The following is a 57,004-nucleotide window of genomic DNA, read 5'->3' as shown; positions in this document are numbered from 1 at the left end:
TTTGCATCCGAAAGTAAAACCCATCCGTTAATCGGGATTTATTCAAAAAATATTGTTCCGGTCATCAAAGAAGCAATTGATTCTAATGAATTAAAAATGATGGATCTGCTAGCCAAACTGCCGCATCAGATTATCAATATAGAAGAAAGTGAAAATTATCATTTGACCAATATCAATTCGGCCGACGAATTAAACGATCTGAATATCAATTTAACTTAAAGACTATGCGAAATTTTAAAACACCAAAATTGACGATTGTAGGCGCAGGTCCAGGCGACGTTGAATTGATTACTATAAAAGCAATCAAAGCTTTAAAAAGTGCCGATGTGGTTTTGTACGATGCTTTGGTAAACGAGGAATTACTGGAATATGCATCAAATGCAGAAATTGTTTTTGTTGGAAAACGTTTAGGCTGTCACGCTTACACACAAGATCAGATTAACGAATTGATTGTTTCTATGGCAAATCGTTATGGACATGTTGTACGTTTAAAAGGCGGCGATCCGTTTGTTTTTGGAAGAGGAAGTGAAGAAATCGAATTTGCAGAAGATTTCGGAATCGAAACGGCTATTGTTCCCGGAATTTCATCTGCTTTAGGAGTTCCAGCTTCTGTCGGAATCAGTTTGACACAGCGTAAAGTTGCCGAAAGTTTCTGGGTTATCACAGGAACGACTTCAGATCATAAATTGTCAAAAGATATTTTGTTAGCATCAAAATCGGCTGCAACCGTGGTTATTTTAATGGGAATGCATAAATTAGACGAAATCATTTCGATTTATCAAGAAAATAGAAATGACGATCTGCCTATTGCGATTATCCAGAATGGAACAAAAAACTCAGAGCAAAAAGTAATTGGAACTATCAATACAATTACTAAATTGGTAGTTGAAAAAAATATATCATCGCCTGCAATTATTGTGATTGGCGAAGTAGTGAGAAATACATCGAGTTGGATTTCGTATTTTCAAGAACACTTTGAAGACGAATTTATTTTTCAGAATTTAAATTTATAAAAATGATCGAGGTTAAATATTTTGGAGCTGTTGCTGAAAAAACAAAATGTGAATTCGAAAAATTATCTTTTTCGGAAGAATTATCATTGCAGCAATTATTACAGGATTTAAACGAAAAATACGAGTTTGAATCGCTGGCTTTCAGTGTTGCTGTAAATCAAAAAATAGTTTCTAAAACTTCAGATTATACTTTACAGGCGAGTGATATTGTAGCATTATTGCCACCATTTGCCGGAGGATAAAACAAGCCATATGAGCGAAACTTCACGATATAACAGACAAATTATTCTTCCTGAAATAGGAGAGGATGGCCAGTACAAATTGCTGAAAGCTCAAGTTCTGGTTATTGGTGCCGGAGGTTTGGGAGCGTCAATTTTACCTTATTTGGCTGGTGCTGGAGTTGGTGAAATCGGAATTGTAGATGACGACGTTATCGAGATTTCGAATCTTCATAGACAGGTAATTTACAAAAGTTCGGCAGTTGGAAAGGGAAAAGCGGCTGAAGCGAAAGCGATGATTTTAGAACTGAATCCGCTTATAAAAGTGAATGTTTTGGCAGAGAAATTATCAGGAAAAAATGCGATTTCTTTATTTGAAAAATACGATATCATTGTTGACGCAACGGACAATATTTCGATTAAATATTTGATTAATGATGCTTGCCTCGTGACCAATAAACCAATGGTCTACGGATCAATTTTTAGATTTCAAGGACAGGTTTCGGTTTTCAATTATCAAAACGGACCAACCTATCGCTGTTTATATCCAGATGAAAATAATAGTGCATTAAATTGTGAAGATGCTGGCGTGATCGGAGTTTCAGTTGGAATCATCGGAATGTTTCAGGCCAATGAAGTCCTAAAAATGATTCTTGGAGTTGGAGAAGTTTTGAGCGGAAAGATTCTGGTTTATAATGTTTTGAAAAATGAGCAGCAGAAATATGATTTCGAAAAAAGCTCAGAACTAGAAATGACTAAAGAAGATTTCGAACAGAAATACAATTCATCTGAAAATCAGGTTGAAGAAATAAAATTTGAGCTTATTTTAGATGAATTAGAAAACAATAAGGTTCTTTTTTTAGATGTTCGAAATGAAGACGAACTGCCCAAAATAAATTTGAAAAACGGCCTTCAGATTCCGTTGGTAAATCTAGAAAACGAAATTAAAAAACTGAATTCAAATCAAACTATTTACGTTTTTTGCCAATCTGGAATCAGAAGTAAAATGGCAGCTGAATTGCTTCAAAAACATCAATTTAAAAATATAAAAAGCATTGCTGGTGGTGCTCTAGCGATGAAACAATCGTTGCACGAAAAAATCAATTCCAATTAATAAATAACGACTACTATGAAAAAAGTCATTTTCGGATTGTTTTTGTTTCTTTGTTTTTCTCAATTTGGTTTTTCACAAACTCACGTTGATGCTACTGGCGAAACAGAGCTTTATGAGGCATATGATAAAGCTGATAAAGAATTGAATAAAGTTTATAATCAGCTGAAAAAGAAATTAGGAACAAAAGATCAGACAGCTTTAGTCGTTTCTCAAAAAGACTGGATAAAGTTTAGAGATTCAAATTGTAAATTTAAATGCTATCCAGAAGGTTACGGTGGTGTTATAGCAAATAAAATGTACGCAGATTGTAGAATGCAGCTTACCATTAGCAGAACAAAGGAATTGAAAAGTTTGATGAATGGCTTTTAAAGTCCTTATTAAAAAACATAAAAATGAGTAAAAATGTATTTGTAGAAGGGCCAATTGCTCCTGAATTTATAGCGGAATCAATCGCTAAACATCAATCAAAACATACGATTGGGGCGCATAATATTTTTCTAGGCCAAGTCCGTGCCGATGTTATTCACGACAATACTGTCGTAGCAATCGATTATTCGGCGTATACAGACATGGCGAATGAAGCTTTGTATGCAATTCGAGAAAAAGCTTTTGCTAAATTCGATTTAACCTGTATGCACATTTACCACAGTTTAGGTGTTGTAAAAGCAGGCGAAATCTGTTTATTTGTTTTTGTTTCGGCAACACGTCGCAAACAAGTTTATGAAGCAACAGAAGCCATTGTAAATTGGATTAAAACCGATGTTCCGATTTTTGGCAAAGAAATGTTTGAAAACGATACATTCACTTGGAAACAAAATACCTAAGAAATTATAATGGTAGATATTACGCATAAAATAAGCACTTTAAGAGTCGCAACAGCAACCGCAATTGTAAAAGTCAGCAAGCAAGAAACAATTGATGCTGTTGTCAACAATTTAGTGCCAAAAGGGAACGTGTTTGAAATGGCAAAAACGGCTGGACTGTTTGCAGTCAAAAACACCCATTTATCCATTCCAGATTGTCATCCGCTTCCAATTGAATTTACTTCTGTAGAATACAATATCGAAGGTCTAGACATTCATATTATTTTCAAAGTAAAAACCGTTTACAAAACGGGAGTTGAGGTTGAAGCCATGCACGGCGCATCAATTGTAGCGCTTACAATGTATGATATGCTAAAACCAATTGACAAAGAAATCGAAATTTCGACTATCAAATTAATTAATAAAGAAGGCGGAAAATCGTCTTTCAAAAATAAATTTCCGAATGTAATTAAAGCGGCAGTTTTCGTTTGTTCCGATTCGATTTTTGCAGGCGATAAAGAAGATCGTTCAGGAAAAACAATTGTAGAGAAACTGGATTCTTACGGAGTTGAAACTTCTCATTACGAAATTATTCCAGATGAATTGGATATTATTCAGGAAAAAACAAAAGCTTTCGCTAAAGATAATCAGCTGGTCATTTTTACAGGCGGAACTGGATTATCTCCGAGAGATGTTACGCCAGAAGCTTTAGAACCATTATTAGAAAGTAGAATTCCAGGAATAGAAGAAGCCATTCGCAGTTACGGTCAGCAGAGAATGCCGTATGCAATGCTTTCTAGAAGTGTTGCGGGAACTTTAGGTAAAAGTCTAGTTTTGGCTTTGCCAGGTTCAACAAACGGAGTGAGAGAATCTATGGATGCCGTTTTTCCGCACGTAATGCACGTTTTTCATATTTTAAAAGGAAAAAATCATGACAGCCTCTAACACTATTTTGACGGATGGTTTTGGGCGCAAGCATAATTATCTGCGCATTTCGCTGCTGGAAAAATGCAACCTGCGTTGTATGTATTGCATGCCAGCGGATGGAATCGCATTATCTCCAAAAGCCAGTTTAATGACGGCCGATGAGATTTTTGCAATTGCGGAAACTTTCGTAAAAAATGGTGTTGACAAAATAAGATTGACAGGCGGAGAACCTTTGTTGAGAAAGGATTTTCCTGAAATTGTTTCTAAATTATCAGAACTTGGCATTTCGCTTTCCATGACAACAAACGGAATTTTAGTTGATCGCCATATTGAAGTTTTAAGACAGTTTAAAGTCAAAAAAATCAATTTGAGTTTAGATACTTTGGTTGCTTCTAAATTTGCTTCTATAACGCTTAGAAATCAGTTTGAGAAAGTAATAGATAATCTGCATTTGCTTTTAAATCATGATTTTCAGGTAAAAGTAAATGTCGTTTTGATGAAAGGTTTTAATGATAACGAAATTGTAGATTTTGTAAAACTGACTCAGTTTCTTCCTATTTCGGTTCGGTTTATTGAATTTATGCCTTTTGCCGGAAACGAATGGGACAGAAGCAAAATGGTTTCGCAACAAGAAATTTTATCTTTAGTTGAAACTCAATTTTCTTCAGGAGAAATTCTGAAATTAGAAGACGAAAAAAACTTTACTTCAAGAAATTATAAAATTAAAGGTTTCCAAGGCGATTTCGGAATTATTAGTTCCATAACAAATCCGTTTTGTGACAGCTGCAACCGCATCCGCTTGACGGCAGACGGAAAAATAAAAAACTGCCTTTTCTCTAATTCAGAAACCGATTTGTTAACGGCTTTTAGAAATGGAGAATCTATCGAAAATTTGATTTCAGAATCGATTCAGAATAAAAAGAAAGTCCGCGCGGGAATGGCTACGATGGATGAAATGGACGATCCTGCAAAACATTTTGACAATCGCAGTATGATTGCGATTGGGGGGTAATTAATTGTGAATTGTGAATTGTCTCGCTGAGCGAAGTAGAAGTTTTGACCGCATAGTTTTGTCATTCTGAGGAACGAAGAATCACACTCGTAAATCCACAAAGATTGACAAATTACTGTGAGAAGTTTTTAGTATGATTGCTTCGTCAGTTCGCTATCGCTCGTGTCTTCGTTCCTCAGAATGACAAACTGTATTTACATTGCTAATGAAAATAAAAAAAAGGTTTAACTTTTTTTAAGTTAAACCTTTCTAAATACTATTTTTTCTTTTTAGCTTTTGTCTTTTTCTGAGCTTTCGTTTTCTTTTCGAGTTTCTTAGTTTTCGCTTTTTCTTTTGCTTTTTTAGCCTTTTCTTTTTTCTTTTCGGCTGCTTTTAGTTTTGCTTTTTTCGCTTTTTCTAATTTTTTGATAACAGCTTTAATCGCTTTTTCTCTTTTCTTTTCTTTCTCTTTTTTTGCTTTAAGTTTAGCTTTTAGCTTAGATTTTATGTCGTTTTTCTCCTTACCAATTTTTTCAACAGTGACAATAGGTTTGTTTTCGGCAACGTCATTGGTTTTAATTTCTACAATTTCAGAAACGATAGGTTCTGTTTTTGCAGATGTTGTTGCAGGTTTTTTCACAGTAGCTTTCGGTGCTGTTTTAGAAGCTGCTCTTACAGGAGTTTTTGCTGCAGTTTTGACAGTTGCAGCAGGTGCTTTGGCAGCAGCTGTTCTTGTTGTAGCTGTTTTGGCAGTTGTCGGTTTTACTGCAGTTCTAGTAGTCCTTTTAATTGTTGTTTTAGTTTCTGGCTGTATTTCTGTAGTGCTTTCTACAGCTGTTTCTGCCGGAACATCGGTAGCTTTATCAGCAGAAGATTGTGTTGTTCTTTTTATCATAACTGTATTTTTTATTGAGTAAATAGATTGTAACCAAGTGGTTTTAAAGCTTCTGAAGTGTGACGCTTTAGTGTAAATTCTTAGTTAAGCTAAATATACGCAATTTTTGAATACAGAAATAATAGAACTTATTAATTTTCAACTGTTTCCAAAATTCTAAAATTGCTTTTTGGCGCTTCACAAAGAGAACAGCAATACGTTTCAGGAAGATTTTCAAACAAAAGACCTTTTGGAATTCCCTGAGTTTCGTCTCCGTATTCTGAATTATAAAGCGTTAAGCATTCCTGACATTGGTAAATATCCTGTTGTGGTTTTTCTTTTTTCTGTTGTTTTTTGGTGGTTTCAGATGTTGTATTTCCTAGTTCTTCAAAATATTTTCGGCTTAACTCAATTAAAATAGTTGGTAGTTCGAGCTTATCTATATCTTGTGAATGCACGATATATTCGCGAGTATTTGGATCGAAATTCTTTGCGAACAATACATTATAAGTATCTCTGATTTTTATGGATTCTAAAGCTGTTGGGAGTTCATTTTTTTCGATGATAATGGAAGTAAAATAATGCCCGTCGCGATTGTATTCTGAAATTCCGAAATTCAATCCGTACGTACTAATATCAAATTGATCTAATGTTCTAACTAGAAAAGTTTTTAGATTTAAAGCCCATTCCATGGCAACGGGTAAATGCCAATTTAATTCTAATAGTGAATGGCGGACATTGATGCCGCGTTTTCCTAGGAATTTTTCCCATTCTAGTTTTCGGTCTTTCGGGATTCCTTTTATAATGAAAGATTTCCAAGGCGTAATACAGATTTTCCCGATTTTGCATTCAAAACACAAATCACACATTTCTTTCAGGAAATCCAAATCGTATAAATTGTTTCTCCAGTACAATCCCAGCCAATATTGATCAATTCCCATTCTGTTCATTCCTTCGTAATACGGAAATGGGTAAAAGGGAATATTCAACGGTTTGTCAATTGTTCTGTTGTTGGTGTCTAAAGCTTCACTAACCAAAGTGAAAAGCAGTTCGATATCAATTGCATCTTCTTCGGAAATTTTTTCGATTTCGTAATAAATCTTAGCTAAATCCCAACTGTAAATTAAAACAGGATAAACTTCTATTTTTTCCCATTTTGGAAGACGAATGTATAAATACCAATAATCTTCGTGTTCTGCAGCAATGAAATTCAAATGTCCTGTAAACAAAGGAACCAATTGCTGCTTCGGATCGGTTATATTAACTTTTAGTTTTGGCTGTTCTTTAAATTCCTCTAAAACATATAAAAAACGGTTTCCTGTAAGCCAATTGGTATTTCTAAAAATATCAGTCGAAACATAAGAAGAAACAATATTGTTGCCGCTTTTTTGATCTGGATAGACAAAATGATGTTTTCCTAAAGTGGTTTTATCCAAAGATTTAAATCCTTTCGGAAAAATAATATCTTGTCTAGAACCAAACGAAATCGAATCTAGACCTTCTTCCAAAGCGATATTCACAACTTCCCTAAGTTCTCCTGGCGAAATAACGCCTCCTTTTACTATTAATCTTGTTAGTTCCATTTTTGTTTCTTTGTTTCAGGTTTTCTTTGTTTCAGGTTTCAAGTTGCTTTACTTTGAACATAAATTTTACCGCAAAGTTTCGCAAAGTTTTTTTATTTTATAATAAGTTGCCAAAGTTCACAAAGCTTTGGGTAAAGATTTTAGCGCATAGCTTTGCGAACTTTGCGTTTAGATCAACACAACATAACAAAAGCAACTAAACTTTACACTTCGCCAATATCTCCTTTACCTCCGTTTTGCAGCTTCCGCAACCCAAACCTGCACCTGTGTTTTTACATAAATCGGTAAAATCATTTACACCACTTTTAATGGTTTCTTCGATGTTTCCAGCTCCAACTTGACTGCACGAACAGACTAGTTTTCCTAAAACTGGTTTTGCGTTTGAACTTCCTCTCAAAAGCGTATTTCGTTTGTCTGATAATTCGATTTTGCTTTCTATCATGGTTTTAAATTCAGCAAACTCGTTTTTATCGCCCATTAAAATCGCTCCAACTAAAAGATCATCTTTTACAATGCATTTTTTGTAATAGCGTTTTTTCAAATCGGCAAAAACAATTTCTTCGTAGGAATCATCATTTTCTGGAATGTTAAGATCACCAATACTGCAAAGATTAATGTCTTCTAATTTTAAAATATTCATTAAAATCGAGCCTTTGTAATAACTGCTAATATCGCCCGCAAGGAAGTTAGCCAGAATATCAGCTTGTTCTTCGGCGGCAGAAGTGATTCCGAATAACTTATTATCAAATTCTGCTATTTCTCCAATCGCAAAAATATCAGGATTTGAAGTTTGTAAATACTGATTTACCTTTACACCGCGTCCGCAGGCTAAACCGCTTTCGCGAGCAATTTCGATATTCGGAATAGTTCCAATCGTGTACACAATTGCATTTGCCGTAATGATTTTTCCGCTCTTTAAAGCAATTTCAATTTCATTCGGATTATCGGTTTCAAAAACAGTACTGACTTCATTATCAAAATAAATCTGAATGTCACGCAATTGTACTTCTTCTGCCAATAATTTGCTTGAAATTAGATCCAATTGACGCTCCATTAAACGTGAAGCACGCTGAACAATTGTAGTTTTTACTTTTTTATGCTTTAAAGCCGCAGCCAATTCTAAACCTAGCAACCCACCGCCAATAATGACAACATGCTGTTCTTCTGGCGGAAGATTGGTATTGTCTAAATGTTTTTTCAAACGGTCGGCATCTTCTTTTCTTCTAACGGTAAAACGTCCAGGAAGATGAAGCTGTGCATTTTCTGGAATAAACGGGCGGCTTCCTGTTGCTAAAATCAAAGAATCGAAAGTGTGAATTTCGCCCTGACTGTCAACAATTGTTTTTTGTTTTGAATCTAATTTTTCAATTGCAACGCCGGCTTTCATGGTAATTTTCAGTTTATTGAAAGCTTCGCCATCTTTAACTTTTAAAAGCTGATCCCAACTGAATTCCCCAGTCATATATTCGGGAAGCAAAACACGATTGTAAAACGGATTTACTTCATTGGAAAAAACAATAATTTCATCAGTTGAATTGAATTCGCGATAGTTTTGAATGAATCGGAAAGAAGCCGCTCCAGCACCAACAATGGCAATTTTCTGAAATGGTTTTACGTATTTTTTAATCGAAACGGTTGTGAACTTAAAATCAGGTTCTTTTGAAATTGGATCGACAACGTTGTTCGTTAAATTATTCGTTCTATTCAAATCATTTTCAAGCTGTTTTCCCCAATGCATCGGCAGAAAAACGACCTTTTCTTTGATCGAATCGGTTACTTTTGCTTTTACGCGAACTTCTCCGTTTTTGCTTGAAACCACCACAATATCTCCATTTTTAATATCGTTTTTAAAAGCATCAATCGGATTTATTTCTAAAACAGGACTTGGAATATGCGTTAACAAACGAGAGACTTTTCCCGTCTTTGTCATCGTATGCCATTGGTCGCGAATTCTTCCTGTGGTTAAAATAAAGGGGAATTCGTCGTTAGGCTGTACCGAAGTATTTTCGATTGAAACGGGAAGATTAAAAATCGCTTTTCCAGAAGGCGTATAGAATTTTTTATCGGTAAACAATCGTGGAGTTCCCGGATGATTATAATCTGGAACGGGCCACTGAAAAGTTCCTTCGGTTTTTAAACGATTATAATTTAAAAATGAAATATCAATATTCGTGTTTTTGGTAAGTGCACAATGTTCTTTGTAAACTTCTTCGGCGCTGTTGAAATTGAATCCGTTGAAATTCATTTTTTTAGCAAAGCGAATTAAGATTTCAATGTCTGGAAGTGCCTCTCCAGGCGCATTGATTCCTTTTGGCAGATATGAAATACGACGTTCCGAATTGGTCATCGTTCCTTCTTTTTCTAACCAACCAGCAGCAGGCAATAGTAAATCGGCAAATTTGGCTGTATCAGCATTATGCGAAATATCTTGAACAACTACGAATTTTGCGTTTTGCAGCGCTTTTTCGGCTCTTCTAGAATCAGGTAAACTCACTAATGGATTGGTGCAGATAATCCAAACGGCTTTCATTTTTCCAGATTCCAGAGCTTCAAACATTTCTGTTGCCGTTAAACCCGGTTTGTCCGAAATCTCGTCAACGCCCCAAAAATCAGCTACTTCTTTACGATGTGTTGGGTTTGCAATGTCTTTATGTGCAGCCAAAAGTGTTGCCATTCCGCCAACCTCTCTTCCGCCCATTGCGTTGGGCTGACCTGTTAATGAAAATGGCCCAGAACCTGGTTTCCCAACTTGTCCAGTTAACAAAGATAAATTCAGCAATGCCGTATTTTTATCAACGCCAACAGCACTTTGGTTTAATCCCATTGCCCAAAGCGAAATAAAACCTTTTGCTTTTCCGATAATATCGGCGGCAAGTTTAATGTCGTTTACAGAAATTCCGCAAAGTTTAGAGGCTTTTTCAAGAGAAGTTCCTAAAACAAGGTCTTTATATTGTTTAAAATTTTCGGCGTGATTTTTAACGAAATCATGATCTACGTGACCTTTTTCGATAATGCGTTTGGCAATGGCATGATATAAAATAATATCTGAACCTGGAATAATCTGCAAATGTAAATCGGCAAAAGCAGCTGTATCGGTTCTTCTAGGATCGATACAAATTATTTTGGTTTTCGGATTTTTCTCTTTATGTTTTTCTAATCTTCTAAAAAGAATAGGGTGGCACCAAGCAGGATTTGCTCCTGTAATTAAAAAAGTGTCCGCTAACTCAATATCATCATAAGCAATTGGAACAGAGTCTTCTCCAAAAGTTTTTTTATAACCCACAACCGCAGAACTCATACAAAGTCTGGAGTTGGTGTCTATATTGTTGGTTTTTAGAAATCCTTTTACAAGTTTATTGACTAAATAATATTCCTCAGTTAGACATTGTCCAGAAATATAAAATCCAACGCTATCTGGTCCATGTTTTTTTATGATAGAAGAAAAAACTGCAGCAGCTCGGTCAAGAGCCGTATCCCAACTTACGCGTTCCAGCGGATAAGATTTGCTTCCTCGCATTTCTGGATACAAAATTCTGTCAGAGGTATCATTAACTACGTAATGCAAGTTCATCCCTTTAGAGCATAGCATTCCTTTGTTTACAGGATGATCTTTGTCGCCTTCTACCATTACCCCATTTTTTGCATCGTTGGTCACAATTATACCACAGCCAATGCCACAGTAGGAACAGGTAGTTTTGATCTTCGTAGTTTGCATTAGAGTTCTATTTAGAGATACTATTTTTATTGATTGATCTGACTTTAGAAAAGTACTTACGCAAAAATAAGTATTTTTACGTATTAATACGTATTTTTTAGATTTATTTTTTTAATTTTGGTAAAAATAAATGAGGAACAACAAATTAGTTTTTAATGTGCTAAAATTTAGGACTTATGAAAGAAGAGCAAACCGTTTGTTATTCCTGCGTCAATGAAAATTGTTTTATCAAGAAACATCTGCATTTAGAACAGATGGCAGGTTATGTTTCTAAAAAGCAAAGTATTACCTGTAAAAAAACAGATCGATTTATTACAGAAGGTGCACTGTTGCAAGGTCTTTATTTTATTTGTAAAGGAAAAGCTAAAACAGTAAAAACCGGAATTAACGGTCGTGAACAAATCGTTCGTTTAACCGCAAATGGTGACATTATTGGTTTCCGCGGATTTGGAACGAGTAAACGTTATTTAATTGGTGCTTATGCGCTGGAAGATACGGTTCTGTGTAACTTTAGCAACGAAACTATGCAGGAAATTTTACAGCAAGTTCCTGAATTTACCTATGCTTTAATGTTGTTTTATGCCGAAGAATTGAACAAAAGCGAAAACAATATCCGCAAGATTGCACACATGAATGTTCGCGAACGTGTAATTGACTTGTTGCTTTATATTCATCGCAAATTCGGACAAACGAATGGTTTGATTGATATTGAGCTTTCGCGAAAAGAAATTGCAGATTTTGCAGGAACTACAGAAGAACAAGCAATACGTATTTTATCAAGCCTTAAAAAAGAATCATTGATTAAAACGGAAGGAAAGCGTGTTGGGATTTTAGAAGTTTCAGAGTTAAGATCTGAAATTATGGAGCATAAGTATTTTTAAGGTTCTAAGTTGCTAAGATTCTAAGATGCTAAGGTTTGTTGCTGTAAAAATTTTGATTTTTTTTGTAGAGACGCACTGCTGTGCGTCTTTACCGCATGCGTCTCTACGTCGAGTGTAATTTATTTTTTTCTTCCCACAAATCGAATTACAGAACCAGTTCCGTTATGGAATAAGCCTTCGTTTAGTTCAATTTCTTTTTCTTCTAATTCAATGATTTCATAATTAGGGAAATCAGCTTTGATTTCTTCGATTGAAAAGAGAGATTCAATGTCTTTTGGTCCGCCAACTTTTTCGTTTTTGGTAACGTATTCTAAATGCTTTTTACTGAAAGCTTCAAAAATGATAAAACCATCTTTTCGTAAAAGTTTGTCAAGTTGTTTATGAATTTCAGATTTTATAGTAGCTGGAAAATGTGCATAGATTAAAGCAATCGCATCAAATTGTCCCTCTTGAAAATCTAAAGTTTCCAATTCGCCAACTTGATAATCAAGCGAAACATTATTATTTCCTCCTAAACGAAGCGCTTTGTTTCTGCCTTCTTCGCTAATATCAAAAGCAGAAACTTCCCAGCCTAATTTCGCTGCAAAAATGGCATTTCTTCCTTCGCCTTCAGCAGGAAAAAGAATCGTCCCGGTTTTTAGTTTTTCAATTTGTTCTTTAAGGTAATTGTTGGGTTCTTCGCCGTATGCGAATTCTTCGGTTTTATAACGGTCGTCCCAACGCTGAGTCCAAGTGTTGTTCATAGTTTATATATTGAATTTAACGATTAAAGGTTTGTGGTCGCTGTACAAAGTCCAGTCTTTATAAGAACCAACTTCGACACTTTCTAAAACTTCCATAAAATCATTTGAAGCAAAGCAATAATCAAGATGATAGGGTTTGTTTTCATGACGATACAAATACCAAGTCGGATGCTCTTCTTTGCCTTGAATCTGATTGAAGTATTTATGATAGGTGCTGAAAATATTTTTTTCGGCCAATTTATTTACAACTGTTGTATGATTTCCTTCGCGACGCGGTTTGTCCCAAATAGTATTGCTGTTGAAATCGCCAATTAAAATGGTTTTAGTTTCTTTGATTAAATCTTCATAAAAATGAATTGCTTTCCAAATTTGAGTTATATAAGCGCCCTCTTTATCTGTAGGATTATTGGCCCAAATAGCAAATAAAGTAAAGTCAATTTTTCCGCCTGTCACGGCAATTGGAAGGATGTTTTTGAAAGTTGGATTATGACAATCGAGCAGTTGAAAACGATAATCTCCAAACGAAAAAACGCCAATTCCTTTATTTGGATTTGCGCCGTACCAGAGAATATCCGAAGGTAGTTTTGTTCCGTCTGGAAATTTGAGTTTTTCAGGACTTTCGCACTCAGAAATTACAGCAATATCAGGATTCAAAGCTTGAATATATTGAGCTTTTTTTCTGAATGCCATATTGCAGTTCCAAGCGATGAGTTTCATTATTGTTATGGATTTAAATTGATTTTATAATCCTATTTTTTGCTTTTTTTTCAATTTCATTTTTCCATTGTTCTCTGTTCGTTACAACAAATTGTTCTTTTAAACCATTTTCGGTTCTTATTAATAATCCGTTGTTGACCATTCCTAAAGTTTTTTCAAATTCTATTAAAGTAACATCCTTTAAATTAATTATACATTCGTGTTTTTGTATAAAATTAAGGATGTTGGTTTGAAAGATTAGTTGATTATCTGTTAAGTATAGATTACCACCAACTGTGATTCCATTTAAGTAATGATTTGCTCTTCCAGAATAGATTATATTTTTTAATTCTTGAAAATTAATTTCTTTATTGTTTATGTGGGCAAACATCTTAAAATAAGATATTAATGTAATAAAAATAAACATAAAGACAGCAGCGAAAAGTATAACATTAAAATTATATTTTCCTTTATAACTAATATAAAGGGTTAAAAAAATACTTGTACTTAATCCTAATACTAACGAATATTTTAGTCTTTTCACAGTTTTTTGTTTTCAGATTGATTAATAAAGAAAAGTTTTTGTTGCTAACGAAATTACAAATTATAGCATAATGTTGCTTTCATAATTTCGCCAAAAAAATACCCTTTTCCGAAACCGAAAAAGGGTAAGTTATAGTATATTTTAAGTAATACTTTTATGAGATTAGCCAACAAATTTAGTTTCGCCACTATTTACATCAATTTCAGCAAAATTATGTTTTCCGATCACGATAAGCAGTTTGTCTGAATTATAACCAACATATCTAATTTCAGGTTCTCCTTTTTTTGGTTTTCCGCAAACAGAAATTACATTGGTTTGCCATTTCAATTTGCTTCTTTTGTAAGCAGAAATGGTTTGTAAATCGTTCTCAACATAATAAACAATGTTGTTTTTCTTGATTCCTCTTTTTTGCGTTTTGGCAAAATTTATTTCAGAGTTTTTAGAAATTAAGGCATCATTGTACTTTTGAGCAATGCCTGTTTGTGTGACAATAAAAGTCACCAATGACAATTTTAGAAATGGTTTCATTAGGATAGAATTGGGGGTTCATAATCGCTTCAAATATAAATAATTAAAACAAATAATGAAGTTTTTGAGGAGGAAAAAAAATTCCTTTTTCCGAAATGGGAAAAAGGAATTTTTTATGAGTTAATTTTAAAGAAAAATTATTTTTTCCAGCTAAAAATTCTTGGATTCACAGAAACCATTAACCATGCCCAATTGTTGGTATGGCCAGCATCTCCCGTTTTAATAAATTCCATCGTTTTAGATCCGAACATTTGAGAATAACCTCCTGTAACTGTAATATCTTTTTTGAAATTATACCCAAAAGTTGCATCAATCTCAGTTCCTAAATAAGAATCCATTTTTTCGTTAAGAGGAACATTCACTACATCCGCTGCAGATAAAAACACGTGCGGAATCAAAGCAAATTGCCACTTGTTTACATTGTAATTCAATTTGATAAAAATATCTTGTAAACCAACATTTTTCAAATGATTTCCAACATAAAAGTAATCCATGTAACCATTAAATCCGTGGTTGGTTCCAAAAATTGGGTTAAAAGACTTAATTACTGTGCTTCCATCATTTGAATCTTTACCAGATAAAAATTCATATCCTAAACCAGCTTTAAACGAATCAGTTATACTGTAATTAATGTTTGCGGCAGCATTCCAGGCACTAACTTGCTGATCGGTGCTTTTTCCAGTTTGACCATACAACCAAAAACTGGTATCAATTTTATCTTTTTTATAAGTTAAGTAAGGACCAAAAGTTTGCATGTAATCTACCAGAATTTTGCTCTCTGGAGTATTTGGATTACGAGTAAATTCGTAACCTGTATTGAGTACTAAAAAGCTTGCGCCTAATTTTTCGCTAAATTGGTTATGATACCAAGCATATTGCATTGCTTTATAATTGGCCACAGTATAAGGAGTTTGTACAACATTCTCTGCTGTTGAATTGTAAGCACCTCCAAAATCTAATTTTTGAGTTTCGTCATGAAAAGAAACCGTTAACGCATCGTGGCTTTGGCCTTGCTGTGCCCAATCCATTTCACCAAGAATACGCTGATTATCATAAGAAAGAACCTGACGTCCCATTCTGGCACTCCATTTTTCAGTGAAATTATATTGCGCCCAAGCTTCAAAAACAGCGACTCCATTTTTATCAGCAACTGTAGCAGGAGCAACATCTCCCCATGTTCTTGTGTTTTGGAAAGTTAATTTTAAAATTAAATCGTCTTGTTTGAAATTAATGTTTAGACGAGAACGCTGTGAAATTTGAGAAGTTCCTTTTTGTCCTTCTTGTAAAAGTTGCTTGTAACCGTTACGATATTCAAAACGCGGTCTAATTTGAAGATTTACATCTAATTCTTGGGCTTGTATTTCAAAACTTAATCCTACGATAAGTATTAAAATTAGTTTAAGTTTTTTCATAAAATTCTTGTATTTATATCGGAGGTAAATTTATAAGAAAATGCCGTCATAAACTATGATTAAGATCATATTTCTAATTTTTTTTTAATCTAAGTCTAATATGCAGGCTCTAATTTTGCGTTACTTACTTTAACTTCTTTTTTCTTAGATAGTTGTGTAATAGTGTAATGCATCCACACTAAGCAGACCGTTGAAAAGATTAAAATAAAAATCCATGAACTTGACCAGATTCCGGTTGCAGTTAATAAATATCCAAAGATAATTGGTCCAAAGAATCCGCCTAAACCGCCAATCATTCCAACCATTCCGCCTACAACTCCAACTTCATTTGGGAAGTATTCTGGAATATGTTTGTAAACCGCCGCTTTTCCAATTCCCCAAGAAATTCCAATTAGAATTACTAAAATTAAAAACACCCACATATTGGCGTCAAATTTAATAACGGTTACTCCTTTAGCTATCAGTTCTTTTTTAGCTACACTTTGATTATTTGTGACTACAACATCTTGCCAGCTTGTAGAAGTTGGAAAAATAGCATTTTCATTACCATTGGCTGTTTTTTGCGCAATTGGATATTCTTTATCTCCAATTTTTACGGTTTTGTCGCTGATTACGTTTACAACGCCTTTTTTTGCCGCTAAGATTCCAGGGCCAGAAGTTGTAATTTCCATTTTAGGAATCGACAATAAAGCACTCAAAATTACCGAAGAGCCCAAAACCCAATACATTACTTTTCTAGCTCCGAATTTATCAGATAAATAGCCTCCCAAAGCTCTGATTACTCCAGATGGTAAACTAAACATTGTTGCAAACATTCCTCCCATAACCAAACTCGTTTGGTAAACATTCATGAAATTTGGCAATAACCATTGAGAATAAGCTACAAAACAACCGAAAACTAAGAAGTAGTAGGCTCCAAAACGCCAAACTCTTTGTGATTTTAGGGGGGTAAGCATTTGTGAAATAGTTTTACCGTTGCTTTCTATTTTTTTGTTTTGAGCAAAAATTAAAAAAGCAACACCAATTACGACCAATGAAATAGCGTAAATAATCGGAAGAACTTTCCAGCCATTTTGCGGATCATCAATAGAGAAATGGTTTAATAGAGAGGGAGCTAAAAAAGTGGTAATTGCTGCGCCTGCATTTCCCATTCCGAATATTCCCAAAGCGCGTCCTTGCCATTCTTTTGGATACCAGATAGACGTGTAGCCAATTCCGACTGCAAAACTGGTTCCGACCATTCCGAAGAAGAAACTAAGTACGGCAAACATGAAAAAACTGTCGGCGTAGGGAAGGAGGAATAACGGAATTGAGCTTAGAAGGAGTAAAAGCGAAAAAACATACTTTCCGCCAAATTTATCGGTTAAAATTCCAATTGGAAGACGCATGATTGAACCTGTTAAAATTGGAATGCCCAAAAGCCATCCAACTTGTATAACATCCCAATGGAAAATTCCGTTATCGACTAAGAAGGTTACCAGAACCCCGTTTAATGTCCAGCAGGCAAAACACACTGTAAATGCCAGTGTGTTCAAAAATAAAATTTTGTGTGATTGCGATAGTGAGTTTGTATTTTTCATAGCACTTATATTTTTATGTAAAAATAAGTACTATAACTTAGTTAAAACCTGCTAAAACGCAGTTTTTGAAAAATAATTACGTATTTATACGTATTTTTTAAATTAAAGAATACTCAGTCGCTTTGTTTGAAAGCTCCATTAGGTTTTTTACTTTCAGTTTTTTCATTAAGTTGAAACGGTGCACTTCGGCAGTTCTTTTACTGATGTCAAGCGCTTCAGCGATTTCTTTATTTCCTTTTCCCGATAAAAGAAGCGTCAAGATTTCTTTTTCTCTTTTTGTAATCATCATTTCTTCACCCAAGCTTTGCTTAGGTTCTAAAGATGGTGATGAATTAGTGAGTTGACTGATTAAAATGGAAGAAATATCACCGCTGAAATATTTGCCTCCAACAGCAACACTGTGCAAAGCTTTTAGGAATTCTTCTTTACTAGAACCTTTCAATAGATAACCATCGGCACCAGCTTTTATCGATTTCAACACATATTCTTCTGATTCATGCATAGAAAGCATAATGATTTTTACGTGGTTATTCTCACTTCTAAGTTTTTCTACTACCTCAATACCAGTTAAGTTGGGCATGCGAATATCTACTATAAGTAAATCTGGTTGCGTTGCGGCAACTACTTCCAGAGCATCTGCACCATCGATTGCTTCGCCTACAACCTCAATGTTTGCTTCATTTTCCAGTAAGGATTTGATTCCGTCTCTAACAAAAACATGGTCATCTGCCAGTACTACTCGAATGATATTGCTCATAGTTTACTTAATTTTGATTCTCGATTTTTACGTATATTCATCTAAAAAGAAGATGCTAATATACGTACTTTTTTTAAAAGTAAATTCCAATATTAAAATTTCTAATGTTGGAAATTCTAAATTTCATTGGATGGTCAACTTTCTCAAAGTTTTCTAAACATAAAGTTTGTCATTCTGAGGAACGAAGAATCACACGCGGGATTCTACAAAGTTTGACGATTCAGATTGTTATTTTTTTGCACGCAGATTCCGCAGATTTAAGCAAATTTTTTTGTTCTAAAACGGTTAAATGATTTTCAAATATTGTGGATTTAGATTGCGTGGGCTTCGACTCCGCTCAGCCTGACAATATTGTGGTCAACTTTGACAAAGTTTGATTTGTTTTGGCTTTAAATTCTAAATAAAATTAAAGTCTCTTTTGAAATCGTTTGCTCGCGAGAGGGATGGGAGGAAGCTACCGAAGTAGCCCGGATAGCCCGGCAGCATCCCGATAAGAGGGCGAATAAACACAAAGTAATTTTGGCCCTCTTGTCGGGATGGTGGCTCGCCCATAATAATTAGATAATGTGGTAATTTGATAATTAGATAATGTTTTGAAATACTTTATATATTGTGGAATTATCTAATTATCAAATTTTCGAATTGACACATTACCAAATTATTTAAGAATAGGAATATTGAACGTAATTCTCGTTCCTTCGCCTGGAATCGAGTTCATAAAAACACGTCCGTTGATGTATTGGATTCTTTCTTTCATGAATAAAAGCCCCATTCCAGATTCGCTGTTGCGTTTTTTGTCAACTGAATTCACGTCGAAACCTTTTCCGTTATCGTCTACGATGATGCTTAAAAGTGTTTCGCTGTGCGAAAGCTGCACAATAATATGTGACGATTCAGCATATTTAATGGCGTTGTTGATCGCTTCCTGTGTGAGACGGTAAATGTTGATTTCGATTAAGGAATCTAAACGCTGGTCAAAATCGGTTTTGTTGTAAAACAGGATTTCTTTTCCGGTTAGTTTTGAAAGTTCTTGAGTGAGTTTTGCTAAAGAAGAAACGATTCCGTGATCGCTTAATTCTGGTGGCATTAAGTTGAAAGTTGCCGTGCGGACACCTTTTATAATGTCAAGCGAAAGTTTCTTTAAATATTCAATTTTTTGCTCTGATTTTTCCCTGTCATCAAGATTAATGCTTTCTAAACTGAACTTTAAACCGGTAAGCATTTGTCCGATTCCGTCGTGAATTTCTTTGGCGATTCGGTTTTGTTCGTTTTCCTGATTTTCAACGATTTTGCTCGAAATGATCTTTTGCTGATTGATTTTTTCAGTTGTATTTTCAAGGTTTAAGCGTTCTACTTCGCGCTGTGCTTTTTTGCGTTCGGTGATGTTGAAACAAACAATCAAAAGTTCCAGTTCGTCTTTTTTGATCATGACGGGAACCATCGACAAATCGAGCCAGATTTCTTTTTCGTCTTTATTTATAATTTTGATTTCGCCTTGCCAGCCGCTACGCTGTTTTTCGAAAATTAAACGGTCAAAATTAACCTGTTCTTTTTCGTCTTCAGTCAGTACTTCGGAGAATTTTTTGTTAGATGAAAATTTGGTATAATTTAAAAGTTTTGCGAATTTTTCTCCAATATGAATAATCGAGCCATCAGGTGAAATTCGGCAATACAATAAAGTATTTTCCATCGCATAATTGAGCGATTTTAACTCTTTTACCGAGTTTTCTTTGATTTCGGAGATAATTTCCGTGTCGTATGCGAGTTTTAAAGCTTTCTTTTCAGAAGATAAAAGTTGGGCAATTAACCTTTCGATTTTCTTATTTGTTGGTTTGAAAATGAAGAAGAATTCCAGAAGCAGAACAAGTAATGTAAAACCAAAAATCCAATATTCGATTCGGCGTTGTTCGGTTACTTTTTCATGCGCTTCAAGATCGTATTGGGTTACAATCTGATTCATTTTTGAAAGGAAAATGCCTTCGTTTTCCAAAATAATCTGAACTAATTTTTGATTTTCAGAAACCGATTTTTTCTGTTGTAAATGCAATAGAAAAGAATCTGTAGTTTGTGCAATTTTATTGAAAATCGGATTGATTTCCAGATACAATTTGTTTAACGTTTCGCTTTTTTCTTTTGGAAAACCTAAACTGTCATTTCCATTTTCAAGTGCATTTTGATTTTTCTTCCAAAGCTCTAGAACTTCTTTTAAATGCGAAGTTTTTTTGGCTGTAGCCGAATCAGAAACGTAATGTAAAATGAGAACTTCTTTTACAATTTTCTGGCTTAGCATTCTTTGTTTACCAGAAAAATTGATAATCTTAGAATCGCTTAACTGCTGATTCAGATTGTATTGTACTAAAAACTGACTTATAATTATTGTTAAGGCAATAGTAAGAAGCGCAAAAAAATACAGACGGCGTAAATTTTTGAAAGTGATTTTTTCTGCAGCTTCCTGATTGCTTTTTTTCATTCGAAGATAGTATTTGTCTTTCTATAGGAAAATGGAATTCGCTTTAGCTCATTTCATATCTTTTTTACAATCCTAAAGAAGCTTTTATTAGGTTTAAATTTTCTTCAGAATAATTTATTTTTAAAGCTTCCTGATGTCCTTTGTCCGACATTTTATCCCAGGTTTTCTTGATGATATTTTTTAGCTTTTCTTCATCATGTTTGTGAACAAAAGGTTCTAAGTAAAATTCTAAAAACACCAAACAAATTACATCTTCCAGTAATTGTGTTTCAGCATCTTTTTTAAGTAGTTTTTTTTCAATTAAGAAAGAAACACGATCTATGAAAGTCTGATCGTAACCTGCTTTTTGAAGAATTTCAGCAGTAGTTTTTGCATGGAATTTTTTCAATTCTTCTCTCCATTTCAAATAACCCACGCGATCCATTGGGTAAGATTCTCGGGCAACTTTCCATCGACAGATGTGTTGCGCTTTTGATGCAATCTGAATTTCTTCTGACGCATTCGGTTCAAATTGCATCAGTTTTTTATACATCCTGTTTGAATACAATAATTCTTTTGGATATTCGGTGTTTTGGTCTAATTCGATGTTTGGATCTTGAGCGTTTTCAGCGTCAATCCATTGGCTTGCTTTTTGAAAAGGTGTAGTCATTTTTTGGTTTGATAATAGAATTTCAAAGATACGGAATTAGTAAATAGGTGAAATGTGAAATGTGACTAGTAAAAAGTGAAAAATGAGAATAGACTTTTCAGTACTAAAATTCATATAACATCTTACTTTTAACATACCACAATTTTTCTAATCTACAAATCCAACAAAAACTTCATCTTCAACAATCTTAATCGGATAAGTGGCAATGCTGTATTCTTCGCCGTTTAAATTTGAACCGTCAACAAGAGAAAAAGTCTTTTTATGCATTGGACAAGCGATTTTAGGAATATCATCTGCAGATCCTGTCATTCCTCTTGAAAGCACCATTTCCATTTTGTGCGGACAAGCATTTTGACAAGCGTACCATTCGTTGCGACGCGTAAAATTAAAAATAGCAATTTGTTTGTTTTTGTATTTGATACAGCCTCCTCGGTTACTTGGAAAATCTTCTACTTTACCAGCTTTGAACCAAATTGTTGCATCGTTTGCGTGAACTGTTTCGTATTGATTTAAGATTTCTTCCATTTTGATTGAGTTTTGTGTTCCTGTTTCTTAGCCCTCTTTTTACAATCAAGAGAGATTTGATGGCGCAGTAAAAAAGAGGGTAAGAAGGACAGCAAACGTTAAATGATTTTTTTTTCTTTTTTTTTTGGAGCTTTATTGTGTTTTGCCACAAAGACGCTAAGTTTTTTCTTTAAGCTTTTGTAATTTGACTTTGCGTCTTTGCGAGATTAAAACATTTTTTACGACCAAGCTTTTGGCATTTTTTGATCTCTTAACGGAACAAAAGCGATGTTATCATCTTTCTCGTCTGAGTTCACAAAATGATTGAAGCGTTTTAATAATCTTGGTTTTTCCAGCACTTGTTTCCATTCGCATTCGAAAGTGTTTACTAAAGTCTGCATTTCGGCTTCAAGCGTTTCACAAATTCCTAAACTGTCTTCGATGATTACTTGTTTTAGATAGTCTAAACCTCCGTCCAGTTTTTCTAACCAAGTTGAAGTTCTAATAAGCGGACCAGCAGTGCGTATGTAATACATTAAGAAACGATCCATGTATTTGATTACGGTTTCTTTGTCGATTTTTTCAGCCAATAAAACGGCATGTTTTGGATTCGCGCCACCATTTCCTGCGATGTATAAATTCCATCCGCCTTCAACAGCGATTAATCCGAAATCTTTTCCGCGGGCTTCGGCGCATTCGCGAATGCAGGCAGAAACACCACCTTTTAATTTATGCGGAGAACGAATTCCTTTATATCTGTTTTCTAGCTCGATGGCAAATCCAGCGCTGTCGTCCATTCCGTAACGGCACCAAGCATTTCCAACACAGCTTTTTACAGCACGAAGCGATTTTCCGTAAGCGTGACCGCTTTCAAAACCATTTTCAATTAAGATTTTCCAAATTTTTGGCAAATCACTTAAATGTGCGCCAAATAAGTCGACTCTTTGCGCTCCCGTAATTTTAGTGTACAAATCGAATTGTTTTGCCACTTCTCCAATTACGATTAATTTTTCGGCTGTAATTTCACCTCCCGCAACTCTTGGAACAACAGAATACGTTCCGTTTCTTTGAATATTGGCTAAAAATCTATCGTTTGTATCTTGAGTAGTAACGTGTTTATTTGCCGTATCATTATAAATACTAGAAAAGATAGAAGCGACAACAGGTTTGCAAATTTCACAACCATCACCTTTTCCATGATGATCCAGAACATCATAAAAATTCTCATATTTATTGATTTTTACCAAATCGAATAATTCCTGACGTGTATAACTGAAATGCTCGCAGATAACTTCTTTTACTTCTTTTCCTAAAGACTTTTGAGTGGCTTTTACCAAATCTGAAACCATTGGTTTACAGCCTCCACAACCAGAAGTTGCTTTTGTTGCCTTCACTACATCGGAAAGTGTAGCACAAGATTCGTCTAGAATTTTACAGCAAATAGCACCTTTTGTTACGTTTTCGCAAGAACAGATTACAGCTGTATCTGGCAAATCCATTACACTTCCCAAAGAAGAACCTTCAGAGCCATCGCGAGAACCTAAAATCAAATCTTCTGGATTTTTAGGTAATGCCATTTCGTTAATATAAATCTGAAAAAGTGAATTGTAATCGCTAGAATCTCCAACTAAAATTCCACCTAAAAGCTTTTTAGAATCCTTTGTAACGTTGATTCTTTTATAAACGCCACTTAATTTATTTTCATAAATAATAGCTGTAACGTCATTATTTTCAACAAAAGGATCACCAAAACTCGCAACTTCAACACCAATTAATTTCAATTGTGTTGACATATCGATGGTTTCTCTCATGGTTTTATCACCATTTAAGATTTGCTCTGCAGCTACATCTGCCATTTCGTAACCTGGAGCAACAAGTCCGTAAATGTTTTGATTGTACAATGCCGCTTCGCCAATTGCAAAAATAGAAGGATCTGATGTTCGCATTTGATTGTCTACCACAATTCCACCTCTTACGCCAACTTCAAGTCCTGAAACTCTGGCCAGCTCGTCGCGAGGCTTAATTCCAGCCGATATAACCAACATGTCTACTTTTAACAATTCGTCGTTTGTAAACATCATTCCTGTTATACTTTCCTTTCCGTCAATATATTGCGTTGCTTTGTTGAGATGAATTCCGATGTTTAATTCTTCTATTTTTGATTGAAGCATATCACTTGCGCCTTGATCCAATTGTCTCGGCATCAAACGCGGAGCAAATTCCACCACATGGGGATTCAATCCTAAATCTCGAACGGCTTTTGCTGCCTCTAATCCTAATAAACCGCCACCTAAAACAGCTGCTTCGGTTGCGCCTTTTTGTTTTATTTTTTTCGCGTAAGCCATAATAGCATCAAGATCTTCGATGGTTCTGTAGACAAAAACACCTTCTTTTTCTACACCTTCAATTGGTGGTACAAAAGCCGAAGAACCTGTTGCTAAAACTAAGTAGTCGTACGTATGTGTTTTGTTTAAGTGTGTATGAATAGTTTTTGCATCACGATTAATATCTGTAATTAGTTCAGATGTATTTAGAATAATGTTGTTTTCAGCATACCATTGGCTTGTTGAAAGGGAGAGATCGTCTGCCGTTTTTCCTCCAAAGTATTCACTTAAGTGAACGCGATCGTAGGCGCGTCTTGGCTCTTCCCCAAATACTGTGATTTGATACTTTTCTTGTCCTGATTTTGCAACAAACTTTTCGCAAAATTTATAACCAACCATGCCGTTTCCAACTACTATTACTCTAATCATGATTTCTTTAATTAAGTATTACTACGCAAATATAAGTATTTATACTTATAAAAATACGTAAACAAAATATTTTTTAAGTGGTAAATAGGTTCGGTTTACTACGTATTTTGTCTTAATCTTTTACGTGGTGCGGGTTTTGAAGAATTTGTTCCTTACTTAGTTTTTTTAAATTTGAAAGGATTCTAAATAAGCGTTTCGAAAAAATATCGTAAATTCATAAGAATTTTACAGATGTTTTATAAAAAGAATATTTTTTAAACTAAGATCTTATGAAAAAATTACTTTCAATATTGTTATTAGCAGCTTTAATAATCGGCTGTAAAACGACTGCAAACAAAGAATCTGGCACAACATCTTCTGTAAGTTCAACAGAAGAAGATTTAAAATATTATTTTAAAGGAACTGGAAATGAGCCATTTTGGGGAATCAAAATGGGGAATGAAGAAATCGTTTTTACATCATTAATTCCTGGCAAGGAAAAAATCGCTTTTCCAGCAGTTGATGCAATTCGGGCTATGGATGCTAATGTGAAAATGTATAAGGTAAGTAATGAAAATACTTCGGCAACAATTACGATTCAGCAATTGGATTGTCAGGATTCTATGTCTGGAGCAATTTCACCTTACAGTGTAAAGGTCGAAATCAAAAATAATTTAGAATTAGAAATAAAGAAGCTCAGCGGTTGCGGAAAATATCTTACCGATTATAGACTTCACGATATTTGGGTTTTGGAAGAATTGAATGGATATAAAGTTTTTGCAACCGATTTTCAAAAGGAATTTCCAAGACTTGAAATTAATTCTGCAGAAAATAGATTCTCTGGCTTTGGAGGCTGTAATTCGATAACGGGACAAATCTTTTTTGAAAAAGATGTTTTGCGTTTCACTAAAGTGATTTCAACTTTAATGGCTTGTCCGCAAGGAAATAAAGAAGGTGAGTTTTTAAAAGCTTTGCAAAGCACAACAACATATTCTATTGGAAATAATCAATTGACTTTGTCGAATCCTTCTGCGAAATTGGCTGTTTTTAAGAAGGTAGATTAGAGTTTTAAAATGTCGTATTGTATCTAAAAAAAGGCCTATCCGGCTCTTGTTTATATTAGCACTAAAATATTTTTATAAAATAAAACTTATAATATTTATTTTACATGAAAAGGATTTTAATGTTATTAATTGCAATGGTGTTAGTTTGCAGTTGTAAATCGACTAAAGAAACGAAAACAACCAATTCTAGTCGTGAAGGCTTAGTTGAAAAGAAATTACAGCAAACTTGGATTTTGGAAAACTTAAACGGGAAAGTTATTACTGATAAAGATTTTTTAAGTTCTCCAAAAATTGTAATTACGCCATCTGCATTTTCTGGTTCGACTGGATGTAATGCTGTAAAAGGTAATTTAGTTTCAAAAGGTGATGGGAAAATTCAATTTTTAAATTACACAACAGAAACTAAAAAGTGTGATGCAAAAAAAGAAGGTGAATTCACACAGTTGTTAAAAACGACATCGGGTTATTCTATTAAGGATAATAAACTTTTCCTTTCAAACCAATTTGGACTTACAATGTCTTTTAAAAAGGGTTTGACTAGTCCTAAAATAGCGATACAGGATTAATAATAGTAAAAATACATTTTTAGACAGAAGTAGCTTTCAAGTTACTTCTGTTTTTTGTTTTATAGGTTTTCATTTTAATAGTACTTTGCAAATGCATTTGATTAGGAGTTAGCATATGGTTTGACCCATGCGGTCTAATTTGATTATATTTATTAATAGTCTCACCCACCAGTTTTTTCATTAAATATAGATCAAGATGATAAGAGTTAATCATAAACTCCTGCTTTAATATTCCATTTATTCTTTCAGCTACTGCATTTTCATAAGGATCAGAATTTTGTGTCATACTGCATTTTAGGTTGTATTTCTTTAAAAAATACTGATACTCATCTGAGCAGTATTGTATTCCCCTGTCTGAGTGATGTATCAATGGTTCAGTTCTAAAAACCCTATTCTTATGTGCCATTTTTAAAGCATTGATGCATCCTTGCGTATTGAGAGAATCAGATACTTCATAGCCCACAATCTTTTTTGAATAAGCATCTGTTATCAAACTTAAATAACAAGGTTTCTCACGTTTGCCGATATAGGTAATGTCTGATACCCATACTTGTTCAGGTCTGTTTATATCTAACTCTTTTATGAGATTAGGATGTTTTCTAAAACGATGATGCGACCATGTAGTAACATGATAACTCCTTTTTGGCTTTATCAGTAAGTGATTTGCTTTTAAAATACTGAAGAACTTATCCCTGCCTACCTTTAAGCTTTTTAACTTTAGATTGAGAATATGGTATAGTTTGCGCGTGCCAAGCCGAGGCTGTTCCGCACGCTGTTCATTGACTAGTTCTACAACCTGCTCTGCCACATTTCTCCTGAGCTTGGTGCGTTTAATAATCCGATAATAAACCTGTCTGTTTATCCCGAACAAACCACAGATGAAGCTTATGCTTTCCTGCCTTTCTTCTCTGAAAGATTGGATTGTTCGGGTGGTGAGTTTTTTCGAATATCAATATTATATTCCTTTTCAGCCAAATCTATCATCATATCAAAAAGAATAGCTTTAGAGTCAGAGATATGATTTTGTTTTTCAAGATGGGCTTTTTGTTTTTCCAAAAGTTTTACCTTGGCTTCAAGCTCCATAATTCTTTGTTCAGGTGTCTTTGGCATATTTGATGGTGTTTGATTTTCCCAATCAAAGTTACCATATTTCCTGAGCCAATTTACAACCGTGGAGCGGCCTTGGATTCCATAGTGTCTTTGAGCAGAGGTTACTGAAAAAATCCCAGATTCAACCTCTTTAACAACACCAAGTTTAAAGCTAAGTGTGTAATCTTTCTGTGTACGTTTTGAGTAATTATCCATACGATACTTTTTTGTGTATCGCTATTTCAGGACGAGACAGTTAATTAAAAAAGAAAGGCTTCGATTTATTTCGAAGCCTTTTTTATTTTGATAAAAATATGGTTACTCAAACAATTCTTTAGGATCTTCTTCATTTTCTGATTCTTCTTCAATAAAATCCAATTCCAAAGCTCTTACGCTTTGAACGGCATTTCCAGCAATACCACGAATTGAACCGTACATTCCTAAAGTATTGTGAACTACTTTTTCGATTTGTTTTTCGCGCTGTTTCCAGATTCTTTGCATGGCTCTTTTTTCAGAATCCAGATCGCTTTGCATTTGAGTAAAACCTTCTACAATTCCTTCAATCTGCAAGCGAAATTCGTTACTTGTAAGGAAATCATATAGCATAGACATTTTATCGCCTTTATTTTCCTGCGCCTGAACCGCTTGATTAATTTGAATTAAAGATTGACGTAACACAGCGCTTAAACCTTTAAATTCTTCATAAGTACAAATCCAGATTCCGTCGCGCATTCCCATTCGGTCCATTCCCGAGGGCATAACTTCAGTAACCAAAACACCAATATTGGCTCTTTTAGTTCTAATGTCGTTTTTAAATTTCTCGATCCAAGAAGGTTGAAACGCTTTTGTTCTTTTACTTTCGTAGTAAATAGAACCGCAATTTTGATGTTCTCTTGTGTTTACAACTTGAAGACAATCTGCACCGTTTGCCCCTTTCTTAATTTCATCAATGCTATCAAGAGGGAAGTTGTTGGCAAGCCATTCTTCAATCGCTAATTCCATTACTTCACCCTGCAATTGCATAGAACCTTGTTCTTGCTTACGTTTCATTTCTTCAGTCAGCTTTTTTTGTTCTTCCAGCTGTTTCTGAAGTTCTTTGAATTTTAATTCGTTTTTATCGTCTTCTTGTTTTCTGATTTTTTCACGTTCTAGAGTCAATTGAACATTCAATTGTTTTTCGGCTTCGGCTTGAATAGAATCTTTCATTTCCAGTTTTTCTCGCTGCAATTTGGCGATTTCACCTTCCATTTTATTTAATTCCCTGATTTTTTCAGATTTTTCAGAGAGTTCTTTTTCCATCAATAACAAACGATCTTTGTTTTCTTCCTCAAGTTTCGCTTTTAGTTTTTCTGAAATTTCTTTTTCGGCCGTTTTTTTCTCGCGTTCCAAACGTTCAGCAAAAAGTTCGTTTTCCTGTTTTTTCTTCGCTTCAAATTCGGACTTCGCTTTTTCCAATTGTTCGTTTTTAAGCTCTAATTCACGGTTTTGAACATTTGCTTTTTGCTGGAATTCTTTACGGATGCTGTCTTCCAACTGGTGTTTTAAAACATCATTGACATCGATAGGAGTTCCGCAGTTTGGACACTGAATTGAAGATTGCTCGGCCATTTTATATTGAAATTTTATTGTAGAATTTGAATTTGCTAAGATATTTAAAAGTTCTCTTTTTATTGTTGAGATTGGTGTGATAAATTGTAACGAATTTTAGTGCTACGTCTTTTTAAGTTTTAGGTTTGGTTTAATCTCGCAAAGACGCAGAGTCGCAAAGTGTTTTTATGAATTGCGTCCAGCTTTAGCTGGATGGGATGTATAAATATTAAGTTTATAAGGCTTTAGCCAAATCCCTAGTAGTTTGGCTGAAGCCTTCTCCAATTCGACTTTTATACCTCCAGCTAAAGCGGGAGGCAATTCAAAATCCTTTTAATCTTTTTAATCTGTGGCTAAATAAAGCTTTGCGATTCTGTGTCTTTGCGAGATGTAAAAAATCAAAACTTAGCGAGAGCTATTCTTTGTCAATAAAAACTCAACCGCAGATCGAGTAATCTCAGATTCATCTTCCTTTGCAGTGATAATTGAAACATTCGTATATAAATTCACTTTTTTCAATTCGATAAAACCAATTTCAGGATCTCGATTGTTTTTGGCAATGTTTGATGGAACAATTGAAATTCCTAATCCGTTTTTGACCAATTGTACAATGGAGTTGATGTTATTGGCTTCATGAATAATCTTTGGCGTAAAGCCATAAAAAGCACAAAGTTCCAATAAGACTTCGTGGTAATGCGGTGCATAATCTTTATTGAAGAAAACAAATGTTTCGTCTTTTAGGTTTGCAATTTCATTTTCTGATTTTATCTGAAAAGAACTTTTATTATAAACCAATGAAAATCCATCTTTAAACCATAAATGTGATTTTATTTTTGCAGAATGAATTGGCGATCTAATTATTCCCATTTCAATTTTTCCTTGTTCTAAAGCATCAATCTGTTTGGTGGTGGAAATCTCGAAAAGTTTGAAATTGACGTACGGAAATTGCCCTTTCAGATGTTTGATCAAATCTGAAATGACAGAAGAATAAATCGAACTGATATAGGCAATTCTAAATTCGCCCGAAATATTCTCTGCAATCTTTTTTGTTTTGATTGAAATGCGTTCCAGATTCTGAAAAAGCGCTTTCATTTCTTCCTTAAAATACTTTCCAGCTTCGGTAAGTTCTACTTTTTTATTGTTTCTGATGAAAAGTTTTGCTTGAAGTTCGTCTTCCAATTCCGCTATTTGTCGGCTTAATGGTGGCTGCGAAATAAAGAGTTTTTCTGAGGCTTTGGTAAAGTTCAGTTCTTCGGCGACAGCTAAGAAATATTTTAAGTGACGTAATTCCATGATACCTTTAAAGTATTATTAATTGATAAAAATAGTATTTTTAAAGTATTTATGAAAGAGGTAGTTTTGGTTTTAAGTTAAATGTTAGAAGTGAAACGTTAAAAGTGGGAGAGCTGTAACGAATAATTCATAACAGTAAACTTGTAACTTTTAAGATAAATTAAACTCTCGCAGATAGGGCAGATGTAGCAGATTATTAGTTTTAGATAAATCATCTTAATCATAATAATATCCCGATCATATAATAGCAAAAAGATTCGCTCCATTTGTTTAATCTGCGAGAGATAAAAAAACAAAAACCATGAAAAAATCAACTATTGAAGAAATCAAAGAACGATTTGACAATGATGTCGAACGATTTTCGAATTTAGAAACTGGACAAGTGGCAACAATTGATGCTACTATTTCTTTAGAATTAATAACAGAAGCTTCAAAGCGAATTGTTCCAAATGCTACATCCATTTTAGATGTTGGCTGTGGAGCCGGAAATTACACGTTAATGATGTTATCTAAAGTGCCAAATTTAAACTGTACTTTGGTCGATTTGAGTTTGCCAATGTTGGATCGCGCTTTTGAAAGAGTTTCGGCAGTAACAAATGGAAATGTCGAAATAAAACAAGGCGATATTCGTGAAGCGGCTTTAGAAGAAAACAGTTTTGACATTATTTTGGCTGGTGCTGTTTTGCATCATTTGAGAGACGATCAGGATTGGGAAACTACTTTCGTTAAATTGTTTAAATTATTAAGACCAGGCGGTTGTTTGATGATTTCTGATTTGATTACGCAAGACACCGAATTATTGAATGAATATACTTGGAAACGTTATGGCGAATATTTAGAAGAAATAGGAGGGGCAGAGTATCGTCAGAAAGTTTTGGATTATATCGAAAAGGAAGATTCGCCAAGATCTATGAATTATCAATTGGATTTAATGAAAAAAGTAGGTTTTTCAAAAGTCGAAATCTTACATAAAAACATGTGTTTCGGAGCTTTTGGAGGAATTAAATAATTGTTTTTTTTTTGCCACGAATTACACGAATTTTTATTCACAGAGAAAAAATAATTCGTGGCTAACAAAAAAACTATACGTTGACAGGCATTGGATATTTGTTTCTAAGATCGAAAACTAGTTCTGATGGCCCGTTTTGCTGAAGGTAATCTAATTTTTCGATAGCTTCTTTAAGAGTAGGAATATGTCCTTTTGGAACCCACCACATTGCGGTATGAGCTTTTCCGAATTTTTGAAACCACTCTTTTCGGCGTCTTAAAAAGTCGCTGTGAAAAGTTTTGTACATATAATGTTCCAAGGTTTCAATATTTTTCCAAACCGAAACATTGATAATTATCTGTTCATCATTATACGGATTCAGGTTTGTAGCATTATCGCTATCGTCTTTTAATCTCCATACAAAACCTTCACTTTCTTCGGCTAAAGTATTTACAGTGTCTAAATTATCTACAAATTCTTTCATGATCGGGTCGTTAATATCAACTCCTTTCATTTTGGCCATATTAATTTCTGCAAGGTGATAATTGCTCATAAAATAGATGTTTCTGAATTTTAGGCAATTTAACTTTTTTCTGAATAATTATTTTAAGGAAATAAGTTATGTATGTAACAGTTCTTGAACCTGCAAGGTTTTGGAAACCTTGCAGGAAGTGATTTATAGAATCTGTTCTGTTTTGTAAACCTGAATTGGACTTGAAACCAGATTTTCGGTTTTTTTGATGAATTCTTGTAAATAAGATTGATTGTTGTGTAGGTCTAATCCTGGTTGATCTTTCCATTCTTCCCAAAGAATAAAAACATTTTCGGAAGTGTGTAAATCGTAACGAATACACGTAGCTTCTTTTCTAGTTTCAGAAACTAGATTTGTTAGCAGGTTTTGAACTTCATTTAAGTGCTCTGGTTTACTTTTTAAAATTGCTGTAATCGAAATCATAATTATAAGTTTTTAAAAGTTTGCTCTAAATGTTGGGTGTATTGTTTTTTAAAGATAATAATATTTTCTGGTGTTGCGCCTTTTTCTACATCATGAAAATGGAAGCCGTTTATTTTTTCCATTCCGGTGAATTTGTTCATTTTATGGAAACCAAACATTACGCCATCATCAACAGAAGTCTGATCGAAGAATTCTCCTGGAAGTGTAAAAGCGGTTGCAGGTGCATTCCAGCTTGTGGTAAGCATGTATTTGCGTCCGTGTAGAAGTCCGCCCGTTCCGTAATTGATGTCTGGATTTACACGACTTCTTCCGTCACTTTTATAGATTCCGTTGTTGTGTCCTTGTGTAAAAACGTCATCGATATATTTTTTGAAAAGATTCGGAATTTGAAACCACCAAACTGGTGTATGATAGATAATTAAATCTGCCCAAACGAATTTTTCTACTTCTTTTTGAAGATCTATTTCGTCTTCAATGTGAGTTGTTTTTATTTCGTAATCGTTGTTTTTAGAAAGAAATTCAACTGTCCAGTCTTGTACTGTTTTATTGAATTGTCCTCCTGAATGCGCAAATTTTTGCCCGCCGTTAATTATAAATATCTTTTTCATTTTACTTTATGTTGTTATGGATACGTGATGCGTGAGGGATAGGAGCGATATCTCCCGATTTAGAAAAACAAGGCTTTTTAGCCGTAGTTTTTGTTTATCGGGAATTTAGCGTATAGCCCGGCCCTTGGGACACGCCCAAATTCTAAATTATTTAAGTTTTGAGATTTTTTTAAACACATAGAAATATAGGTTTTTCTTTCTTGGAAAAGAGAATGGAAAGAAACTAGTTTCTAACACATAGGTATGTGTGTGTATGTAAGTGAAACGCCTTTGTAGACAAAGTAAAACTATGTTTCTATGTGTTTAAAAAGAGAATTATTTTATTTTAGCAATTGCCTGATTGATAAATTCCAATTCTGAAGCTGATAGGTCGAAATTCATTGTTTTGGCGTTTGAAATGGCTTGTTCTGCGTTTCTTGCTCCCGCTAAAACAATTGCAATTCCTTTTTGTAAAGATGTCCAACGTAAAACTAATTGCGATAAGCTTGCTTCTTTTGCATGTGCTAAAGAAGTTAATTCTTCAACTAAAGTTTTTACTTTTTGAAGATCAAACTGATTGAAATAACCGTTTCTATGGTCGTTTTCTTTTAATTTGCTGTCTATGAAATATTTTCCAGTCAATAAACCTCTTTCCATTGGGCTGTAAGCAATGATTCCGATGTTTTCTGCAACTGTAAAAGGAATTAATTCTTCTTCAATTTTACGATTCAGCATGCTGTAAGCGACTTGGTTTGAAGACACTTGAATTGTTTTTTGTGCTTCCTTAATTTGTGCAACATTGTAATTGCTTACTCCAAAAGCTCTGATTTTTCCTTGCTGAATTAAGCTTTCTGCGGCTTCCATTGTTTCAGAAATTGGTGTTGTTGAATCTGGCCAGTGAATTTGCAATAAGTCAATATAATCGGTTTGAAGGCGTTTTAAGCTTTCTTCAACTTCTTTAATTACGTTTGCTTTTGATGAATATTTGTAAATCGGAACTTTTTTTCCATTATCGTCTGCGTCAAAAAAGAAATCGCCTTTTCCGTTGTTGCTTCCGTCCCAAACCAAACCGAATTTTGTAAGTAACTGAACTTTAGAACGATCTTGACTTTTAATAGCTTCTCCGATCATTTCTTCGCTTAAACCAAATCCGTAAAAAGGAGCGGTGTCGATTGTTGTAACGCCATGATCGATTGAAGCGTGGATAGAATCGATTGAATCTTTCTTTTCTGTTCCGCCCCACATGGTTCCGCCAATAGCAAATGCACCATAAGTAATAGCTGATAATTCAAGTTCTGAGTTGCCTAGTTTTCTATATTCCATGATTGTGATTTTTTGTGTTTAAAATTGATGAGGCAAAATTATACTGTTTTTATGATTCTTATTTGGTATATATTTGTCTTTTTTAGGTATATTTGCATCTTCAAATAAATAGAATTATGAAGAAAGAAAACTTATATGAACCTTTTACGGTTTCTTTTGAAACGCTGAATGAATATCCAGATGTAGGAGATCGCCATAATTTTTTCGAACTGGTTTACATTTTGGAAGGAACAGGAAGACAGTGTATTAATAAGAATATTTTTGAGTATGATCCAGGACATTTGTTTTTATTGACGCCCGAGGATTGTCATAATTTTACAATTGAAACCGAAACGAAATTTTTCTTTTTGAGGTTTAATGATATTTATTTGAAAAATTCTAGTCTTCAGAATGAAAATATTCAGCGATTAGAATATATTCTTCAAAACGCCAATCATCAGCCGGGCTGTATTCTTAAAAATGATCCTGATAAATGTCTGGTAAAGGTTATGATTGAAGCTATTTGTCGTGAGTATCAGGATAAAGACGTTTACAATCAGGAACTGATTCAGCAGTTGGTGAATACGCTGATTATTATCGTGGCGAGAAATATTGCGAAATATCTTCCGGAACAAATAACGATAAATACGGAAGCCAAAGCGATGGATATTCTACAATATATTCAGAATAATATTTACTATCCTGAAAAGATTAAAGCGGAATCTATTAGCGATTATTTTGGGATTTCGAATACGTATTTAGGACGTTATTTTAAGAAACATGCCAGTGAAACGATGCAACAGTATATCAGTAATTACAAAACAAAACTGATTGAACATCGCTTGCAATTTAGCGATAAGCGTATTAACGAAATTGCGTATGAGTTTGGTTTTACGGATGAAAGCCATTTTAATAAGTTTTTTAGAAAACAGAAAGGATATAGTCCGTCTGAGTTTAGAAAAACGATTCGATTGAGTGCTTAGGTTTTGCTAAAAAAAAACAACGATTAAATGGAAAGGAATGAAGCCAAAAAGATAATTGCAAATTATGAGTTGAATCAAATGTCTGACAATGATAAAATTGATATTTTAGAGCGTAATTACTGGTTTTTCGATAGTAAAGAGGATATTATTGAAGCTATAGCAGATGAATCGTATCCTAAAATTTCAAATCATCTTATTGATTTAATAAGCGTGACTTCAAAACCAGTACTTAATGAAGAATCTGAAAGTTTAATACTCGATTTTATAAAAGATGGATTTTACTTTGTTAGTAATTCTTATTTGGAGTTTAAATTAATTGAAATAAATCAAAATTTTACTGATAAGGTAATTGGAGAAGTTGAAAAAGCAGGTTTATGTCCATGTTGTGAATACTATTCTATTGGATATGGTGAAGATGGTTTTTATGATATTTGCCCCGTTTGTTTTTGGGAAAATGGAGGCAATGGGCCGAATCATATGACTTTGGAAGAAGCTAAATTGAATTTCGGAAAATTTGGTGCTATCAATAAAAATTCTTTGGATTTTGTAGATGTTGAAGGAAGAAAGAAATATGCGAAAGAATAAATCTTTAATCCATGAGAAAAAAAACTTATAAATCCGCGTTTTCGCAAAGCGAATCTGTTTTATCCGCGTGCTTTAATGCTTTAATCTTCTTTTCCAATAATAAAATCAAAATGCTCCGTTTTACCTGCTCTTAGATTGCGGATTTCATTTTGGATTAATTCTTCTAAAGAATCAGCCACAATGTTTCTGTCCCAAGATTCATTTTGGAGCTCTATAATCTGTCCAAATTTTCCTTTTGAAGCGGGATCTGTATCGTAAAGCAAATAATCGCCATTTCTTCCTGTAGCAAACGGAATCCATTTTGGGTTAGCGTAATTATTGGTTTGTATTTTTTCGAAATCTATTTCTTGTTCTGGTAAGTCTTCTTCGTCAAATTGCAAATCTTGAATTGAATTCCATTCTTCGGCAATATCTTCAAATGGAATTAAATCATAGCTCCAATTGTTTACTCCAAACTGAAAAACAGCCGTTACTGGGTCATAATCTACATTTTTAACTTTATAAAAATTTACAAGAGCTGGCGGTATAGTAATATTATCTTCAAGCTCCACATGTTCTTGAATATCTTCTTCAGAAATTCCTTCTGTAAGATTGTAGTAATCGTTGTTTGTTGAAACAATTTTATTGATTTCCGAAATCCATTCCTGCCATAAGGGTTCAAATAATTTGAATTCGGGGTCAATAGCTGCAGTGATTTTCTTTTCTTTTTCTTCGGAACCGGAAATGCTCAGAGACGTAATTTTGCCATCTTCTTTATCAAACCAAACACTTATTCCGTTAAGGATAAAGGCACCGCTTCGGTCTCCTTTAAAAAGCTTTACAAGCTGATTTTTATTGTCTTCGTAGTATTGAAATAATTCTTGTCCGTCAAAAATAAATTCTCCTGCAAAGATGCTTTTTGCGCAATAATCATATTCTCTAACCTCAAATTCAATGGCCAAACTTTCGACTTTGTTTCCTTCTTTAGAAAACGCCATAATGCCAAGTTCATCCCAAGTATAGATATAATTGTATTGTTTTTTTAGATATCTGTAATCTCCTAAAGCTTGTTTTAAAACTGTGATATCAATTGGGAATTCGATGTTTAGGTTATTAATCTGAAAGCCTGTTTTGGATAATTCAAGTTTTGTCATTTTGCTTTTTTGAGGGTTAGATAATCTTTTTGATTACGCGTAATTTATGGGTGTGTTTGTTTAATTCTGGATTGTAGATTCCAGTATGGTCCAAACGGTCAATACGAACTTTTCCACTTGCGTGAATGATGTAATTGTTGTCCATGATGATTCCGACATGGGTAATGTTTCCTTCGTCATTATCAAAGAAAGCTAAATCGCCTGGTTCGCATTCTTCAATAAAGCTTAAAGGATCTCCTTCAAGCGCTTGTTGAGAAGCGTCACGATGAATTTTATAGCCGTTCAATTTATAAACCATTTGAGTAAAACCAGAACAATCAATACCAAAAGGGGTTTTTCCTCCCCATAAATAGGGAGCATTCAAATACATAAAAGCCGTTTTTATTAAAGCGCTTTTAGGTTTGATGCCACTGGTTTTGGTTCCTTCGAAATCGAAGTTTGAAATATTGATTTCGCTGTTGTTTAAAAAAGATAATGAAGCTCCAAGCGGAATTGGAAGCAGGAGATTGCTGGGAGCCGTGATGTAATCTATTAAATCTGCATTTAAAATAATCGACTCTTTGCTCAAAAGATCAAATTGCTCTTTAGTAATTTCCTGATATTGCTTAGAATCTACCCAGCCTTCATAGTCATCAAACTGAATCCTAATTCGAGCCCATTGATTTTTGCGTTCTAAAATTTCGATATGCTCGCCAAACAAAAGCTGTGTGACAATTTCACTTCTGTCGCTGGCTTCAGCTCGAACGGGTACTATGGCTAAATTGCAAATTCCAAACATTTAAGGAAATTTATAAGTTGAAAAATCAGGAGCTGTATTTACTCCTGATTTTTTGTGATATTGTTTTAAGCTCTTTCGATAACAATTGCTGATGCGCCACCGCCGCCGTTGCAAATTGCAGCTGCTCCAGTTTTTGCATTGTTTTGTTCTAAAACATTCAGTAAAGTTACGATTATACGTGCTCCAGAAGCTCCAAGAGGATGTCCTAATGAAACCGCTCCACCGTTTACGTTTACTTTATTGTTATCAAGGTTTAATATTTTTGCATTGGCTAATCCAACAACAGAGAAAGCTTCGTTAAACTCGAAATAATCAACATCTGAGATTGAAATTCCTGCTTTGTCTAAAGCTTTTGGTAATGCTTTTGCTGGACTTGTTGTAAACCATTTTGGTTCTTGTGCAGCATCTGCATAGCCTTTTATGTAAGCTAGAGGTTTTAAACCTAATGCGTTTGCTTTTTCTTCAGACATTAAAACCAAAGCCGCTGCTCCGTCATTAATTGTTGAAGCGTTTGCAGCAGTTACAGTTCCGTCTTTTGTGAAAACTGGTGCTAAAGATGGAATTTTATCTAATTTCACGTTAGTATATTCCTCATCTTTTGAAAATATAACAGGTTCGCCACGTCTTTGCGGTACTTCAACAGGAACAACTTCATTGTCGAATTTTCCAGCGTCCCACGCTTTTGCACTTCTTTCGTAAGATTGAATTGCAAATGCATCTTGTTCTTCACGGCTGATTTTGTATTCAGATGCACATAAATCAGCACAAACTCCCATTGCGTTGTTGTCGTAAGCATCTGTTAAACCATCTTTCTGCATTCCGTCCAACATAGTTGCAGGACCAAATTTGTTTCCGGCACGCATTTGAACGTAGTGAGGAATCAAGCTCATGCTTTCCATTCCGCCCGCAACTACAATTTCAGCATCACCACATGCAATTGCTTGCGCAGCAAACATTACAGCTTTCATTCCAGATGCACATACTTTGTTTACTGTTGTAGCAGCAACTTCTTCAGATAATCCGGCAAACAATGCAGCCTGGCGCGCTGGTGCTTGTCCAACTCCCGCCTGAATTACATTCCCCATGAAAACTTCATCGACTAATTTTGGGTCAAGATTAATTTTTGAAAGCGCTCCTTTTATGGCAGCAGCTCCTAATTTTGGTGCAGGTACACTAGATAACCCGCCCATGAAACTTCCGATAGGTGTTCTAACGGCAGAAACGATAACAACTCTTTTGTTCATTTTCTGTTTAATAATAGTTAGTAAGCAAATTTAATGTTTATTTGAATAAATTCAAATTTTGTATTGAATAGGGTTGATTTTAAATTTAAGGTGAAATTTTTGTTAATTCTATTTGTTTGATTGTTAAGTGGTTTTGAAAAAAGATTAAAAAAAACTAAAAAAACTCAAAAAAAAGCTTGTGAGAAAAGGAATGTTGTTATACATTTGCACTCGCAAAACGGAAGCAATTCCACTAGCAAGGAGAGGTGCCAGAGCGGTAATGGAGCAGATTGCTAATCTGTCGACGGGTAACCGTCGCCAGGGTTCGAGTCCCTGTCTCTCCGCTTAAATTTTGCCTCGGGGTGTAGCGTAGCCCGGTTATCGCGCCTGCTTTGGGAGCAGGAGGCCGCAGGTTCGAATCCTGCCACCCCGACTACAATTGAAATAATGGTCGCATAGCTCAGCTGGATAGAGCACCTGCCTTCTAAGCAGGCGGTCGAAGGTTCGAATCCTTCTGCGATCACAAAAAACCACTCTATTGAGTGGTTTTTTTGTTTTATGTATAGCGTTTTGATTTCTATTCTTAGAAATTTTAAAGTAAAGGTTCCATAGCTCAGCTGGATAGAGCAACGCACTTCTAATGCGTAGGTCGAAGGTTCGAATCCTTCTGGGATCACAAAAGCCACTCCAATCGAGTGGTTTTTTTGTTTTTGATCCTATTTTGTCTATTTTTAGTTGTTGATGATAAAAAACAAAATGACATGAGAATAGCAATACTAGGAGCTCATTTGGTTGGTAAAACAACATTGGCAGAAAAACTATATGAATCTTTTCCTGAATGTGAGTTTTATCCAGAGCCTTATTTTGAATTACAGGAAATGGGTTTTGCTTTTTCTGAAATGCCTACCGCCGATGATTATATGATGCAGCTAGAGCATTCTTTAAAGCAAATTGTAAGAAGTAATAGAAACGCTATTTTTGATCGTTCTCCAATTGATCTTTTAGCTTATGCGCTTGCGGTTGACAATAAACTGAATTTTTCATCAGTATTTACTAAAATTCAAAATGCAATTAAAGAAATTGACATTTTTGTATGGGTTCCTATTGAAGAGCCTGATAGAATTTCTTGTTCAGACTCCAATTTGCCCGAACTGAGATATGAGGTAAATGATCTTCTTGGCGAATTAATTGATGATTTTGAGATAGAAGTAATTAGAGTGAAAGGAAGTTTATCTGAAAGATTAAATCAAATTCAAAATAAAATAGAAGAGTTAAAGGGATAAAATAAATAAAGACCAAACATTCTTGAATGCTTGGTCTTTATTCGTTTGTAAGATTTGTTTTTAATGCAAATCACATTTATCAATAATTGTCAAATTCTTTACGTTTGTAAAAAGTATCATCATTACTTTCAGAAGCAAGGCGCGATTCTTCAGTTGGATAATAAGAATTCAATACTCTTCTTTCGTACTCCCTATCAAAATCATTTTGCCAGTTATATCTGCTTGTTTTTCTAAATGTATCATATCCAATATTGTTGGCCATGACAATTTTAGTGTCTTTATTTATGCTGACAGAACCAATTGGTATAATAATATGGCTGTCTCCATCTTTGTATATAAATTCCCTTCCGTTTTCATTCGCAATTGCATCATGTACTTCATTACGACTGTCTTCTATTAATCCTTTATCAAGATTAACGTCAAGATAAACAACTCGTTGCATATCTTTATTAACCCAAAGATTATCAATTTTTCCTATTGTGCGGTTGTCTCCGTCTACAATTTTCCAACCTCTTACATCCGAATAGTTTGAGGCAACTTTATAATCAGAAAGCTCATCTAATCTGTATAAATTTCTATCTTTATTTTCCATAGTTTCTTAATAATTTGCTGTGCTGTCTACACTAGAATTGTTTTCGATTTCCATTTTGTTTTCATTTCGCACTTGATCATCTCTCAAAAAGACATAATATACAAGTGCTGAGATTAATAGGACTGCTACAATCCATGGCCAAATTGGCTTCTTTTTCTCAATTTTAATTTCTGCCATAACCTTTAATTTTTATTATGAATATTTAATTTTAAAATAAAGGTACAAATGGAGATTGCGTTTGAAAGTATTTAATTTCAGATAGAAGTTATACAATTCCCAGTCGTCTAGAAAATTGATTTATAATGTTTTGTAAGCAGAGTTGCTTTAAATGTAATTTTTGAAATTGGTTTTTGTTGCTCTAATTAGCCCAATGTATACGGGAGTTTCTTGTATTCTTAAATTATTTTGTAGTAAATTGCTTGTTTCTTTTTAATTCTAATAACAAACGAAAATTTTTACTACGCCCCATGAATGAAGAAATAAAATTATACCGAAATTCTAAGAAAACCAGAAACTTACTTTTATATGCTAGCGGAATCAGTATTTTAATAGCGATTATGCTTTTATACGGCATTGGGACTTTTGATGGAATATTTAAAGTAAAACTTTCGATTGTTTCTGGTGCGATTCTATTAATAATGCTTGTTTTAATATTTAAAATTCTTGCCAGTATAAAAGATAAATCTCCTTTAATTCATATAGATTCAAATGGTTTTTCTGGAAGAACGACTCCAGTGGCCAAAGCTTTTGGAAGAATAGAGTGGCAAGATGTTACCGATTTGCAATTAAAGAAAGTAGGTGGTGATACTTTAATTGCCGTTACAATTGATAATGTAAACAAGTATTACGGCCGTGCTTCTAAGTTTCTTTGGAAACTGGCTTTTGATGAACAAAATTCGAAATTGAATATAATGTACTCGGCTTCAGAAATTGATATGAATGAAAAAGCTCTTTATGACTTGTTTGTAAGTAATTGGAAAAAATAAAATCTTAGAAAAATTATTGTGAAGTGGTGGGGTTTATTATTTTTTTTAATTATTAAAATAGCTTAACTTAGTGTAAATGACATCAAATAACTTCAAATTTACACGTTTAATGCATTTTAAATATTTATCAATATTCCTGATTTTAATATCTTTTAAATCCAATTCTCAAATTGTTGAAGAAAAAAAGAATTTTCGAGCAGCAGATTCTTTATTGAAAGAAAATAGTTTTTCGGTTCATAAAGATAATTACTTTTTGACAGGAATTCCTTTAGATGAGCCCATAACAAGAAACTCTGCAGATGTAAAGTATCAAGTTAGTTTCAAACTAAGATTAAATTCTAAGCCTTTATGGGGTGGATTTTTCCCTTACTTAATGTATACACAAAAAGCTTTTTGGGATATATATGCGAGCTCTAAGCCTTTCTCAGAAATTAACTTTAATCCGGGAGTTGCGATTGTTCGGCCTTTTTATTTAAAAGGTGGGAGATTAACATACGGTTCGATTTCAGTTGAACACGAGTCAAATGGTAGAGACTCCATTTATTCCCGAACATGGAATATGATCGCTTTTTCATTAAAATCTCAAGTTTCGCCAAGATGGATTGTTGGAATAAGAGGCTGGATTCCTATTGTTGATAAAGATGATAATCCAGGATTAACACAATATGTTGGTTATGGAGAAGCCAGTGCAACTTATCAGATAAAACCGGGACGTTGGAGCGCAGATGTTCTCTTTAGGAAAGGCAGCGGACTTATTAATTACGGATCTCTGCAGACACAGCTTAATTGGCGACCTTACAAAAATGAAAATTATTACGTCACTCTTCAATGGTTTATTGGTTACACGGAAAGTTTAATAGATTATCAGGAACATACTAATATGGTGCGTATAGGTTTTACAATTAAGCCAGAAGGAATGGGCATCTTTTAAATTGCTGTAAATTATTTATTTGAATTTTTTGAGCCGATCAAAACACTGAGAATGGATTGCTTTACCTTGATGGTATTGCTCCAAAGTCATTCCGTATAATTTAATAGAACTATTATATTGGTCATTTTCAATATCTTTTTTTGACTGAAGTGTCTTTTTGCTTTTATTGTTCGTAGAAGACATAATATTGTTGTTAGGATTTATTTGATTTTCCAGATCTTAAATTTATTGAGACGTTAAAAGTTTTATTTTTTCAATAGCTTGTTTGTTTTCATATGCAACTTCTACTAACGCTAGCAAAATATCATTTCTTAATATTGTTTTATTTCTTACGTTTCTAATTAATGACTTAGTGGGAGTAGGCAGTCCTTTTTTGACGATGCAAGCGATAGTAAGGTCAACATAGGTTACAGGTAAATGCTTATCTATAAATTCATAAGCTTTTTTATTGTGAGAATTATCTTCTTTAAAATTGCTATTATTGATTAATTTTGACATATATTTGCTAATTATTAACGGCATGGTTGTTAGTCTGTGTAAATGTAAGAATATTATTATATTTAGTGTTCTTTTTAATGTTAAAAAATATATTTTAACTATATTTTGTTTGAATTTTAATGATGATGTATCACGAGAAACTAAGTAAATTCTTTAGGGATAAAGGATTAAAGCAGAAGGAAGTCGGGGCAATTTTAGGATTTAGCCCTGCAATGATTGGAAGGTATTTACATGGAACAGCTAATATAGGTTCTGAATTTATTCTTAGCTTAAGTAAAAACTTTCCGGATGTAGATTTGAATGATCTTTTTGCTCCCGATGAGCAAAATTTGGTTAATGAAGCTGGAGCAGTTTATGAAAAGCAAACTATTTTAAATGATTTGCAAGAAATAGAAGGTCGAATTCATGATATTAGGCTGCGATTAGCAAACAAAAAGTTTGAGGAATAGTAAACGGTTTCCCAAAAATATCTAACAATTCTAAATTTTACAGTATTAATTTAACCACTCTTTTAGAGTGGTTTTTTGTTGTGAAATACTTGATTTTTAGTTGAATGTATTCTAAGAGGTTAAGTTTTTTTTTATTAAATTTGGTTAGCAATTTCTAGCAGTAACCAATATGGAAAAATTAAAACGACCGGTTTATGTTAAACCAGGAACAGATGATTTTTTTAAAAAGATGCGTTTAGAAGTGAATGAAACGGTCTTAAAAAACTCGTCTTTATATGTATTAAATGTTGTAAAGTCCCTCGGACTTTTAGCAGTATTTTTTTTATTCTATGCCTGTATTTTAATTTTCGGCAACCAGACCCCATTACTATTTCTTTTTTACATTTTGGCTGGTATTACAATGATTGTCTTATTTATAAATGCTTTTCATGATGCTGCACATGGAGCTTTGTTCAAAAAGCCAAAGCATAATGAATGGTTTTTGTATGTTTTAGAACTCTTTGGGAGCAATCATTGGCTCTGGATGCGACGTCATATAAGTTTGCATCATGCTTATCCAAACGTGCCCGATTGGGATGTCGATATCAAACAAAGCGATATTATTAGAATATTTCCAAACAGTCCGTTGTTTAATTACCACAAGTATCAGCACATTTACATGTGGTTTATTTATCCTCTTTATAGCTTAAATTGGCTTTATATTAGAGACTTTAAAGACTTTTTTGGCACAAAGGATAATTATGTAAAAAGAGTAGTCGACAAGATTCCGAGACAAGAAGTGTACAGAATGTTTGCGGCCAAGATTATTAATTTAGCTTACTTGCTTTTTGTTCCAATGATGCTTTTAAATCAGCCTTGGTATACCGTTCTTTTGGCTTGGCTGTCTATGCATTTATGCGGAAGTGCAATTGGGGTTGTGGCGCTGGTTTCGACCCACGTTGATGAAGATGCACATTTTCCGGGTACAGATGAAGACGGAAACCTTTCTGATACTTGGGTGGTACATCAAATGATTGTAACTAAAGATTTTAGTACAGAAAGCAAATTGGCTAATTTTCTTTACGGCGGATTTACGCATCACGTGGCACACCATCTTTTCCCAGCGGTTGGGCATACGTACTACCCTTATATTACGCCAATTATAAAACGATATGCAGCAGAATATAATTTGCCTTATACTTCATATCCATTTTATCATGCCGTTCGTTCTCATTTTAGAATGTTGAAAAACAAAGGTGTAAAAGAAAATATTTTAGTTACAGGAGAGATATAGTTATTGAAAGCTATTTTATAAAAAAAGTCTGGTTCATTATTGAACCAGACTTTTTTTGAATTTGTTCCAGCGGAGCGATACTTTTTTAACGCTTCGCTTATTTTTTATTTGGGATATTTTCCTTTTTAATGTTCAAGTCTTTTAGAAGGTTGTCTTTGATTTCAATATCAAAATTATCTTCTTTAAATACCGTTAGTTTTGATTCGGCAAATTTGTAGACATTAATTTTATTGTTTTTAACATCAATATACAAATCGTACGAATAACTGCTGCAGTCGTGCTGTTTGCATCCCCAAGCGTGCAGTATATTATCTTGTTTCTCAAAAGGAGTTTCGGTATTCCAGTTTGCTACCATTTGATCATAGTCAGTTCCTAATAGTTTTTTTAATCTTGGGGCCAACTTGCTTTTGGTCAAAAACTGAGTTCCGATAACACTTTTATCAGCTAAAGCATATAAAGAATCATTTGGATTTAAAACGATGCTGTCTTCTTTTAACGCTTCTGTTTTTATTGAAGTAGAATCTGTTTTGGGAATACTTTTAAAGCTTTCTTTTTTGCACGAAACAAAGAGTAAACCGCTCAATATAACTGTCGAAATGTATGTGGCTCTGTAATTCATATAACTGATTTTTTTGAATTAATAATTTAATATACAAAGTCATAATAGTCTAATTTTCATAAAGATATTAAAAATATTTTTTGTTTTAAAAGTAATTTAGGATGGATTTCGGACTCAAAAAACTAATTTTTAGCTTTAAAGAGGAACCATAAGAATCGATTTTTAATATTTTTTGTTTAATTTCAATTTTTTAAATTATTAGGCAATGAATCACAGTTTGAAAATTTTAGTTTTTTTTCTTTTCGGAATTAGCTCTTTACAAGCGCAAAATGAAGCTTATGTATCTTCATCTGAAGCTAAAATCTCAGATACGACCTTTGTAAACCTAAGAGATTATAGCAATGATTTTGTCTATGATATGAAATATGCTACAGAAGATAATTTTCTAAAAACCAAAGTATACGACTGCGCAGAATGCATGCTTCGTTTAAAGACGGTAAAAGCTTTAATTGCGGCCAATAATGATTTTTTGAAGAAAGGATACCGCATTAAATTATTTGACTGCTACAGACCTTTAGATATCCAAAAAAAAATGTGGGAGATTGTGTCGAATCCTACTTATGTTGCAGATCCAAAAAAAGGCTCCATCCACAATAGAGGAGGAGCCGTAGATATTTCTTTGGTTGATATAACAGGAAAAGAAGTGGATATGGGAACTTCTTTTGATTTTTTTGGAATTATGGCCAGTCATAATTTTAAACAGCTTTCAGAAGAGATTCTTTCAAAAAGAACTTATTTAAAAAATACAATGATTAAAAATGGCTTCAATTCATTTGATTCTGAGTGGTGGCATTATAATTTAAAAGCAGGTTTAAAAGATAAAGTTTCCAATCAAAAATGGAAATGCGATTGATTTACTCAACGCATCTAATATTTTGCATGAAATAAGTATTCGGATTGGTAACCTTTCCTGTTAACTCAGATGTTAACTCTCGTTTTACAACATAATCTTCTATGTTGGTCAAGTACTTTATTCGCATAATCGAGATCGGAGATTTTTTTAGTTCCTCGTAATTGTCTTTCATGAACATGAAAATTCCTGTATTTACACGATTATTAAAACCTTTATCATCACGAATTAATGTTCCGCAATTTTCTTGGTTGATATGCATTAAGGTTACAATTTTTCCGTTTTCTAATTGTAAAAAGATTTTTGAATTTTTATCAAAACAGTTTGCCTTAATAAAATCTTTACTTTTTTGAATAGCCTGAAGATTTAAAGTTGGCAATCCGTCGGTTTGTGCTAATGAAAAGAAAATATAATCAAAGTTTCCTCCAAAATATTTTTCGCTCATTAAATACTCATTGGTTACTTTATAGCTTCCAATTGAGTCATTTACATTTACACTGTATTCACATGGTTTTTGTGCAAATGAGGTAATAGTCAATAAAAAAAGAGTTAGTGTAATTAGTTGTTTCATTGTATTAGTTTATTTTGGTGCAAATTAAAACTATTTTGTTAGCTTTTACATCAGTTGTAAAAAAACAATACAAATTACCGCCATTTTTTATTTTCCACTTTTTTCTAATGTTTTCTACCGTCTCGGGGAAATTGCGAGTCGTAATATTCGCCTGCTGATTTGCCAGCTCACTCTTCATTTCATTTTTGTTGTATGAAATAACTTTTTGAATCTCAAATTTTCTTCCTGGAAAATCAATTAAATCTTCAGAAGTGTATAAATGAGAATGTTTATGAAGTTTATCCATTTGAAAAGTGATGCTTACTTCATCAAAACCACCAGATTTCATAATTGCGGCGTTGGGTTCGTAAAGATATTTCTTAGGAAAATCAAAGGAAGGATACGAGATTTGATCGCCTAAAACAAACTCAAAAACTTCTGTTTTTTCTTTTAGAATATTAGCAGTTTTTAAAGTTACGTTGCCTGAATAACCTTTATGGATTTCAAAAAGCAGTTCCTTAACTTCGTTTTCGAGCGCTATAATATGAATATTCTTTACATTTTTTAGTTCTGACAATCCCGCTGAAATATCTAATAGCGGTGCTGTTTTAATTAAAATATGATCCGATTTTTCGAAATAAAAATCAAGCAATTCTGGAACATTAGGAAGACAATCTTTCAGCATAAAAACTTTGCCTTTGCTGTCATTTCTTCGTGAAGGATCAATATAAATCCAGTCAAATTTTAATTCTGATTCATTTAAGATATTTGCAGAATCTGTATCGTAACAAAAGCAATTGTTTACGCCAAATTGTTGAAGATTATGTTTTACTATAGCAGACAAATCTTCATTAATTTCGCAATGTGCAACTACTTTAAAAGTTTTAGAAAAATAATAATCGTCAACACCAAAACCACCCGTTAAATCAATTAAAGTTTTTCCAGAAATTAAAGTAGCTTTATAGGCTGCCGTTGTTTCAGATGATGTTTGTTCTACTGATATTTTGCTCGGGTAAATTATATTTTCCGTAGCAAACCAAGTCGGCAGTTTTTCTTTGGCCTTTGTTCGGGCTTCAATTTGATTTAAAATTAAAATCCAATCCAACTCTGGAAACGGATTTTTTTGCAACGCCAATTTTGTTACATCTGCACCAGTATTTTGGATTATAAATTCCTGTATTTCTGGATGCAAAATAGAAGTATTCAAAGCTAAATTCTTTCGGTTAATACGGAGACAATTTTATTATTAGGAAAAAATTCTTTTAAAATTACTTTAATCATGGTAAAAACAGGAATTGCTATGATCATGCCTACAATTCCAAACGTAATACCGCTGATTAATATAACCAAGAATATTTCTAATGGGTGCGAATTTACACTTTTTGACGAAATTATGGGCTGGCTAACATTATTGTCAATGGCCTGAACCACTAAAAAGCCAATAATGACATAAATGGTTGTAGGAAGAATTTCTGATTGAAAATCTTTTCCGATCATACTTATCATGGTTAGTAGCCCAGCCAAAGTGGTTCCGATAATTGGGCCCAAATATGGTATTATATTTAAAATGGCACATAAGAAGGCAATTACAAAGGCATTTTTATTTCCAAAGATCAGTAAGACAATTAAGTAAAGAATAAAAACAACAATCAATTGCAATAATAAACCAATGAAATAGCGAGTCAGTAAATGATTTATTTTGGTAATGGAATTTAAGATTTTATCTTCATTAGAGTCTGGTAATATTCTTCTTGCTTGATCTTTAAAGATATCCTGATCTTTAATAAAAAAGAAAGTAATAAAAAATACAGAAACCAATCCCATTCCCATATTGGCCATAAAATTGATTATCGAATTGATGAATCCTGTAAAATAACTGAAATCTAAAACAGAAGTAAGTTTAGAATCTTTTATCACTTTATTCAAATCAATGTGCTGAATATTAAAGTATTCCTCAAGGTGTCTTTCTGCCTCTATAAAATTGGTTTGAAGATGTGCAGTATCTAGCAATGCTAAATTATTGGCTTGCGAAATAATTAAAGGAACAAACAAAAGGATGAAACCTACAATTAGAAATATAAAAAGGATGATGGTGGTGGTGGCCGCCAACGAATTGCTGAATTTTAATTTATTCTTTAAAAATAAAACTAACGGATTCGCAATTAAACATAGTATTAAAGAAATGCACAAATAAACAATAACAGTTTGTATTTCATATAAAAAGTATAAAATGATGCCAATTATTAAGATTGTAGCTAAAGCTCTTAAAATTCCGTTTGAAATAGTTTTTGACGTGATCATGCTTAAAATTTAGATTATAAATATAAGGAAAAGCATTTATATTTCTAATCTTCGGGAGTTCTAAAATAATTGGCAAAAAAAAGGCGAGATGATTTCATCTCGCCTTTAATTTAGTTTTTTTTATTATGGTTGTGCAAAAGAGGCTCTAGCTCCTCCAGTCGTAAAAATAGCCGAGATTCTGCTTTTCTGACCTGTTGAAAACATGTACATTGCTGCATCATCAACATAATCCATGTAGTTCATTGTCATTTCTACAGGTGTTCCAGAACAAGTGCTGTAGTGTGGATATGAAGGAACTCCATAATTTGCTGTATTATGAGTAGGAGTATCGGCAACAAGATCGCTTCCGCAAGTTGCATCTCCCCAAATGTGACGTAAATTCATCCAGTGGCCCACTTCGTGTGTTGCAGTTCTTCCTAAGTTAAATGGAGCATTTGCAGAACCAGATAATCCGAAATAACGAGAATCAATTACCACTCCGTCAGTAGAAGAAGCACCGCCAGGAAATTGAGCATATCCTAAAATTCCGCCTCCAATGTTGCAAGACCACATGTTTAATTTTGTAGTTGGAGAAGTTGGAGCAAGTCCACCTTGAGCCGTTTTTTTCATAGCGTCATTTGTTCCCCAAGAAGTTTTAGTTGTAGATTTTCTAATAACCTGATCTAAAACAAAAGTAATTCCGATGTTGGCTTTAACTCCTGAGAATAATGCTGGCACATTATTATAGTCAGAGTTTAAAGCATTAAAATCTTTGTTTAAAACATCAATTTGTGATTGAATTTGTGTGTTTGAAATATTTTCTGCAGTAGTTCTATAAAGAACATTCACTACAACTGGAATTTCAATTTTTCCATTTACCAAACGGCCTGTGAAATTTGTACCAGCGTGTTGCACAGTAAAAGTTTCGATTTCATTCATTCTGATTGCCAAAGATGGATCAGCTTTTAATTGCGCTTCTAAAACGTCTTGTGTTGCGCATCCTCTTCTAGAAGCAACACTCGCATCTGGATTTGCAGAATCTGCTGATTGGTCATTTTGACAAGCAAATAGCATTAAGGCTACAAATGTGGTAATAATAACTTTTTTCATAATAATTTGGGTTTTTTGTTATAAAATTGTTGATTAGTTAAATATTGCAGCAATTTTATAACAAAAAAATATTGTGGAAAAATATTACAAAGATTATTTTGTCAGAAATTTTACGAACCCTTACAAATACTGATTCCTACAAAATTTAGGCAAAAAATATTAATAAGTTTTTTCTTTCTTTAATGTTTTTAAAATGTATTTCGTCGTGATTATCTGTCGTTTAACGATAATTTAAAACGATTAAATTGATTTAAAAATGAAATAAAATGACTAGAAAAAGAATTTTTATAAAGAAGTAATCTCATAAAGCGCAATACTGGCAGCCTGAACCACATTCATACTGCTGTTTTTGCCAAACATATTGATATGCACGATTTGATGAGAAAGTTTTAGAAGTTCTTCAGATATTCCGTTGATTTCGCTTCCTATTAAAAGCGCTATTTTTTTATTTTTCGGAATAGAAACTTCTTTTAAAGGTTTGCTATTAGAAGCGATTTCCAGAGAGATAATTTCAAAATCATTATCCAGTAGAAAAGATTGAAGCGCAGTAAAATCTTCAACAACAGAATGTGCTACATGAAGATGCGTGCTTCTAGAAGTTTTATTGATTTTACGAGGCGTCAGCGGAATATCTTTTCCGTAGAAAATAATGTTTTCAACTCCAAAAGCTTCAGAAATTCGGAACAAAGAACCAATATTCTGCTGAAAGTAAATATGATCACAAACTAAAGTAATGGGAAATGTTTTTCTTTCAAATTGATTTTCTTCGTGAGTCAGTTGCATTTTTTTTAGTGAAAAGTGATTAGTGATTAGTAATAAGTGAATAATGTTGACATGTAACGTTATTTTTTTAAATTGATGAATTACTAGTTACTAATTACTTGGGACTAGTCACTAATTAGTAAAAATATAATTGATAATGTTTGCGCCCATTTTTAAGGCTTTGTCTCTTACGTTTGCTGGATCATTATGAACTTCTGGATCTTCCCAGCCGTCGCCTAAATCACATTCGTAAGTATAAAGTAAAACGAGTTTATTGTCTATAAAAATTCCAAATGCCTGCGGACGCGTTCCGTCGTGTTCGTGAATTTTCGGCAATCCGTTTGGAAAAGGAAAAGGCTTTTGAAAAATAGGATGATTTGCTGGAATTTCGACTAAACTATTATTCGGAAAGATCTTTTTGATTTCTTTTCTAATAAATTGATCCATTCCGTAATTGTCATCAATATGCAGAAAACCACCAGCCGTTAGATAATTTCTCAAGTTTGTTACGTCAGCATCGCTAAAAACTACATTTCCGTGTCCCGTCATGTGTACAAACGGATACGAAAATAAATCTGGATTGCTTGGTTCTACAGTCGAAGGTTTATTTTTGATGCGGGTATTAATATTAGCGTTGCAAAAACTAATAAGATTAGGCAAAGAAGTAGGATTTGCATACCAATCGCCACCACCGCTGTATTTAAGCAAAGCAATTTCTTGCGAAAAAGAAGAGATTGAAATTAGTAAAAATAGATAGAATATTTTTTTCATGTAAGTTTTAAATATCTTGTTTTCGCATTTTTTGTCATTTCGACGAAGGAGAAATCACACTAGAAATTCCGCATAGTTTGCCGCCAATCTTTGTGTAATCGAGTGAGATCCTTCGTTCCTCAGGATGACAAACTTTGCGGTTAATTATTCATTAAAAAAAACAACACTATGACAAGCCACAATAGCTGCCGTTTCTGTTCTTAAACGTGTATTTCCTAAAGTTACGGGGTTATAATTATTCTCTAATGCCAATGCAATTTCTTTTTCAGAAAAATCACCTTCAGGACCAATTAAGATCGTAACATCTTCGTTGGGTTTTAAAACCTCTTTCAATGATTTTTTGTCGGTTTCTTCACAATGTGCAATTAACTGTAAACCATTTTGCTTTTGCTTAATGAATTCTTTAAACGAAATCGCTTCATTTAATTTCGGAAGAAATGTTTCGTTGCATTGTTTCATTGCCGAAAGAATGATCTTTTCAAAACGATCTCGGTTAATCACTTTTCTTTCAGAACGATCACAGAAAATAGGAGTGATTTCCTGAATTCCAATTTCGGTAGCTTTTTCCAGAAACCATTCAAAACGATCGTTCATTTTAGTTGGAGCAACAGCCAAGTGCAAATGAAACTTTGGTTTTTCGGCATTCGTAATATTAAGGACTTCAACAATACATTTATTGTCTGAAGCCAATGTAATCTGAGTTTCAAACAATAGCCCAGAACCATTGGTAACATGCAGAATATCTGCATCTTTTTTTCTAAGGACTTTTATAATATGACGGCTTTCTTCTTTATCAAAAGAAAAGCTTTCGGTTGTTTCGTCTATATTCGGATTAAAAAATAATTGCATGATTTAAAATTCGATTCTTGCTTTAGAAACCACAGCAGAAGTTTCAAAACGATTAGATAAGTATTTTTGGTATCCTACAATTCCAATCATTGCAGCATTGTCTGTTGTATATTCAAATTTCGGAATGAAAGTTTTCCATCCGTATTTGCTTTCGGTCTCTTTCAGTGTATTTCTAATTCCTGAATTTGCTGAAACTCCACCGCCAATTGCAATTTGTGTAATTCCGGTTTCTTTTACAGCTAATTTTATTTTATCCATCAAGATTTCGATAATCGTATGCTGAATAGAAGCACAAATATCGTTCAGATTTTCTTCAATAAAATTCGGATTTTGCTGTTTGTTCTTTTGAATGAAATATAAAATAGCTGTTTTTAATCCAGAGAAGCTAAAATCTAATCCCGGAACTTTCGGTTTTGTAAAAGGAAACGCTTTCGGATTTCCTTCTTTTGCATATTTATCAATCAAAGGTCCGCCAGGATAAGGAAGTCCAAGAATTTTAGCGCTTTTGTCAAATGCTTCACCTACAGCGTCGTCTGTGGTTTCTCCGATAATTTCCATATCAAAAAAACTATTCACTTTTACAATCTGAGTATGTCCTCCACTAATGGTTAAAGCTAAAAAAGGAAATTCTGGTTTATCATATCCTTCTTCATCAATAAAATGAGCTAAGATATGAGCATGCATATGATTTACAGCAATTAGCGGCACATTTAAAGCCAATGATAATGATTTGCTGAAGGAAGTCCCCACCAATAAAGAGCCCATTAATCCTGGTCCTTGCGTAAACGCGATTGCGCTTAACTGTTCTTTTTGTACATTTGCTTTACGAAGTGCAGCATCGATCACAGGGACAATATTCTGCTGATGCGCTCGGGAAGCCAATTCAGGAACAACACCTCCGTATTGATTATGAATTAATTGATTGGCAACAACATTTGACAATACTTTGTCGTTATGTAAAACCGCGGCAGCAGTATCATCGCATGAACTTTCGATGGCTAGAATAAAAACCTCTGGATTTTGCATATAAAGGCACAAATTTTGAATTATATTTGACAAATCAAATGATTATATTTCTTTGATTTAAGCAGTGCCCCAAAATTAAAGAATTTTTATCAAAAACAGCCGTACTTTGTCTGTTCAAAATAAATTAAAAGAAAAACTAAAAATAAAGAAGCTATCAAAAGAGTAAAGAAAATAATATCACGAATCCTAATGGGATTGATTTTACTTTTGTTAGCGCTCGCTATCATACTATCTCTTCCTGTCGTTCAGACGCAGATAGCCAACTATGTTACCAACTCATTAAACGAAGATTACAAGGTTAATATTAATGTTGAAAAAACGGCAATTAATATTTTTGGCGGCGTAAAATTGAAGAATGTAACGATTTTAGATCATCATAAAAAAACGATGATTTATTCGGATATCATTACTACCGATATTGCCAGTTTTAGCAGATTGTTGGACGGAGATTTAATTTTTGGAGATTTGCGTTTAACAGGTTTGATTTTTAATCTGAAAACCTATAAAGGCGAAGACGAAAACAACATCAATAAGTTTATTCAGGCTTTTGAGGTTGAAAATACTCCTAAGAAAAAATCGACGAAACATTTTTTGCTAACGGCAAAGAACGCTTATATCGAAAAAGGAAGATTTTCTGTTGTCGATGAAAATAAAACTACACCTCAATTTTTGGATTTTACAAAACTAAATGCCTACATCAGTGAGTTTAAATTGTATGGGCCAGATGTAAATACAAACATTCACCGATTTTCTTTTATGGATCACCGCGGTTTGTATGTTTCTAATTTTGCGGGAAAATTTAGTTATACTAAAAAACAGATTAAAGTTGAAAATCTGGCTATTAAAACCAAAAGATCCTCTATTTATGGTTTAGCCATCTTAAATTATAAGCCGTCAGATTTTCTTGATTTTACAGATAAAGTTCGATTTAATGTTGTGATAGATTCTTCTTCAATTGCAACAAACGATATCCGTTATTTTTATGATGGTTTGGGTAAAAATCAGCATTTTAAACTAAAAACAAAACTAGATGGTCCGTTAAATAATATGACGCTTACAAAGTTAAGATTAAGCGATACAAACGGATCAAAAATTAATGGAACAATCAATTTTAGAAATCTTTTAGGCAGCAAAGAGCAGAAGTTTTCTATGGATGGAAAATTTGATAAACTGCTTTCTAGTTATGATGATTTAGTGATTTTACTTCCAGGAGTTTTAGGCAAAAAACTTCCGATCGAAATGAAGAAAATTGGTAAGTTTAATATTGTTGGAAAAGCAAAAGTAACGACCACAGAACTAGAAACAGCTTTTAAAATTGCTACCGATATTGGAAATGGGCAGGTTGATCTTCATATGAATAATATGGACTTTATTGATCGCGCTTCTTATTCTGGGAATATTATTTTAACGAATTTTGATGTCGGAACTGTTTTAAGCAGAAAAGATATAGGCAGAACTACATTGAATCTTGATGTGGATGGAGTTGGTTTTACTGAGAAATATTTGAATACAGTTATTAAAGGAGATATTGCGAAACTGGATTACAATAAATACACCTACAATAATATAGTAGTAAACGGAAACTTTAAGCTTCCTTATTATAAAGGTCAAATTGCGATAAACGATCCGAACTTGAATTTAAGTTTTGATGGCTTACTGGATTTGAGCAAAAAAGAGAATCGTTATGATTTTCATATCAATGTTGAAAATTCAGATTTGCGAAAACTTAAGTTTGTCAAAGATTCGATTTCGCGTTTTAAAGGAGATGTTGTCGTTCAATTAACTGGAAATTCTATCGAAAATCTGCAAGGAGACATTTTTATTAATGATGCAGAATATGAAAACCCAAAATCGACTTACGTTTTTGATCAGGTGAATTTGAACTCTAGTTTTGATGCTGATCGTTTGAGAACCATCACGATTAGTTCGAATGATGTGGTTGACGGAAAAATTGTGGGTAAATTTAGATTTGATCAATTGGATAAATTGGTTATGAATTCTGTCGGTAGTTTATATACCAATTACAAGCCTTATAAAGTTAGAAAAGGACAGTTTTTACGCTTTAATTTCCGTGTTTACGATAAAGTCGTCGAAATGCTTTATCCGCAAATAAATATTGATTCGTCTACCGTTGTGCGCGGAAAGATTGATTCTGATTTGCAAGAATTTAAATTTCGTTTTAGATCTAAAAAAATTACGGCAGACAAAAACACTTTTGATAATATTCGTATTAATATTGATAATAAGAACCCGCTTTATAATGCATATGTCGAATTAGATAGTATTAAGACGCCTTATTATAAAATACGTGATTTCAATTTGATTAATGTCACATCAAACGATACTCTTTATGTGCGTTCGGAGTTTAAAGGAGGAAATCAGGGCGAAGATTACTTTAATCTAGATTTATACCATACTATAGATAAGAGTAAAAACAATATTGTCGGGATCAAGAAATCTGAAATGAAGTTTAAGGATTATATCTGGTACTTAAATGAAGATGCTGAAAAAGATAATCAGATTATAATTGATCAATTTTTTAAAAACTTCACATTTGATAATATCGTTTTATCTCACGAAAACCAAAAAATTGATTTAAACGGAGTGATAAAAGGATCCGATTATAAAGATCTCGAACTGACTTTTGAAGATGTTGATATTAATAAAATTACACCCGTAAATTCCAAGTTTGTATTTGATGGTAATTTGAATGGAAATGTCAATTATAAACAGAATAAAAATGTTTATCAGCCCACGGCATCCATAAAAATTGATCATCTGGTTATGAATAAGACAGAATTGGGTACGCTTAATTTTGATATTTCTGGAGATGAAAGCTTTAAAAAGTTTACAGTTAATTCATCGATTCAAAATGGTTTTACAGAATCATTTAGGGCAAACGGAACTTTTGCAGTAGAGAATAAAGAAACAGTTATGGACATGAGTCTGAAACTTGAAGGTTTCAATTTGGCTACATTAGGAACTATCGGCGGAGACGTTTTATCGAATGTTCGTGGTTCTGTTTCTGGAAATGCCGCTGTGATTGGGAATTTGAAAAAACCTGAAATCAACGGTCGTTTATATGTAGAAAAAGCAGGAATGACCATTCCGTACCTCAATACAGATTATGAACTTAGCGATCGAACGGTAATTGATTTAACGAATGAGAAATTTTTATTCAGGAATAATCAGTTGACAGATACTAAATACAATACAAAAGGTTTGCTGAACGGAAGTATTGAACATAATAATTTTGGAGATTGGAAATTAGATTTGAATATTACTTCTAAACGATTAGTAGCGCTTGA

General features: G+C 33.6%; 59 protein-coding genes and 4 tRNA genes (2 of these 63 cut by a window edge). 25 read left to right on the top strand and 38 right to left on the bottom strand.

Features of this window, described 5'->3' with window-relative positions:
* The 8 genes in view from SOM12_RS00970 to moaA are tightly spaced (at most 23 nt apart) and all read left to right on the top strand, a layout consistent with a single transcriptional unit that may run on beyond the window.
* Positions 1 to 219 carry the 3' portion of a molybdenum cofactor guanylyltransferase gene (locus SOM12_RS00970; protein ID WP_320492072.1) on the top strand. 354 nt of this gene lie to the left of the window's left edge, so only the last 219 of its 573 coding nucleotides appear in the window; the start codon falls outside the window, past its left edge; it ends in the stop codon at positions 217 to 219.
* A gap of 5 nt (positions 220 to 224) precedes the next feature.
* On the top strand, positions 225 to 1,013 hold the full coding sequence (gene cobA / locus SOM12_RS00965) for a uroporphyrinogen-III C-methyltransferase (protein ID WP_320492071.1): 789 nt from the start codon (positions 225 to 227) through the stop codon (positions 1,011 to 1,013).
* A gap of 2 nt (positions 1,014 to 1,015) precedes the next feature.
* Positions 1,016 to 1,255, top strand: coding sequence for a MoaD/ThiS family protein (locus SOM12_RS00960; protein WP_320492070.1), 240 nt, complete (start codon positions 1,016 to 1,018; stop codon positions 1,253 to 1,255).
* 10 nt (positions 1,256 to 1,265) lie between these two features.
* Positions 1,266 to 2,345, top strand: coding sequence for a HesA/MoeB/ThiF family protein (locus SOM12_RS00955; RefSeq protein WP_320492069.1), 1,080 nt, complete (start codon positions 1,266 to 1,268; stop codon positions 2,343 to 2,345).
* Positions 2,346 to 2,360: 15 nt separating this feature from the next.
* On the top strand, positions 2,361 to 2,714 hold the full coding sequence (locus SOM12_RS00950) for a lysozyme inhibitor LprI family protein (protein WP_320492068.1): 354 nt from the start codon (positions 2,361 to 2,363) through the stop codon (positions 2,712 to 2,714).
* A 23-nt stretch (positions 2,715 to 2,737) separates the two neighbouring features.
* Positions 2,738 to 3,169 carry a molybdenum cofactor biosynthesis protein MoaE gene (locus SOM12_RS00945; RefSeq protein WP_035648088.1) on the top strand — a complete coding sequence of 144 codons (432 nt, stop codon included), beginning with the start codon at positions 2,738 to 2,740 and terminating at the stop codon, positions 3,167 to 3,169.
* A 9-nt stretch (positions 3,170 to 3,178) separates the two neighbouring features.
* Positions 3,179 to 4,093, top strand: a complete 915-nt coding sequence (moaCB, locus tag SOM12_RS00940; RefSeq protein WP_320492067.1) for a bifunctional molybdenum cofactor biosynthesis protein MoaC/MoaB — start codon at positions 3,179 to 3,181, stop codon at positions 4,091 to 4,093.
* The gene (moaA, locus tag SOM12_RS00935) at positions 4,080 to 5,087 is read left to right on the top strand and encodes a GTP 3',8-cyclase MoaA (protein WP_320492066.1); all 1,008 of its coding nucleotides are present in this window, start codon (positions 4,080 to 4,082) and stop codon (positions 5,085 to 5,087) included. Before moaCB ends, moaA begins: the two co-directional genes overlap by 14 nt.
* 256 nt (positions 5,088 to 5,343) lie before the next feature.
* Here moaA and SOM12_RS00930 read toward each other — a convergent pair whose 3' ends face one another.
* The 3 genes from SOM12_RS00930 to SOM12_RS00920 all read right to left on the bottom strand — a co-directional run bounded on the left by SOM12_RS00930 (position 5,344) and on the right by SOM12_RS00920 (position 11,238).
* On the bottom strand, positions 5,344 to 5,961 hold the full coding sequence (locus SOM12_RS00930) for a hypothetical protein (RefSeq protein ID WP_320492065.1): 618 nt from the start codon (positions 5,959 to 5,961) through the stop codon (positions 5,344 to 5,346).
* 131 nt (positions 5,962 to 6,092) lie between these two features.
* Entirely contained in the window at positions 6,093 to 7,523 is a 1,431-nt protein-coding gene (locus SOM12_RS00925; protein ID WP_320492064.1) for a rubredoxin, read from the bottom strand.
* Positions 7,524 to 7,719: 196 nt separating this feature from the next.
* On the bottom strand, positions 7,720 to 11,238 hold the full coding sequence (locus SOM12_RS00920; RefSeq protein ID WP_320492063.1) for a molybdopterin-dependent oxidoreductase: 3,519 nt from the start codon (positions 11,236 to 11,238) through the stop codon (positions 7,720 to 7,722).
* A gap of 176 nt (positions 11,239 to 11,414) precedes the next feature.
* Between SOM12_RS00920 and SOM12_RS00915 the strand changes: the two genes are divergently transcribed.
* Positions 11,415 to 12,119 (top strand): Crp/Fnr family transcriptional regulator, encoded by a 705-nt coding sequence (locus SOM12_RS00915; protein WP_320492062.1) that lies wholly within the window; start codon positions 11,415 to 11,417, stop codon positions 12,117 to 12,119.
* A gap of 119 nt (positions 12,120 to 12,238) precedes the next feature.
* On the opposite strand, the gene SOM12_RS00910 is transcribed toward SOM12_RS00915, so the two are convergent.
* From SOM12_RS00910 to nirB, 11 genes are all read right to left on the bottom strand, one after another.
* Positions 12,239 to 12,862: a class I SAM-dependent methyltransferase gene (locus SOM12_RS00910; RefSeq protein WP_320492061.1), complete on the bottom strand. Its 624-nt coding sequence runs from the start codon at positions 12,860 to 12,862 to the stop codon at positions 12,239 to 12,241.
* A gap of 3 nt (positions 12,863 to 12,865) precedes the next feature.
* The gene (locus SOM12_RS00905; RefSeq protein ID WP_320492060.1) at positions 12,866 to 13,579 is read right to left on the bottom strand and encodes an endonuclease/exonuclease/phosphatase family protein; all 714 of its coding nucleotides are present in this window, start codon (positions 13,577 to 13,579) and stop codon (positions 12,866 to 12,868) included.
* Positions 13,580 to 13,592: 13 nt separating this feature from the next.
* Entirely contained in the window at positions 13,593 to 14,102 is a 510-nt protein-coding gene (locus SOM12_RS00900; protein WP_320492059.1) for a GRAM domain-containing protein, read from the bottom strand.
* Positions 14,103 to 14,264: 162 nt separating this feature from the next.
* Positions 14,265 to 14,630 (bottom strand): hypothetical protein, encoded by a 366-nt coding sequence (locus SOM12_RS00895; RefSeq protein WP_095930462.1) that lies wholly within the window; start codon positions 14,628 to 14,630, stop codon positions 14,265 to 14,267.
* 137 nt (positions 14,631 to 14,767) lie between these two features.
* Positions 14,768 to 16,042, bottom strand: coding sequence for an alginate export family protein (locus SOM12_RS00890; RefSeq protein ID WP_095930463.1), 1,275 nt, complete (start codon positions 16,040 to 16,042; stop codon positions 14,768 to 14,770).
* Positions 16,043 to 16,137: 95 nt separating this feature from the next.
* Entirely contained in the window at positions 16,138 to 17,622 is a 1,485-nt protein-coding gene (locus tag SOM12_RS00885) for an MFS transporter (protein WP_320492058.1), read from the bottom strand.
* A 97-nt stretch (positions 17,623 to 17,719) separates the two neighbouring features.
* On the bottom strand, positions 17,720 to 18,379 hold the full coding sequence (locus SOM12_RS00880; protein WP_320492057.1) for a response regulator transcription factor: 660 nt from the start codon (positions 18,377 to 18,379) through the stop codon (positions 17,720 to 17,722).
* A 658-nt stretch (positions 18,380 to 19,037) separates the two neighbouring features.
* Complete coding sequence (locus tag SOM12_RS00875) at positions 19,038 to 20,849, bottom strand: ATP-binding protein (RefSeq protein WP_320492056.1); 1,812 nt, start codon at positions 20,847 to 20,849, stop codon at positions 19,038 to 19,040.
* 64 nt (positions 20,850 to 20,913) lie between these two features.
* The gene (locus SOM12_RS00870; protein ID WP_320492055.1) at positions 20,914 to 21,498 is read right to left on the bottom strand and encodes a DUF4202 domain-containing protein; all 585 of its coding nucleotides are present in this window, start codon (positions 21,496 to 21,498) and stop codon (positions 20,914 to 20,916) included.
* A gap of 147 nt (positions 21,499 to 21,645) precedes the next feature.
* Positions 21,646 to 22,023, bottom strand: coding sequence for a nitrite reductase small subunit NirD (gene nirD / locus SOM12_RS00865; protein WP_320492054.1), 378 nt, complete (start codon positions 22,021 to 22,023; stop codon positions 21,646 to 21,648).
* 218 nt (positions 22,024 to 22,241) lie between these two features.
* The gene (nirB, locus tag SOM12_RS00860) at positions 22,242 to 24,755 is read right to left on the bottom strand and encodes a nitrite reductase large subunit NirB (RefSeq protein ID WP_320492053.1); all 2,514 of its coding nucleotides are present in this window, start codon (positions 24,753 to 24,755) and stop codon (positions 22,242 to 22,244) included.
* Positions 24,756 to 25,024: 269 nt separating this feature from the next.
* On the opposite strand from nirB, the gene SOM12_RS00855 reads away from it, so the two are divergent.
* Positions 25,025 to 25,798 (top strand): META domain-containing protein, encoded by a 774-nt coding sequence (locus tag SOM12_RS00855; protein ID WP_320492052.1) that lies wholly within the window; start codon positions 25,025 to 25,027, stop codon positions 25,796 to 25,798.
* Between the two features lie 104 nt (positions 25,799 to 25,902).
* A complete protein-coding gene (locus tag SOM12_RS00850) occupies positions 25,903 to 26,364 on the top strand; it encodes an META domain-containing protein (protein ID WP_320492051.1) in 462 nt (153 codons plus the stop codon).
* 19 nt (positions 26,365 to 26,383) lie between these two features.
* Here the strand turns inward: SOM12_RS00850 and SOM12_RS00845 are convergent, their stop codons facing one another.
* From SOM12_RS00845 to SOM12_RS00830, 4 genes are all read right to left on the bottom strand, one after another.
* Positions 26,384 to 27,235, bottom strand: coding sequence for an IS3 family transposase (locus SOM12_RS00845; protein WP_320492050.1), 852 nt, complete (start codon positions 27,233 to 27,235; stop codon positions 26,384 to 26,386).
* 14 nt (positions 27,236 to 27,249) lie between these two features.
* A complete protein-coding gene (locus tag SOM12_RS00840) occupies positions 27,250 to 27,669 on the bottom strand; it encodes a hypothetical protein (protein WP_320492049.1) in 420 nt (139 codons plus the stop codon).
* A 102-nt stretch (positions 27,670 to 27,771) separates the two neighbouring features.
* Entirely contained in the window at positions 27,772 to 29,061 is a 1,290-nt protein-coding gene (locus SOM12_RS00835) for a DUF2130 domain-containing protein (RefSeq protein ID WP_320492048.1), read from the bottom strand.
* Positions 29,062 to 29,445: 384 nt separating this feature from the next.
* Positions 29,446 to 30,333, bottom strand: a complete 888-nt coding sequence (locus SOM12_RS00830) for a LysR family transcriptional regulator (RefSeq protein ID WP_320492047.1) — start codon at positions 30,331 to 30,333, stop codon at positions 29,446 to 29,448.
* A 301-nt stretch (positions 30,334 to 30,634) separates the two neighbouring features.
* Here SOM12_RS00830 and SOM12_RS00825 point away from each other — a divergent pair, with 301 nt between their 5' ends.
* Positions 30,635 to 31,342 carry a class I SAM-dependent methyltransferase gene (locus SOM12_RS00825; RefSeq protein WP_320492046.1) on the top strand — a complete coding sequence of 236 codons (708 nt, stop codon included), beginning with the start codon at positions 30,635 to 30,637 and terminating at the stop codon, positions 31,340 to 31,342.
* A gap of 73 nt (positions 31,343 to 31,415) precedes the next feature.
* Here the strand turns inward: SOM12_RS00825 and SOM12_RS00820 are convergent, their stop codons facing one another.
* From SOM12_RS00820 to SOM12_RS00805, 4 genes are all read right to left on the bottom strand, one after another.
* Complete coding sequence (locus SOM12_RS00820; RefSeq protein ID WP_320492045.1) at positions 31,416 to 31,874, bottom strand: DUF3291 domain-containing protein; 459 nt, start codon at positions 31,872 to 31,874, stop codon at positions 31,416 to 31,418.
* Between the two features lie 123 nt (positions 31,875 to 31,997).
* Positions 31,998 to 32,276, bottom strand: a complete 279-nt coding sequence (locus SOM12_RS00815; RefSeq protein WP_320492044.1) for a putative quinol monooxygenase — start codon at positions 32,274 to 32,276, stop codon at positions 31,998 to 32,000.
* Between the two features lie 2 nt (positions 32,277 to 32,278).
* On the bottom strand, positions 32,279 to 32,884 hold the full coding sequence (locus SOM12_RS00810; protein ID WP_320492043.1) for an NAD(P)H-dependent oxidoreductase: 606 nt from the start codon (positions 32,882 to 32,884) through the stop codon (positions 32,279 to 32,281).
* Positions 32,885 to 33,199: 315 nt separating this feature from the next.
* Entirely contained in the window at positions 33,200 to 34,186 is a 987-nt protein-coding gene (locus SOM12_RS00805) for an aldo/keto reductase (RefSeq protein ID WP_320492042.1), read from the bottom strand.
* Between the two features lie 116 nt (positions 34,187 to 34,302).
* Here SOM12_RS00805 and SOM12_RS00800 point away from each other — a divergent pair, with 116 nt between their 5' ends.
* Complete coding sequence (locus tag SOM12_RS00800) at positions 34,303 to 35,148, top strand: AraC family transcriptional regulator (protein WP_320492041.1); 846 nt, start codon at positions 34,303 to 34,305, stop codon at positions 35,146 to 35,148.
* Positions 35,149 to 35,175: 27 nt separating this feature from the next.
* Complete coding sequence (locus SOM12_RS00795; RefSeq protein ID WP_320492040.1) at positions 35,176 to 35,733, top strand: CPCC family cysteine-rich protein; 558 nt, start codon at positions 35,176 to 35,178, stop codon at positions 35,731 to 35,733.
* Between the two features lie 80 nt (positions 35,734 to 35,813).
* Here SOM12_RS00795 and SOM12_RS00790 read toward each other — a convergent pair whose 3' ends face one another.
* From SOM12_RS00790 to SOM12_RS00780, 3 genes are all read right to left on the bottom strand, one after another.
* Entirely contained in the window at positions 35,814 to 36,866 is a 1,053-nt protein-coding gene (locus SOM12_RS00790) for an SMI1/KNR4 family protein (protein WP_320492038.1), read from the bottom strand.
* A 16-nt stretch (positions 36,867 to 36,882) separates the two neighbouring features.
* Positions 36,883 to 37,644: a C40 family peptidase gene (locus tag SOM12_RS00785; protein WP_320492037.1), complete on the bottom strand. Its 762-nt coding sequence runs from the start codon at positions 37,642 to 37,644 to the stop codon at positions 36,883 to 36,885.
* 65 nt (positions 37,645 to 37,709) lie between these two features.
* Positions 37,710 to 38,888 carry an acetyl-CoA C-acyltransferase gene (locus SOM12_RS00780; RefSeq protein ID WP_320492036.1) on the bottom strand — a complete coding sequence of 393 codons (1,179 nt, stop codon included), beginning with the start codon at positions 38,886 to 38,888 and terminating at the stop codon, positions 37,710 to 37,712.
* A gap of 239 nt (positions 38,889 to 39,127) precedes the next feature.
* Here SOM12_RS00780 and SOM12_RS00775 point away from each other — a divergent pair.
* The 5 genes from SOM12_RS00775 to SOM12_RS00755 all read left to right on the top strand — a co-directional run bounded on the left by SOM12_RS00775 (position 39,128) and on the right by SOM12_RS00755 (position 40,150).
* A tRNA-Ser gene (locus SOM12_RS00775) sits at positions 39,128 to 39,211 on the top strand.
* Between the two features lie 14 nt (positions 39,212 to 39,225).
* A tRNA-Pro gene (locus SOM12_RS00770) sits at positions 39,226 to 39,300 on the top strand.
* A 16-nt stretch (positions 39,301 to 39,316) separates the two neighbouring features.
* A tRNA-Arg gene (locus SOM12_RS00765) sits at positions 39,317 to 39,390 on the top strand.
* A 79-nt stretch (positions 39,391 to 39,469) separates the two neighbouring features.
* Positions 39,470 to 39,543, top strand: a tRNA-Arg gene (locus SOM12_RS00760).
* 85 nt (positions 39,544 to 39,628) lie between these two features.
* Complete coding sequence (locus tag SOM12_RS00755) at positions 39,629 to 40,150, top strand: ATP-binding protein (protein ID WP_320492034.1); 522 nt, start codon at positions 39,629 to 39,631, stop codon at positions 40,148 to 40,150.
* A 79-nt stretch (positions 40,151 to 40,229) separates the two neighbouring features.
* Here the strand turns inward: SOM12_RS00755 and SOM12_RS00750 are convergent, their stop codons facing one another.
* On the bottom strand, positions 40,230 to 40,742 hold the full coding sequence (locus SOM12_RS00750) for a PRC-barrel domain-containing protein (RefSeq protein ID WP_320492033.1): 513 nt from the start codon (positions 40,740 to 40,742) through the stop codon (positions 40,230 to 40,232).
* 6 nt (positions 40,743 to 40,748) lie between these two features.
* Positions 40,749 to 40,919 (bottom strand): hypothetical protein, encoded by a 171-nt coding sequence (locus SOM12_RS00745; protein ID WP_172426921.1) that lies wholly within the window; start codon positions 40,917 to 40,919, stop codon positions 40,749 to 40,751.
* Positions 40,920 to 41,209: 290 nt separating this feature from the next.
* Here SOM12_RS00745 and SOM12_RS00740 point away from each other — a divergent pair, with 290 nt between their 5' ends.
* Together SOM12_RS00740 and SOM12_RS00735 are read left to right on the top strand one after the other, a co-directional pair.
* Complete coding sequence (locus SOM12_RS00740) at positions 41,210 to 41,728, top strand: STM3941 family protein (RefSeq protein WP_320492032.1); 519 nt, start codon at positions 41,210 to 41,212, stop codon at positions 41,726 to 41,728.
* Positions 41,729 to 41,804: 76 nt separating this feature from the next.
* Positions 41,805 to 42,659, top strand: coding sequence for a phospholipase A (locus SOM12_RS00735; protein ID WP_250836756.1), 855 nt, complete (start codon positions 41,805 to 41,807; stop codon positions 42,657 to 42,659).
* Positions 42,660 to 42,674: 15 nt separating this feature from the next.
* On the opposite strand, the gene SOM12_RS00730 is transcribed toward SOM12_RS00735, so the two are convergent.
* Both SOM12_RS00730 and SOM12_RS00725 read right to left on the bottom strand, forming a co-directional pair.
* Entirely contained in the window at positions 42,675 to 42,842 is a 168-nt protein-coding gene (locus tag SOM12_RS00730; RefSeq protein WP_172426922.1) for a hypothetical protein, read from the bottom strand.
* Between the two features lie 42 nt (positions 42,843 to 42,884).
* Positions 42,885 to 43,157: a hypothetical protein gene (locus tag SOM12_RS00725; RefSeq protein ID WP_320492030.1), complete on the bottom strand. Its 273-nt coding sequence runs from the start codon at positions 43,155 to 43,157 to the stop codon at positions 42,885 to 42,887.
* A 119-nt stretch (positions 43,158 to 43,276) separates the two neighbouring features.
* On the opposite strand from SOM12_RS00725, the gene SOM12_RS00720 reads away from it, so the two are divergent.
* Together SOM12_RS00720 and SOM12_RS00715 are read left to right on the top strand one after the other, a co-directional pair.
* Entirely contained in the window at positions 43,277 to 43,606 is a 330-nt protein-coding gene (locus SOM12_RS00720) for a helix-turn-helix domain-containing protein (RefSeq protein ID WP_320492029.1), read from the top strand.
* Between the two features lie 169 nt (positions 43,607 to 43,775).
* Positions 43,776 to 44,879: an acyl-CoA desaturase gene (locus tag SOM12_RS00715; RefSeq protein ID WP_320492028.1), complete on the top strand. Its 1,104-nt coding sequence runs from the start codon at positions 43,776 to 43,778 to the stop codon at positions 44,877 to 44,879.
* A gap of 97 nt (positions 44,880 to 44,976) precedes the next feature.
* Here SOM12_RS00715 and SOM12_RS00710 read toward each other — a convergent pair whose 3' ends face one another.
* On the bottom strand, positions 44,977 to 45,498 hold the full coding sequence (locus SOM12_RS00710) for a hypothetical protein (protein WP_320492027.1): 522 nt from the start codon (positions 45,496 to 45,498) through the stop codon (positions 44,977 to 44,979).
* Positions 45,499 to 45,703: 205 nt separating this feature from the next.
* Here SOM12_RS00710 and SOM12_RS00705 point away from each other — a divergent pair, with 205 nt between their 5' ends.
* The gene (locus SOM12_RS00705; protein WP_320492026.1) at positions 45,704 to 46,351 is read left to right on the top strand and encodes a M15 family metallopeptidase; all 648 of its coding nucleotides are present in this window, start codon (positions 45,704 to 45,706) and stop codon (positions 46,349 to 46,351) included.
* Position 46,352: 1 nt separating this feature from the next.
* Here the strand turns inward: SOM12_RS00705 and SOM12_RS00700 are convergent, their stop codons facing one another.
* The 8 genes from SOM12_RS00700 to tsaD all read right to left on the bottom strand — a co-directional run bounded on the left by SOM12_RS00700 (position 46,353) and on the right by tsaD (position 53,696).
* Positions 46,353 to 46,919, bottom strand: coding sequence for a hypothetical protein (locus tag SOM12_RS00700; protein ID WP_095930490.1), 567 nt, complete (start codon positions 46,917 to 46,919; stop codon positions 46,353 to 46,355).
* 4 nt (positions 46,920 to 46,923) lie between these two features.
* Positions 46,924 to 48,105, bottom strand: a complete 1,182-nt coding sequence (locus tag SOM12_RS00695) for a THUMP-like domain-containing protein (protein WP_320492025.1) — start codon at positions 48,103 to 48,105, stop codon at positions 46,924 to 46,926.
* 2 nt (positions 48,106 to 48,107) lie between these two features.
* Complete coding sequence (locus tag SOM12_RS00690) at positions 48,108 to 49,199, bottom strand: AI-2E family transporter (protein ID WP_095930492.1); 1,092 nt, start codon at positions 49,197 to 49,199, stop codon at positions 48,108 to 48,110.
* A gap of 123 nt (positions 49,200 to 49,322) precedes the next feature.
* Entirely contained in the window at positions 49,323 to 50,288 is a 966-nt protein-coding gene (locus SOM12_RS00685; RefSeq protein ID WP_095930493.1) for a zinc metalloprotease, read from the bottom strand.
* A gap of 285 nt (positions 50,289 to 50,573) precedes the next feature.
* The gene (locus tag SOM12_RS00680; RefSeq protein WP_095930494.1) at positions 50,574 to 51,071 is read right to left on the bottom strand and encodes a TrmH family RNA methyltransferase; all 498 of its coding nucleotides are present in this window, start codon (positions 51,069 to 51,071) and stop codon (positions 50,574 to 50,576) included.
* 111 nt (positions 51,072 to 51,182) lie between these two features.
* Positions 51,183 to 51,821: a DUF4159 domain-containing protein gene (locus SOM12_RS00675; protein ID WP_320492024.1), complete on the bottom strand. Its 639-nt coding sequence runs from the start codon at positions 51,819 to 51,821 to the stop codon at positions 51,183 to 51,185.
* Between the two features lie 144 nt (positions 51,822 to 51,965).
* Complete coding sequence (locus tag SOM12_RS00670) at positions 51,966 to 52,670, bottom strand: 16S rRNA (uracil(1498)-N(3))-methyltransferase (protein WP_320492023.1); 705 nt, start codon at positions 52,668 to 52,670, stop codon at positions 51,966 to 51,968.
* Between the two features lie 3 nt (positions 52,671 to 52,673).
* Positions 52,674 to 53,696: a tRNA (adenosine(37)-N6)-threonylcarbamoyltransferase complex transferase subunit TsaD gene (tsaD, locus tag SOM12_RS00665; RefSeq protein ID WP_129745714.1), complete on the bottom strand. Its 1,023-nt coding sequence runs from the start codon at positions 53,694 to 53,696 to the stop codon at positions 52,674 to 52,676.
* Positions 53,697 to 53,885: 189 nt separating this feature from the next.
* On the opposite strand from tsaD, the gene SOM12_RS00660 reads away from it, so the two are divergent.
* On the top strand, positions 53,886 to 57,004 hold the 5' portion of the coding sequence (locus SOM12_RS00660) for a translocation/assembly module TamB domain-containing protein (protein WP_320492022.1). Its footprint extends 1,435 nt past the window's final position; the window shows 3,119 of its 4,554 coding nt (coding positions 1-3,119); it begins with the start codon at positions 53,886 to 53,888; its stop codon lies off the right edge, out of view.

The sequence above is a fragment of the Flavobacterium sp. CFBP9031 genome (genome assembly GCF_034044945.1).
Lineage (GTDB): Bacteria > Bacteroidota > Bacteroidia > Flavobacteriales > Flavobacteriaceae > Flavobacterium.
Note: the sequence above shows the minus strand (reverse complement) of the source record. Positions and strands in the feature narration are given on the sequence as shown.

Bases quoted from the DNA above. Each gene is read 5' to 3' on its own strand.
- SOM12_RS00800 (WP_320492041.1), top strand. From the start codon at position 34,303: ATGAAGAAAGAAAACTTATATGAACCTTTTACGGTTTCTTTTGAAACG.
- SOM12_RS00795 (WP_320492040.1), top strand. From the start codon at position 35,176: ATGGAAAGGAATGAAGCCAAAAAGATAATTGCAAATTATGAGTTGAAT.
- SOM12_RS00915 (WP_320492062.1), top strand. From the start codon at position 11,415: ATGAAAGAAGAGCAAACCGTTTGTTATTCCTGCGTCAATGAAAATTGT.
- SOM12_RS00725 (WP_320492030.1), bottom strand. From the start codon at position 43,157: ATGTCAAAATTAATCAATAATAGCAATTTTAAAGAAGATAATTCTCAC.
- tsaD (WP_129745714.1), bottom strand. From the start codon at position 53,696: ATGCAAAATCCAGAGGTTTTTATTCTAGCCATCGAAAGTTCATGCGAT.
- SOM12_RS00895 (WP_095930462.1), bottom strand. From the start codon at position 14,630: ATGAAACCATTTCTAAAATTGTCATTGGTGACTTTTATTGTCACACAA.
- nirD (WP_320492054.1), bottom strand. From the start codon at position 22,023: ATGGAAGAAATCTTAAATCAATACGAAACAGTTCACGCAAACGATGCA.
- SOM12_RS00925 (WP_320492064.1), bottom strand. From the start codon at position 7,523: ATGGAACTAACAAGATTAATAGTAAAAGGAGGCGTTATTTCGCCAGGA.
- SOM12_RS00820 (WP_320492045.1), bottom strand. From the start codon at position 31,874: ATGAGCAATTATCACCTTGCAGAAATTAATATGGCCAAAATGAAAGGA.
- SOM12_RS00735 (WP_250836756.1), top strand. From the start codon at position 41,805: ATGACATCAAATAACTTCAAATTTACACGTTTAATGCATTTTAAATAT.
- SOM12_RS00720 (WP_320492029.1), top strand. From the start codon at position 43,277: ATGATGATGTATCACGAGAAACTAAGTAAATTCTTTAGGGATAAAGGA.
- SOM12_RS00850 (WP_320492051.1), top strand. From the start codon at position 25,903: ATGAAAAGGATTTTAATGTTATTAATTGCAATGGTGTTAGTTTGCAGT.
- SOM12_RS00700 (WP_095930490.1), bottom strand. From the start codon at position 46,919: ATGAAACAACTAATTACACTAACTCTTTTTTTATTGACTATTACCTCA.
- SOM12_RS00790 (WP_320492038.1), bottom strand. From the start codon at position 36,866: ATGACAAAACTTGAATTATCCAAAACAGGCTTTCAGATTAATAACCTA.
- SOM12_RS00835 (WP_320492048.1), bottom strand. From the start codon at position 29,061: ATGGCCGAGCAATCTTCAATTCAGTGTCCAAACTGCGGAACTCCTATC.
- SOM12_RS00955 (WP_320492069.1), top strand. From the start codon at position 1,266: ATGAGCGAAACTTCACGATATAACAGACAAATTATTCTTCCTGAAATA.
- SOM12_RS00755 (WP_320492034.1), top strand. From the start codon at position 39,629: ATGAGAATAGCAATACTAGGAGCTCATTTGGTTGGTAAAACAACATTG.
- SOM12_RS00780 (WP_320492036.1), bottom strand. From the start codon at position 38,888: ATGAACAAAAGAGTTGTTATCGTTTCTGCCGTTAGAACACCTATCGGA.
- SOM12_RS00785 (WP_320492037.1), bottom strand. From the start codon at position 37,644: ATGTTTGGAATTTGCAATTTAGCCATAGTACCCGTTCGAGCTGAAGCC.
- SOM12_RS00855 (WP_320492052.1), top strand. From the start codon at position 25,025: ATGAAAAAATTACTTTCAATATTGTTATTAGCAGCTTTAATAATCGGC.
- nirB (WP_320492053.1), bottom strand. From the start codon at position 24,755: ATGATTAGAGTAATAGTAGTTGGAAACGGCATGGTTGGTTATAAATTT.
- cobA (WP_320492071.1), top strand. From the start codon at position 225: ATGCGAAATTTTAAAACACCAAAATTGACGATTGTAGGCGCAGGTCCA.
- SOM12_RS00880 (WP_320492057.1), bottom strand. From the start codon at position 18,379: ATGAGCAATATCATTCGAGTAGTACTGGCAGATGACCATGTTTTTGTT.
- SOM12_RS00710 (WP_320492027.1), bottom strand. From the start codon at position 45,498: ATGAATTACAGAGCCACATACATTTCGACAGTTATATTGAGCGGTTTA.
- moaA (WP_320492066.1), top strand. From the start codon at position 4,080: ATGACAGCCTCTAACACTATTTTGACGGATGGTTTTGGGCGCAAGCAT.
- SOM12_RS00825 (WP_320492046.1), top strand. From the start codon at position 30,635: ATGAAAAAATCAACTATTGAAGAAATCAAAGAACGATTTGACAATGAT.
- SOM12_RS00890 (WP_095930463.1), bottom strand. From the start codon at position 16,042: ATGAAAAAACTTAAACTAATTTTAATACTTATCGTAGGATTAAGTTTT.
- SOM12_RS00705 (WP_320492026.1), top strand. From the start codon at position 45,704: ATGAATCACAGTTTGAAAATTTTAGTTTTTTTTCTTTTCGGAATTAGC.
- SOM12_RS00815 (WP_320492044.1), bottom strand. From the start codon at position 32,276: ATGATTTCGATTACAGCAATTTTAAAAAGTAAACCAGAGCACTTAAAT.
- SOM12_RS00670 (WP_320492023.1), bottom strand. From the start codon at position 52,670: ATGCAATTATTTTTTAATCCGAATATAGACGAAACAACCGAAAGCTTT.
- SOM12_RS00870 (WP_320492055.1), bottom strand. From the start codon at position 21,498: ATGACTACACCTTTTCAAAAAGCAAGCCAATGGATTGACGCTGAAAAC.
- SOM12_RS00715 (WP_320492028.1), top strand. From the start codon at position 43,776: ATGGAAAAATTAAAACGACCGGTTTATGTTAAACCAGGAACAGATGAT.
- SOM12_RS00960 (WP_320492070.1), top strand. From the start codon at position 1,016: ATGATCGAGGTTAAATATTTTGGAGCTGTTGCTGAAAAAACAAAATGT.
- SOM12_RS00920 (WP_320492063.1), bottom strand. From the start codon at position 11,238: ATGCAAACTACGAAGATCAAAACTACCTGTTCCTACTGTGGCATTGGC.
- SOM12_RS00805 (WP_320492042.1), bottom strand. From the start codon at position 34,186: ATGGAATATAGAAAACTAGGCAACTCAGAACTTGAATTATCAGCTATT.
- SOM12_RS00885 (WP_320492058.1), bottom strand. From the start codon at position 17,622: ATGAAAAATACAAACTCACTATCGCAATCACACAAAATTTTATTTTTG.
- SOM12_RS00905 (WP_320492060.1), bottom strand. From the start codon at position 13,579: ATGAAACTCATCGCTTGGAACTGCAATATGGCATTCAGAAAAAAAGCT.
- SOM12_RS00945 (WP_035648088.1), top strand. From the start codon at position 2,738: ATGAGTAAAAATGTATTTGTAGAAGGGCCAATTGCTCCTGAATTTATA.
- SOM12_RS00680 (WP_095930494.1), bottom strand. From the start codon at position 51,071: ATGCAACTGACTCACGAAGAAAATCAATTTGAAAGAAAAACATTTCCC.
- SOM12_RS00740 (WP_320492032.1), top strand. From the start codon at position 41,210: ATGAATGAAGAAATAAAATTATACCGAAATTCTAAGAAAACCAGAAAC.
- SOM12_RS00690 (WP_095930492.1), bottom strand. From the start codon at position 49,199: ATGATCACGTCAAAAACTATTTCAAACGGAATTTTAAGAGCTTTAGCT.
- SOM12_RS00950 (WP_320492068.1), top strand. From the start codon at position 2,361: ATGAAAAAAGTCATTTTCGGATTGTTTTTGTTTCTTTGTTTTTCTCAA.
- SOM12_RS00840 (WP_320492049.1), bottom strand. From the start codon at position 27,669: ATGGATAATTACTCAAAACGTACACAGAAAGATTACACACTTAGCTTT.
- SOM12_RS00745 (WP_172426921.1), bottom strand. From the start codon at position 40,919: ATGGCAGAAATTAAAATTGAGAAAAAGAAGCCAATTTGGCCATGGATT.
- SOM12_RS00750 (WP_320492033.1), bottom strand. From the start codon at position 40,742: ATGGAAAATAAAGATAGAAATTTATACAGATTAGATGAGCTTTCTGAT.
- SOM12_RS00685 (WP_095930493.1), bottom strand. From the start codon at position 50,288: ATGAAAAAAGTTATTATTACCACATTTGTAGCCTTAATGCTATTTGCT.
- SOM12_RS00675 (WP_320492024.1), bottom strand. From the start codon at position 51,821: ATGAAAAAAATATTCTATCTATTTTTACTAATTTCAATCTCTTCTTTT.
- SOM12_RS00875 (WP_320492056.1), bottom strand. From the start codon at position 20,849: ATGAAAAAAAGCAATCAGGAAGCTGCAGAAAAAATCACTTTCAAAAAT.
- SOM12_RS00910 (WP_320492061.1), bottom strand. From the start codon at position 12,862: ATGAACAACACTTGGACTCAGCGTTGGGACGACCGTTATAAAACCGAA.
- SOM12_RS00730 (WP_172426922.1), bottom strand. From the start codon at position 42,842: ATGTCTTCTACGAACAATAAAAGCAAAAAGACACTTCAGTCAAAAAAA.
- moaCB (WP_320492067.1), top strand. From the start codon at position 3,179: ATGGTAGATATTACGCATAAAATAAGCACTTTAAGAGTCGCAACAGCA.
- SOM12_RS00830 (WP_320492047.1), bottom strand. From the start codon at position 30,333: ATGGAATTACGTCACTTAAAATATTTCTTAGCTGTCGCCGAAGAACTG.
- SOM12_RS00930 (WP_320492065.1), bottom strand. From the start codon at position 5,961: ATGATAAAAAGAACAACACAATCTTCTGCTGATAAAGCTACCGATGTT.
- SOM12_RS00810 (WP_320492043.1), bottom strand. From the start codon at position 32,884: ATGAAAAAGATATTTATAATTAACGGCGGGCAAAAATTTGCGCATTCA.